This window comes from Falsiroseomonas algicola, from assembly GCF_011040385.1.
GTDB classification, from domain to species: Bacteria; Pseudomonadota; Alphaproteobacteria; order Acetobacterales; family Acetobacteraceae; genus Falsiroseomonas; species Falsiroseomonas algicola.
This window is the reverse complement of record NZ_JAAIKB010000002.1, coordinates 678,220-733,750: the sequence shown is the minus strand read 5'-3', so window position 1 is coordinate 733,750 and position 55,531 is coordinate 678,220. Positions and strand designations below refer to the sequence as shown.

Annotated in this window: 53 protein-coding genes and 2 tRNA genes (2 of these 55 running past the window's edge); 26 read left to right on the top strand and 29 right to left on the bottom strand. The window is 71.0% G+C overall.

The genetic code is table 11. The features are described 5' to 3' along the window. The 4 genes in view from G3576_RS08515 to G3576_RS08500 are tightly spaced (at most 45 nt apart) and all read left to right on the top strand, a layout consistent with a single transcriptional unit that may run on beyond the window. Positions 1-1,154 carry the 3' portion of an amidase gene (locus G3576_RS08515; protein WP_164693916.1) on the top strand. 265 nt of this gene lie to the left of the window's left edge, so the window shows 1,154 of its 1,419 coding nt (coding positions 266-1,419); its start codon lies off the left edge, out of view; the stop codon is at positions 1,152-1,154. After that, positions 1,151-2,113 (top strand): Bug family tripartite tricarboxylate transporter substrate binding protein, encoded by a 963-nt coding sequence (locus G3576_RS08510; protein ID WP_164693915.1) that lies wholly within the window; start codon positions 1,151-1,153, stop codon positions 2,111-2,113. Before G3576_RS08515 ends, G3576_RS08510 begins: the two co-directional genes overlap by 4 nt. Before the next feature lies 1 nt (position 2,114). Beyond that, positions 2,115-3,008, top strand: coding sequence for an SMP-30/gluconolactonase/LRE family protein (locus G3576_RS08505; RefSeq protein ID WP_164693914.1), 894 nt, complete (start codon positions 2,115-2,117; stop codon positions 3,006-3,008). Between the two features lie 45 nt (positions 3,009-3,053). Further along, complete coding sequence (locus G3576_RS08500) at positions 3,054-4,025, top strand: Bug family tripartite tricarboxylate transporter substrate binding protein (protein WP_164693913.1); 972 nt, start codon at positions 3,054-3,056, stop codon at positions 4,023-4,025. 4 nt (positions 4,026-4,029) lie between these two features. Here G3576_RS08500 and G3576_RS08495 read toward each other — a convergent pair whose 3' ends face one another. The 6 genes from G3576_RS08495 to G3576_RS08470 all read right to left on the bottom strand — a co-directional run bounded on the left by G3576_RS08495 (position 4,030) and on the right by G3576_RS08470 (position 10,557). Beyond that, positions 4,030-5,796: a DEAD/DEAH box helicase gene (locus tag G3576_RS08495; protein WP_164693912.1), complete on the bottom strand. Its 1,767-nt coding sequence runs from the start codon at positions 5,794-5,796 to the stop codon at positions 4,030-4,032. Positions 5,797-5,879: 83 nt separating this feature from the next. After that, a complete protein-coding gene (locus G3576_RS08490) occupies positions 5,880-6,845 on the bottom strand; it encodes a Bug family tripartite tricarboxylate transporter substrate binding protein (protein WP_164693911.1) in 966 nt (321 codons plus the stop codon). After that, positions 6,842-8,263: an amidase gene (locus G3576_RS08485; protein ID WP_164693910.1), complete on the bottom strand. Its 1,422-nt coding sequence runs from the start codon at positions 8,261-8,263 to the stop codon at positions 6,842-6,844. The genes G3576_RS08490 and G3576_RS08485 overlap by 4 nt, the downstream gene beginning before the upstream one ends. Then, positions 8,256-8,465, bottom strand: coding sequence for a hypothetical protein (locus G3576_RS08480; protein ID WP_164693909.1), 210 nt, complete (start codon positions 8,463-8,465; stop codon positions 8,256-8,258). Before G3576_RS08480 ends, G3576_RS08485 begins: the two co-directional genes overlap by 8 nt. Then, entirely contained in the window at positions 8,462-9,298 is an 837-nt protein-coding gene (locus G3576_RS08475; protein WP_164693908.1) for an HpcH/HpaI aldolase/citrate lyase family protein, read from the bottom strand. Before G3576_RS08475 ends, G3576_RS08480 begins: the two co-directional genes overlap by 4 nt. After that, positions 9,298-10,557 carry a CaiB/BaiF CoA transferase family protein gene (locus G3576_RS08470; RefSeq protein WP_164693907.1) on the bottom strand — a complete coding sequence of 420 codons (1,260 nt, stop codon included), beginning with the start codon at positions 10,555-10,557 and terminating at the stop codon, positions 9,298-9,300. Before G3576_RS08470 ends, G3576_RS08475 begins: the two co-directional genes overlap by 1 nt. A 79-nt stretch (positions 10,558-10,636) precedes the next feature. Between G3576_RS08470 and G3576_RS08465 the strand changes: the two genes are divergently transcribed. Then, complete coding sequence (locus G3576_RS08465; protein ID WP_164693906.1) at positions 10,637-11,563, top strand: polysaccharide deacetylase family protein; 927 nt, start codon at positions 10,637-10,639, stop codon at positions 11,561-11,563. 4 nt (positions 11,564-11,567) lie between these two features. Here the strand turns inward: G3576_RS08465 and G3576_RS08460 are convergent, their stop codons facing one another. Continuing rightward, positions 11,568-12,536, bottom strand: a complete 969-nt coding sequence (locus G3576_RS08460) for a Bug family tripartite tricarboxylate transporter substrate binding protein (RefSeq protein ID WP_164693905.1) — start codon at positions 12,534-12,536, stop codon at positions 11,568-11,570. Positions 12,537-12,667: 131 nt separating this feature from the next. Between G3576_RS08460 and G3576_RS08455 the strand changes: the two genes are divergently transcribed. The 3 genes from G3576_RS08455 (at position 12,668) to G3576_RS08445 (ending at position 15,135) form a co-directional block, all read left to right on the top strand. Further along, the gene (locus G3576_RS08455) at positions 12,668-13,387 is read left to right on the top strand and encodes a cysteine hydrolase family protein (protein ID WP_164693904.1); all 720 of its coding nucleotides are present in this window, start codon (positions 12,668-12,670) and stop codon (positions 13,385-13,387) included. After that, positions 13,384-14,133: a GntR family transcriptional regulator gene (locus G3576_RS32240; protein WP_164693903.1), complete on the top strand. Its 750-nt coding sequence runs from the start codon at positions 13,384-13,386 to the stop codon at positions 14,131-14,133. Before G3576_RS08455 ends, G3576_RS32240 begins: the two co-directional genes overlap by 4 nt. 63 nt (positions 14,134-14,196) lie before the next feature. Next, positions 14,197-15,135 (top strand): LysR substrate-binding domain-containing protein, encoded by a 939-nt coding sequence (locus G3576_RS08445; RefSeq protein ID WP_164693902.1) that lies wholly within the window; start codon positions 14,197-14,199, stop codon positions 15,133-15,135. Positions 15,136-15,138: 3 nt separating this feature from the next. Here the strand turns inward: G3576_RS08445 and G3576_RS08440 are convergent, their stop codons facing one another. Then, positions 15,139-15,921 carry a class II aldolase/adducin family protein gene (locus G3576_RS08440; RefSeq protein WP_164693901.1) on the bottom strand — a complete coding sequence of 261 codons (783 nt, stop codon included), beginning with the start codon at positions 15,919-15,921 and terminating at the stop codon, positions 15,139-15,141. A 13-nt stretch (positions 15,922-15,934) separates the two neighbouring features. After that, positions 15,935-16,903 carry a Bug family tripartite tricarboxylate transporter substrate binding protein gene (locus tag G3576_RS08435; RefSeq protein WP_164693900.1) on the bottom strand — a complete coding sequence of 323 codons (969 nt, stop codon included), beginning with the start codon at positions 16,901-16,903 and terminating at the stop codon, positions 15,935-15,937. Positions 16,904-17,090: 187 nt separating this feature from the next. Between G3576_RS08435 and G3576_RS08430 the strand changes: the two genes are divergently transcribed. The 6 genes from G3576_RS08430 (at position 17,091) to G3576_RS08405 (ending at position 24,221) form a co-directional block, all read left to right on the top strand. Then, entirely contained in the window at positions 17,091-18,209 is a 1,119-nt protein-coding gene (locus G3576_RS08430) for a type 2 periplasmic-binding domain-containing protein (RefSeq protein WP_235951590.1), read from the top strand. A gap of 63 nt (positions 18,210-18,272) precedes the next feature. Further along, the gene (locus tag G3576_RS08425; protein ID WP_164693899.1) at positions 18,273-20,228 is read left to right on the top strand and encodes a tripartite tricarboxylate transporter permease; all 1,956 of its coding nucleotides are present in this window, start codon (positions 18,273-18,275) and stop codon (positions 20,226-20,228) included. A gap of 8 nt (positions 20,229-20,236) precedes the next feature. Then, positions 20,237-21,352 (top strand): 4-oxalomesaconate tautomerase, encoded by a 1,116-nt coding sequence (locus G3576_RS08420; protein ID WP_164693898.1) that lies wholly within the window; start codon positions 20,237-20,239, stop codon positions 21,350-21,352. Beyond that, on the top strand, positions 21,349-22,380 hold the full coding sequence (locus G3576_RS08415; protein ID WP_164693897.1) for an Ldh family oxidoreductase: 1,032 nt from the start codon (positions 21,349-21,351) through the stop codon (positions 22,378-22,380). Before G3576_RS08420 ends, G3576_RS08415 begins: the two co-directional genes overlap by 4 nt. A 37-nt stretch (positions 22,381-22,417) precedes the next feature. Further along, positions 22,418-23,395 carry a Bug family tripartite tricarboxylate transporter substrate binding protein gene (locus G3576_RS08410; protein WP_164693896.1) on the top strand — a complete coding sequence of 326 codons (978 nt, stop codon included), beginning with the start codon at positions 22,418-22,420 and terminating at the stop codon, positions 23,393-23,395. A gap of 1 nt (position 23,396) precedes the next feature. Then, positions 23,397-24,221 (top strand): NAD-dependent epimerase/dehydratase family protein, encoded by an 825-nt coding sequence (locus tag G3576_RS08405; RefSeq protein WP_164693895.1) that lies wholly within the window; start codon positions 23,397-23,399, stop codon positions 24,219-24,221. Here G3576_RS08405 and G3576_RS08400 read toward each other — a convergent pair. Both G3576_RS08400 and G3576_RS08395 read right to left on the bottom strand, forming a co-directional pair. Then, positions 24,214-24,975, bottom strand: coding sequence for an MBL fold metallo-hydrolase (locus G3576_RS08400; RefSeq protein ID WP_164693894.1), 762 nt, complete (start codon positions 24,973-24,975; stop codon positions 24,214-24,216). The genes G3576_RS08405 and G3576_RS08400 overlap by 8 nt on opposite strands. Continuing rightward, complete coding sequence (locus G3576_RS08395; RefSeq protein WP_164693893.1) at positions 24,972-26,024, bottom strand: Ldh family oxidoreductase; 1,053 nt, start codon at positions 26,022-26,024, stop codon at positions 24,972-24,974. The genes G3576_RS08400 and G3576_RS08395 overlap by 4 nt, the downstream gene beginning before the upstream one ends. 206 nt (positions 26,025-26,230) lie before the next feature. Between G3576_RS08395 and G3576_RS08390 the strand changes: the two genes are divergently transcribed. Then, entirely contained in the window at positions 26,231-28,231 is a 2,001-nt protein-coding gene (locus G3576_RS08390) for a PhoX family protein (RefSeq protein ID WP_164693892.1), read from the top strand. On the opposite strand, the gene G3576_RS08385 is transcribed toward G3576_RS08390, so the two are convergent. Together G3576_RS08385 and G3576_RS08380 are read right to left on the bottom strand one after the other, a co-directional pair. After that, entirely contained in the window at positions 28,232-29,374 is a 1,143-nt protein-coding gene (locus G3576_RS08385; RefSeq protein ID WP_164693891.1) for a MalY/PatB family protein, read from the bottom strand. It abuts the gene before it with no gap. Beyond that, positions 29,371-30,219: a sulfurtransferase gene (locus G3576_RS08380; RefSeq protein WP_164693890.1), complete on the bottom strand. Its 849-nt coding sequence runs from the start codon at positions 30,217-30,219 to the stop codon at positions 29,371-29,373. Before G3576_RS08380 ends, G3576_RS08385 begins: the two co-directional genes overlap by 4 nt. A gap of 87 nt (positions 30,220-30,306) precedes the next feature. Between G3576_RS08380 and G3576_RS08375 the strand changes: the two genes are divergently transcribed. From G3576_RS08375 to G3576_RS08360, 4 genes are all read left to right on the top strand, one after another. Further along, positions 30,307-31,593 (top strand): MFS transporter, encoded by a 1,287-nt coding sequence (locus G3576_RS08375; RefSeq protein WP_164693889.1) that lies wholly within the window; start codon positions 30,307-30,309, stop codon positions 31,591-31,593. A 136-nt stretch (positions 31,594-31,729) separates the two neighbouring features. Then, positions 31,730-33,103 (top strand): LLM class flavin-dependent oxidoreductase, encoded by a 1,374-nt coding sequence (locus tag G3576_RS08370; protein WP_164693888.1) that lies wholly within the window; start codon positions 31,730-31,732, stop codon positions 33,101-33,103. After that, on the top strand, positions 33,100-34,689 hold the full coding sequence (locus G3576_RS08365) for an ABC transporter substrate-binding protein (RefSeq protein ID WP_164693887.1): 1,590 nt from the start codon (positions 33,100-33,102) through the stop codon (positions 34,687-34,689). Before G3576_RS08370 ends, G3576_RS08365 begins: the two co-directional genes overlap by 4 nt. Before the next feature lie 25 nt (positions 34,690-34,714). Further along, positions 34,715-36,073, top strand: a complete 1,359-nt coding sequence (locus G3576_RS08360; RefSeq protein WP_164693886.1) for an LLM class flavin-dependent oxidoreductase — start codon at positions 34,715-34,717, stop codon at positions 36,071-36,073. Between the two features lies 1 nt (position 36,074). Here G3576_RS08360 and G3576_RS08355 read toward each other — a convergent pair whose 3' ends face one another. The 5 genes from G3576_RS08355 to G3576_RS08335 form a co-directional block, all read right to left on the bottom strand. Beyond that, on the bottom strand, positions 36,075-36,395 hold the full coding sequence (locus G3576_RS08355; protein ID WP_164693885.1) for a hypothetical protein: 321 nt from the start codon (positions 36,393-36,395) through the stop codon (positions 36,075-36,077). Positions 36,396-36,472: 77 nt separating this feature from the next. Further along, positions 36,473-36,545, bottom strand: a tRNA-Glu gene (locus G3576_RS08350). Positions 36,546-36,586: 41 nt separating this feature from the next. Further along, the gene (locus tag G3576_RS08345) at positions 36,587-37,660 is read right to left on the bottom strand and encodes an FAD-dependent monooxygenase (RefSeq protein ID WP_164693884.1); all 1,074 of its coding nucleotides are present in this window, start codon (positions 37,658-37,660) and stop codon (positions 36,587-36,589) included. Beyond that, the gene (locus tag G3576_RS08340; RefSeq protein ID WP_164693883.1) at positions 37,657-38,340 is read right to left on the bottom strand and encodes a methyltransferase domain-containing protein; all 684 of its coding nucleotides are present in this window, start codon (positions 38,338-38,340) and stop codon (positions 37,657-37,659) included. The genes G3576_RS08345 and G3576_RS08340 overlap by 4 nt, the downstream gene beginning before the upstream one ends. A 2-nt stretch (positions 38,341-38,342) precedes the next feature. Beyond that, positions 38,343-39,401 carry a type III polyketide synthase gene (locus G3576_RS08335; RefSeq protein ID WP_164693882.1) on the bottom strand — a complete coding sequence of 353 codons (1,059 nt, stop codon included), beginning with the start codon at positions 39,399-39,401 and terminating at the stop codon, positions 38,343-38,345. Between the two features lie 401 nt (positions 39,402-39,802). Between G3576_RS08335 and rpoD the strand changes: the two genes are divergently transcribed. Beyond that, entirely contained in the window at positions 39,803-41,617 is a 1,815-nt protein-coding gene (gene rpoD, locus G3576_RS31240) for an RNA polymerase sigma factor RpoD (RefSeq protein ID WP_207622705.1), read from the top strand. Positions 41,618-41,679: 62 nt separating this feature from the next. Here rpoD and G3576_RS08320 read toward each other — a convergent pair whose 3' ends face one another. The 7 genes from G3576_RS08320 to G3576_RS08290 all read right to left on the bottom strand — a co-directional run bounded on the left by G3576_RS08320 (position 41,680) and on the right by G3576_RS08290 (position 48,347). After that, a complete protein-coding gene (locus tag G3576_RS08320) occupies positions 41,680-42,060 on the bottom strand; it encodes an H-NS histone family protein (protein WP_164693880.1) in 381 nt (126 codons plus the stop codon). Between the two features lie 415 nt (positions 42,061-42,475). Continuing rightward, positions 42,476-42,551: transfer RNA gene (locus G3576_RS08315), tRNA-Lys, on the bottom strand. Between the two features lie 85 nt (positions 42,552-42,636). Then, the gene (gene rodA / locus G3576_RS08310) at positions 42,637-43,788 is read right to left on the bottom strand and encodes a rod shape-determining protein RodA (protein ID WP_164693879.1); all 1,152 of its coding nucleotides are present in this window, start codon (positions 43,786-43,788) and stop codon (positions 42,637-42,639) included. Beyond that, positions 43,785-45,677, bottom strand: coding sequence for a penicillin-binding protein 2 (gene mrdA, locus G3576_RS08305; protein WP_164693878.1), 1,893 nt, complete (start codon positions 45,675-45,677; stop codon positions 43,785-43,787). The genes rodA and mrdA overlap by 4 nt, the downstream gene beginning before the upstream one ends. A 184-nt stretch (positions 45,678-45,861) precedes the next feature. Continuing rightward, positions 45,862-46,395, bottom strand: a complete 534-nt coding sequence (locus tag G3576_RS08300) for a rod shape-determining protein MreD (RefSeq protein ID WP_164693877.1) — start codon at positions 46,393-46,395, stop codon at positions 45,862-45,864. Between the two features lie 11 nt (positions 46,396-46,406). Further along, positions 46,407-47,270, bottom strand: a complete 864-nt coding sequence (gene mreC, locus G3576_RS08295; RefSeq protein ID WP_164693876.1) for a rod shape-determining protein MreC — start codon at positions 47,268-47,270, stop codon at positions 46,407-46,409. Positions 47,271-47,303: 33 nt separating this feature from the next. Then, positions 47,304-48,347 carry a rod shape-determining protein gene (locus G3576_RS08290; RefSeq protein ID WP_164693875.1) on the bottom strand — a complete coding sequence of 348 codons (1,044 nt, stop codon included), beginning with the start codon at positions 48,345-48,347 and terminating at the stop codon, positions 47,304-47,306. A 246-nt stretch (positions 48,348-48,593) separates the two neighbouring features. Between G3576_RS08290 and G3576_RS31235 the strand changes: the two genes are divergently transcribed. Continuing rightward, on the top strand, positions 48,594-48,830 hold the full coding sequence (locus G3576_RS31235; RefSeq protein WP_207622704.1) for a YMGG-like glycine zipper-containing protein: 237 nt from the start codon (positions 48,594-48,596) through the stop codon (positions 48,828-48,830). Positions 48,831-48,930: 100 nt separating this feature from the next. Then, positions 48,931-49,566, top strand: a complete 636-nt coding sequence (locus G3576_RS08280) for a hypothetical protein (protein ID WP_164693874.1) — start codon at positions 48,931-48,933, stop codon at positions 49,564-49,566. Between the two features lie 8 nt (positions 49,567-49,574). Here the strand turns inward: G3576_RS08280 and G3576_RS08275 are convergent, their stop codons facing one another. The 4 genes from G3576_RS08275 to G3576_RS08260 all read right to left on the bottom strand — a co-directional run bounded on the left by G3576_RS08275 (position 49,575) and on the right by G3576_RS08260 (position 53,152). Then, entirely contained in the window at positions 49,575-51,434 is a 1,860-nt protein-coding gene (locus G3576_RS08275) for an ABC transporter ATP-binding protein/permease (RefSeq protein ID WP_164693873.1), read from the bottom strand. Positions 51,435-51,439: 5 nt separating this feature from the next. Next, positions 51,440-52,057, bottom strand: a complete 618-nt coding sequence (locus tag G3576_RS08270; RefSeq protein ID WP_164693872.1) for a hypothetical protein — start codon at positions 52,055-52,057, stop codon at positions 51,440-51,442. A gap of 83 nt (positions 52,058-52,140) precedes the next feature. After that, entirely contained in the window at positions 52,141-52,305 is a 165-nt protein-coding gene (locus G3576_RS08265; RefSeq protein ID WP_092958535.1) for a DUF1328 domain-containing protein, read from the bottom strand. Positions 52,306-52,387: 82 nt separating this feature from the next. Beyond that, positions 52,388-53,152, bottom strand: a complete 765-nt coding sequence (locus G3576_RS08260; RefSeq protein ID WP_164693871.1) for a PhyR family response regulator anti-anti-sigma factor — start codon at positions 53,150-53,152, stop codon at positions 52,388-52,390. Between the two features lie 56 nt (positions 53,153-53,208). On the opposite strand from G3576_RS08260, the gene G3576_RS08255 reads away from it, so the two are divergent. From G3576_RS08255 to G3576_RS08240, 4 genes are all read left to right on the top strand, one after another. Next, a complete protein-coding gene (locus G3576_RS08255; RefSeq protein ID WP_235951585.1) occupies positions 53,209-53,748 on the top strand; it encodes a sigma-70 family RNA polymerase sigma factor in 540 nt (179 codons plus the stop codon). 65 nt (positions 53,749-53,813) lie between these two features. Beyond that, positions 53,814-54,422 (top strand): sigma-70 family RNA polymerase sigma factor, encoded by a 609-nt coding sequence (locus G3576_RS08250; RefSeq protein WP_164693870.1) that lies wholly within the window; start codon positions 53,814-53,816, stop codon positions 54,420-54,422. 48 nt (positions 54,423-54,470) lie between these two features. Then, complete coding sequence (locus G3576_RS08245) at positions 54,471-54,698, top strand: NepR family anti-sigma factor (RefSeq protein WP_235951583.1); 228 nt, start codon at positions 54,471-54,473, stop codon at positions 54,696-54,698. A gap of 16 nt (positions 54,699-54,714) precedes the next feature. Beyond that, positions 54,715-55,531, top strand: the beginning of a protein-coding gene (locus G3576_RS08240; protein WP_164693869.1) for a sensor histidine kinase. The gene runs 821 nt beyond the window's last position; the window shows 817 of its 1,638 coding nt (coding positions 1-817); the start codon lies at positions 54,715-54,717; the stop codon falls past the right edge of the window.

Below are 55,531 nucleotides of genomic sequence, written 5' to 3'. Positions count from 1 at the left end.
CCGGCTTCGGCGCGACCTGGGGATCGCGCCTGTTCCGGGATTTTGTGCCTGGCGTCGATGACCTCTGCGTCGCGCGCCTGCGCGCGGCGGGGGCGGTGCTGGTCGGCAAGACGAACACGCCCGAATTCGCGCTGGCCGTGCACACCAGCAACCCGGTCTTCGGCACCACGCGCAACCCCTGGAACCCCGCGATGGTGCCGGCCGGGTCATCGGGCGGCGCGGCCGCGGCGGTGGCGGCGGGCATGGCGCCGCTCGCCATCGGCACGGATGCCGGCGGCTCCATCCGCCTGCCGGCTGCCTTCACGGGCCTCAGCGGCTTCAAGCCCAGCACGGGGCGGATCCCCCGCCTGCACGGTTTTCCGGCCCTGTCGCTGGACTACCAGGCCATCGGCGTCATGGCGCGGGATGTCGCGGGGCTGCGCCTCGCGATGCACGTGCTGGCCGGCGGCGACGCGCGGGACCGCGCCTCCCTCGCCTTCGGGCCGCTCGATGCATCGGCCCCTGCCGGCGGCACGCGCATCCGCCTGGTGATGCAGGCCGGCGGCGAGGGCACGGACCCCGCCGTGGCGGCGCTGCTGTGCAGCGCGGCCGCGGTGCTGGCGGAAGCGGGATGCACCATCGCCGAGGGCGACATGCCCGGCGATGCCACGGCACTGCGCGATTTCTCCGCCGTGCTCTCCGCCGTCGGCGTCGCGCGCGTCGTGCAGGCGCATGAGGGATGGCAGGACCTCGTGACCCCCGCCATCCGCGCGGTGGCCGAACGCGGCCTGGCGCTGTCCGGCATCGACTACGCCCGCGCCCACGATGGGCTGGCCGCCTGGCGCGCCAGCGTCGGCGCGGCGATGGGCGATGACGACATCCTGGTGACGCCCACCTGCCCCACCCCGCCCTGGCCGATCGAGTCCGGCCCGCCCGCCACCGTCGGCGGCCAGCCCGCCGGCCCGCGTATGCCGGTCGCCTTCACCGCCTTCGCCAATGCCATGGGCTGGCCCGCCATCAGCATCCCCTGCGGCCTGTCACCCGATGGCCTGCCGATCGGCCTGCACCTGATCGGCCGCTACGGCGAGGATGCGCGCGTGCTCGCCCTGGCCGAGGCCTTTCAACAGCGGACCGCGTGGCACAAGGCGCGGCCGCCCCTGGGAGAAACGCCATGACCCTCACCCGACGGACCCTGCTGGGCACGCTTCTGGCGACGCCAGCCCTGGCGCAGGATGGCTGGCCGAGCCGCCCCATCCGCCTCGTCGTCCCCTTCCCGCCCGGCGGCCCCACCGACATCATGGGCCGGCTGCTGGCGCAGGCGCTGGAAGTCGATCTCCGCGTGCCCGTCGTGGTGGAGAACCGCGCCGGCGCCACGGGCGCCATCGGCAGCACCGCCGTCATGCAGTCGCCGCCGGATGGCTACACGTTGGTCGTCGGCACGCTGGGCAGCCACGCGCTCCAGCCCCTGATCGCGAAGACGCCGGCCTATGACCCGCGGCGGGATTTCACGCCCGTCGCCCTCTTCGCCACCATCGCCAATGTGCTGATGGTGCATCCCGGCGTGAATGTCCGCAGCGCAGCCGAGCTGGTGGCGCTGCTGAAGGCGGAACCGGGCAAGCACAACTACGGCTCCGCCGGCATCGGGTCGCCCATCCACCTCTCCGCCGTGCTGCTGGAAGCGGTCGCCGGCGTGCAGGCGCAGCACATCCCCTATCGCGGCTCCGCCCCCGCCATCCAGGACCTCCAGGGCGGGCGGCTCACCTTCATGTTCGATGCGGTGCCGAGCGCCATGGGCGCCATCCAGGGCAATGCCGTGCGCGCGTTGGCCGTCACCACGCCCAACCGCATCGCCGCGCTGCCGGATTTGCCGACCATGCAGGAAGCCGGCATCCGCCCCTATGACGCCTATACCTGGAACGCCATCTTCGCGCCGCCGCGCACGCCGGAGCCCCTCGTCGCGCGACTCAACGCCGCCATCGGCGCCATCACCGCCCGGCCCGAGTTCCGCGCCCGCGCCACCGCGCTCGGCGCCGATGCCGCGACCTCCACGCCGGAGGCGCTGCGCGCGCTGGTCGCGGCGGAGATGGAAAAGTGGCGCGGCATCGTCGAGACCGCCGGCGCGCGGGAGAGCTGAGATGGAAGCCATCCGCTGCCTGGCCGACACGGCCGACGAGCTCGGCGAGAGCCCGGTCTGGGACCCCCGCGACCATTGCGTCTGGTGGCTCGACAACCTCAAGCCCGCCATCCATCGCTGCGACCCCGCCACGGGCGCGCATGCCGAGTGGAAGCTGCCGGAATTCGTGGGCTCCATCGGGCTGCGCGCCAAGGGCGGCTTCATCGCCGGCACGCTGCAGGGCTTCGCGGTGATCGAGCCGGAGAAGGGCATCTTCGAGACCATCGCGCGGCCGGAGCCCGACTGCCCCGGCAACCGCATGAATGACGGCAAGGTGGATCGCCGCGGCCGCTTCTGGTGCGGCGGCATGAATGCCCGCTTCGTCGAGACCTATGAGGCGTCGGCCTCGCTCTGGCGGCTCGACCCCGATGGCAGCGTGCACCGGATGGAGACGGGCATCATCGTCGGCAACGGCATCGCCTTCAGCCCCGACGACCGGACCATGTACCTCTCCGACAGCAGCGCCAAGACCGTCTGGGCCTATGACTTCGACCTGGAAGCCGGCACCATCGGCAACCGCCGGATCTTCCTCTCCGCCACCAACTTCCCCGGCCATAACGGCAAGGTCGATGGCGCGGCGGTGGATACGGAGGGATTCTACTGGGCGGCCCTGCCCTATGACGGGCTGCTGATGCGCTACGCGCCGGATGGGCGGATCGACCGCTGCTACCGCATGCCGTCCTCCTGCCCCACCATGCCGAGCTTCGGCGGCGCGGCGCATGACGTGATGTTCGTCACCACCGCGCGGAAGTTCCTGAATGGCTGGCAGCGCGGCGTGCAGCGATGGGAAGGCGCGCTGCTGGAGGTGACGGGCCTCGGCGTGAAGGCCCTGCCGGAACCCATGTTCGCGGGCTGACGAACCCGTGCTTCACTACGCCTCAACAACGGGAGACTTCACACCATGCGTCGTCGCGATGCCCTCGGCCTGCTGGCCGCCCCCCTGCTGCTGCCGCACCGCGCCGCCGCGCAAGGCTGGGCGCCGACGCGCCCCGTCAGCATGGTCGTCCCCTTCCCGCCCGGCGGGCCGACCGACCTGGCCGCGCGCGTCGTGCAGCAGCCGATGCAGGCGGCGCTCGGCCAGACCGTGATCATCGACAACCGCCCGGGTGCCACGGGCGCCATCGGGTCCCGCTATGTCGCGGGCCAGCCGGCCGATGGCCATTCCCTGCTGGTCGCGGCCAGCGGCACGCTGACCATCAACCCCGTCATCATGCGCAGCCCCGGCTATGACGTGGAACGAGACTTCGCGCCGGTGACGCTGGTTATGACGGCGCCGAACATGCTGGTCGTCCACCCCTCCATCCCCGCCCGCACGGTGCCGGAGGTGGTGGCCTGGATGAAGACCATCGCGGGCGGCCCGGCCTATGCCTCCTCCGGCGTCGGCTCCTCCGAACAGCTGGGCATGGAACTGTTCAAGCTGCTGACGGGGACGGAGGCGGTGGCGGTGCCCTTCGCCGGCGGCCCCGCCGCGGCCACGGCCGTCATCCAGAACCAGGCGCCGATCGCCGTGCTGAACGCGGCGACGGTCGGCACCCATGTCGCCTCCGGCGCGCTGCGCGGCATCGCCATCTGCGGCCCGAACCGCTTCCCGCAGCTTCCCGCCGTGCCGACCATGGCGGAGCAGGGCCTGCCCGACCATGTCTCCGGATCCTGGACCGCCATCGTTGCCCCCGCCGCGACGCCGGCGCCGATCCTGGACCGGCTGAACGAGGTGATCGTGGCCGCGCTGAAGACGCCCGAGGTGACGGAGCGCCTGGCCCGCGTCGGCTTCGCCGTGGATGCGACGGACCGGCCGACCCTGGCCCGCCTGATCGCCGCCGACCTGGCGCGCTGGCGCCGCGTGGTGCGCGACGCCCGGATCGACCTGATCTGAGGCGCTACCGCGGCGCCCGGTTCTTCGGCACGTAGGGGCGCTTCGGCCCTCGCGGCGGGCCGCGGTCCTCTACTCTTGGCGGGCCGCGGTCCTCTCCTCGCGGCGGCCCGCGGTTTTCCCCACGCGGCGGCCCGCGCTCATCCTCCCGCCGGGGCCCGGAAGGCCGCGGCGGCGCGCGATGCGGCGCGGGCCGGCCCAGCGGCTCCACCTTGATGCGGTCATCCTCGTCGCCCGTCGGCCGTGCGACGGCGGCCAGGAAGCGCTCCGCGGCCCAGGGCGCGATCTCGACCCGCGTCTCCCGGTCCAGCACGTCGATGCGCCCGACCTCCCGCCGCGTCAAATCGCCCCGGCGGCAGAGGAAGGGCAGCACCCAGCGCGGATCGGCCTGGGAATGGCGGCCGATGGACAGGCGGAACCACACGCCATCACCGCCCCCGGTGTCGCGCGGCGCGCGAGGCGCGGGTGGCGGCAAGGCGGTGATCTCCTCGGGCGCCGGCAAGGTGGAGCGCAGGGCGCGGAACAGCGCGGCCGCCACCTGTTCCGGGCTGCGTTCCGCCAGCAGGGCCTGGCCCAGCGCCACATCATCCTCATCCGCCGCCGCATCGGCCGCTTCCCGCGCCTGGGCCGCGAGGCGTTCGCGGTCCTTGGCATGGACGTCATCGGCACTCGGCGGGCCCGACCATTCGGCCTGGAGTCGCGCCATGGCCAGCAGCCGCTCCGCGATGCGGCGCCGCGAATGCGGCACCAGCATCACCGCCGTGCCCTTGCGCCCCGCCCGGCCCGTGCGGCCGGATCGGTGGAGCAGCGTCTCCTTGTCCCGCGGCAGCTCGGCATGGATGACCAGGCCGAGATCCGGCAAATCGATCCCCCGCGCCGCCACATCGGTCGCGACGCAGACCCGCGCGCGCCGGTCCCGCAGCGCCTGCAGCGCGCGGTTGCGCTCCGCCTGGGTCAGCTCGCCGGAGAGCGCCACGGCGGAGAAGCCGCGCTCCGAGAGGCTGCCATGCAGCCGCGCCACCTGTTCGCGGGTGTTGCAGAAGACCAGCGCGCCGGAGGCCTCGAACCAGCGGAGCGCGTTGACGACGGCCGCCTCCACCTCCCGCGGTCCCACCATCATGGCGCGATAGGCGATGTCGCCATGGCGCTCGCCCTCCGCCGTCGCGGCGATGCGCATGGCATCCCGCTGGTAGGAGGCGGCGAGCGCCGCGATCTCCCGCGGCACGGTGGCGGAGAACATCAGCGTGCGGCGCGATTCCGGCGCCGCTTCCAGGATGGCTTCCAGATCGTCCCGGAAGCCCATGTCCAGCATCTCATCCGCCTCATCCAGCACGGCGGCGCGGAGCTGGGACATGTCGAGCACGTTGCGCTCCACATGGTCCCGCAGCCGGCCGGGGGTGCCGACGACGATCTCGGCGCCGATGGAGAGCATGCGCCGGTCGCCGCGCACCTCCGTCCCGCCGACGCAGGCGATGACGCGGGCGCCAGTGCCGCCATAGAGCCAGGTCAGCTCGTCCCGCACCTGCTGGGCGAGTTCGCGGGTCGGCGCGATGATGAGGGCAAGCGGCGCGCCGGTGCGGCGGCCTTCCAGCACATCGGCGGCCATGGCGAGGCCGAAGGCCACGGTCTTGCCGGAGCCGGTCTGGGCCGAGACGAGCAGGTCCCGTCCCTGGGTTGCGGGGTCGAGGACGGCGGCCTGGACGGGGGTGGGTTCGGCGTAGCCGCGCTCGGCCAGGGCCTGGGCGAGCGGCTGGGGCAGTTCGGGAAATGGCATTGTGCGCCCCCCCTAGCGCAGAAAGGGGCGCACCGCACGCATTACCGGAAGGCCGCGCATGGCAGCACCGCGCGGCACGCTTGTCAGTTCAGGGCGACGCCCGCCCGCTTCGCCACATCCGTCCAGCGCGCGACCTCGGACCGGACACGGGCGGCGAAGGCCTCCGGCGCCAGCGCGGCCATGGAGGCGCCGCCGGCTTCCAGCACCCGCTGGTATTGCGGCTCCGCCATCGCCCGGTTGACCGCGGCGTTGATGGCAGCGGTCAGGGCGGGCGGCATCCGGGCCGGCGCGAAAACGCCCCACCAGACGCCGGTGACGTAGTCGATCCCCGTCGCCTCGCGGACGGTGGGCACATCCGCCATGCGGGGGTCGCGCTCGGCGGAAGCGGTGGCGAGGAGGCGAAGCTGCCCGGCCTCGATCAACCCGCGGGCGGAGGCGAGGGTCGTGACCACCAGGTCGATGCGCCCGGCGGCGGCATCGGTCTGCGCCTCCGTGATCCCGCGATAGGCGACGGCCTCCATGTCCAGATTGGCCGCCATCTTCAGCAGCTCCGTCGCGAAGAAGGAGGTATCGCCGGGGCCGGCGCCGCCGAAGCGCAGCATCCCGGGCCGTTCGCGGGCGATCCGCACCAGATCCGCCATGGTGCGGGCCGGGCTGTCCTTGCCGACCGTCACGATCATCGGCGCCACCGCCGCCTGGGCGATCGGCGTGAAGTCGGCGACGGGGTCGTAGGGCAGGCGCTGCACGGCGGCGTTGGTCGTCAGCGAGGACGACATGAAAAGCAGCGTGTAGCCATCCGGCGCCGATTTCGCGACCTGGTCGGCACCGATCGCCCCGCCGGCTCCCCCGCGGTTCTCCACCACGAAGGGCTGCGAGAGCTGAGCCCCGAGCCTTTCGCAGAGCGCGCGGCCCAGCACATCGTTGCTCCCGCCCGGCGGGAAGGGCACGACCATGCGCACGGCGCGGGACGGCCAAGCCGGCTGCGCCCGCGCGATCCCCGGCAGCGCGGCCAGCGCGGCGGCGGCCATCAACGTCCTGCGATCCATCATGCGGCGTCTCCGTCGATGCGTGCCGGCAGCCCCGGCGTGAAGGACCAGCCCAGCGCGGCCGCTAGGCCCGCGCCGAGCGACAGCAGCCGTGCCTCCCCGAAGGGCCGCCCGACCAGCTGCGCCGCCACCGGCATGCCGTTGCGGTCGAGCCCGATCGGCACGGTCAGCACGGGCAGGCCGAGATAGGAGAAGGGGCGCGTCCAGCTGGTCAGCGCCGCCACCACGGGAAAGACGCGGCCCGCGCCCTCCATGTCGGCCTCGATGCGCGTCGGCACCGGGATGGGGATGGCGGGGCAGATCAGCGCATCCGCACTGTCCATGACGGTCTGGAGAAAATCCTCCAGCATCCGGGCCCGCAGCGCGAGCGCTTCCAGGTAGCGCTGCGCCGGGATGTGCAGGCCGGGTTCCGTCCGTGAATGGACGGCGGTCGAATAGTCACCGCCCTGCGTCGCCATCCAGTGGCCGTGCAGCGTCGAGGCCTCGACCTTCGACAGCACGTCGCCCAGCGCGTCGCAGGCCGCGAATTGCGGGAAAGCGCGGCGTGCGACGGGGCCGTGAAGCTCGGCCGCGACGCGCAGCAGATCCTCGATCCGGGCCGCGATGTCGGGGTCCATGGGCCCGGGATCGGCCAGGGTGACAAGGCGCGAGCCCGCCGCCGAGGTCGCGATCCGCGCGGCATAATCGGGCACCGGCGCATCGAGCGCGGTCGGGTCGCGCGGATCGGGGCCGGCCAGGGCGCCGAGCATGATCGCCGCATCCTCCGCCGTGCGCGTCATCGGACCCACGCAGTCCAGGCTGTGCGCCCGCGGGAAGCAGCCCGCGCGGCTGACGCGGCCATAGGTCGGCTTCAGCCCGAACAGCCCCTGCATGGCCGCGGGCAGGCGGATGGACCCCCCGGTATCCGACCCCAGCGCCCCGAACACCGCCCCGGACGCCACGGCAGAGCCGGAGCCGGAGGACGACCCGCCGGAGATGCGATCGGGATCCCAGGCATTCGTGCAGTCGCCGATATGAGGGTTCTGCCCCGTCGGCCCGGCCACGAACTCGTTCAGGTTCAGCCGCCCCAAATCGACCGCGCCCGCCGCTTCCAGCCGCACCAGCGCCGTCGCGTCCCGCGTGCCCGGCGCGCTGCCCGCCAGCAGCTTCGACCCTACGCCCATGGCGGCGCCCGCACGCTCGAAGCAATCCTTGTGCGCCAGCGGCACGCCATGCAGCGGGCCGCGGATGCGCCCGGCCTGCAACTCCGCGTCCAGCGCCCGCGCCTGGTCCAGCGCGCGATCGGCCAAGATCTCAACGAAGGCGTTGGTGACGGGCTGCGCAACCTCCGCCTGCTCGATGGCGGCGAGCGTCACCTCCAGGCAGCTGACCTGCCGCGCGCGGATGGCGGCGGCGATCTGTGCCAGGGACAGCTCAATCATTGGCGGGGTCGGCGTTGCGCAGCAGCGCCGCGGGGAAATCCGCGGGCTGGTCGCTGAAGTGCAGCGCCGGGCGGGCGAGGTCCCGCACCGCCTTGTTCAGCCGCACCACTTCCCGCGCCACGGCCTCCGCGCCGGCGCGGCTTTCGATCCCATGCAGCTCGCGCACGGAAATCCCGACCAGCCGCGCGATCTCCTCGCTCATGATGCCAGCGCGAGGATGCGGCGCGCGCGGATCAGGATGGGCTCATCCACCATCATGCCATCCACGGTGAAGGACCCGCGCCCGTCCCGCGCCGCCTCCTCCGCCGCCGCCAGTTGCCGGCGCGCCAGGTCGATCTCCTTCTCGGACGGCGAGAACCCCTCATTCAGCACCGGCACCAGCGCCGGATGGATGCAGGTGGCGCCGACGAAGCCGGATCGCTTCGACCGCGCGACCAGGTCGCGGATGCGATCCGCATCGCGGTAGTCCGCGACGGTGCCGAGCGTGCCGAGCGGCGCGACACCCGCCGCCACCGCCGCCAGCACCATCTGCCGCTTGGCCAGCACGATGAGGTCGTCATCGGAGCCCGCATTGCATTCCAGCGCCAGATCCTCCGCCCCCACCAGCAGCCCCGCCACCATGGACGACGCGCGGGCGATCGCCTCCATCTGCGGCAGCGCCGCCGCCGTCTCGATCATCGGCACGATGACCATCTTCTGCCGTGCTTCCGCCAGCACCTCGGCAGCGAGCCGCACATGGTCGGGGCCCATGCACTTGGTCAGCAGGATGCCCTTCGCCCCGGCTTCCGCCGCCGCCTCCATGTCCGGCACGGCGAGCTTCATCGGGCGGTTGATCCGGACCAGCACATCCGCGCCGCCGGACGCCGCCATCGGCACAGCGTCCTTCAGCGCGGCGCGGGCCTCCAGCTTTCGGTCATGCGGCACGCTGTCCTCGACATCCAGCACCACCGCATCGGCGCCGGCGCCCGGCGCCTTGGCGACGAAGCGCGGCACATTGGCGGGGACATAGAGCATGGAACGCCAGACGCGGGTCATCAGACAGTCTCTCCGTGAAGGATCACGCCGGCTTCACGCAGCCGCGCGACTTCCGCTGCGCCCAGCAGGGGCACCAGCAGCGCATCATTGTCCTGGCCGAGCCGCGGCGCGGGGTTGCGCAGGATGCCCGGCGTGGCCGAAAGCCGCGGCACCTCCCCATGCATGGGCAGCCAGCCATCCGGCATCTCGGCGTCCGGCACCTCGATCAGCGCCTCCCGCTCCGCGGCGTAGTCATCGGCATCGATATCCTCGACATCCATGATGGGGCCGATGGTGACGCCGTCGCGGTCGAACTTTGCCAGGGCTTCCTCGCGCGTCATCAATGCGATGGCGTCGCGGATCACGCCGTCGATGGCCTCGATGTGCTTCAGGCGATCGGGGTTGGTGCGGAAGCGCGGGTCATCCACCAGCTCCGGCCGGCCGATGCTCTGCATCAATCGCACGAAGACCGCCTGGGTGGAGGTGGACAGGCTGAGCCAGCCGCCATCCCTGGTGCGATAGGCATTGCGCGGCGCGGTGTTGGTGCTGCGGCTGCCCGTGCGCGGCTTCTTCCGCCCCATGATCCGCCAGTTGGCCATCTGCGGCTCCAGCACGGCGAAGATCGGCTCGAACAGCGACAGGTCGATGACCTGCCCCTGCCCCGTCCGCTCCGCGTGATGCAGCGCGATCATGGCGGCGGAGGCGCCGTAGAGGCCCGCATAGGCATCCGCCATGAACATGGGCGGCAGCACGGGCTCCCGATCCTCGAAGCCATTGATCGCGGCGAAGCCGGAATAGCCTTCCACCAGCGTCCCGAACCCGCCCTTGTGGCGGTATGGCCCCGTCTGCCCCCAGCCGGAGACGCGCACGATGACAAGCTTGGGGTTGATCGCGAGCAGCGTCTCCGGCGCCAGGCCCATCGCCTCCAGCGTGCCAGGCTTGAAGCTCTCGACGAAGATGGAGGCCGTGGCGGCCAGGCGCTTCACCACCTCGATGGCCTCGGCATTGCGGAGGTCCATGCAGGTGCTGCGCTTGTTGCGGCACCAGGTCTTCCACGCCGTCTCCACGCCGCCGACCTTCCAGGCGCGCAGGCTGTCACCCGCCGGCGGCTCCACCTTCACCACCTCCGCCCCATGATCGGCCAGCACCTTGGTGAGCATGTTGCCCGCGACGAGCCGCGCCAGGTCCACCACGCGCAGCCCATCCAGCGCGCCCTTCGCCGCCGGGTCGAAGTCGCGTCGCCGCTTGCTGGATCGCGGCTTCGAAGGGGTATCGCCCACAAGCAGGCCTTCAGTTACTGTTGTTGTCCGTACAACGGTAGGCGTCCCCTTCCAGGGGGTCAATCAGCATGGGGGCAGGATGCACTACGAGGTGAAGCGCGACTTCGTCGGCTATGGCCGCCACACGCCCGACCCGCGCTGGCCGAACGGCGCGCGCATCGCGGTCAACTTCGTCCTCAATGTGGAGGAAGGCTCCGAACCCTCCGTCCAGGACGGCGAGGGATTCACCGAGAACAACCTGACGGAGGCCGCCGCCCGCGCGCAGATCCCGCGCGGCCGCGACCTGGCGGCGGAGAGCATGTTCGAATACGGCAGCCGCGCCGGCTTCTGGCGCATCCTCCGCGCCTTCGATGAGCGCAAGCTCCCCCTCACCTTCTTCGCTTGCGCCCTGGCGCTGGAACGCAACCAGCCGATCGCGGAGGCGATCCGCGACAGCGGCATGGATATCTGCAGCCATGGCTGGCGCTGGGTGAAGCACTACGAGATGGATGAGGCCGAGGAGCGGTCGCAGATCGCCCGCGCGGTCGCGAGCTTCAGGAAGACGACGGGCCTGACGCCGGAGGGCTGGTACTGCCGATACGGACCCAGCGTGAACACGCGCCGCCTGGTCGCCGAACACGGCGGCTTCCTCTACGACAGCGACTACTACGGCGACGAATTGCCGCATTGGGTGACGGTGCAGGGCAACCCGCATCTCGTCGTGCCCTACACCATGACGACGAATGACGCGCGCCACTTCGGCGCCGCCACCACCTCCGATGACTGGTTCCAGTTCTGCCGCGACCATTTCGACGTGCTCCACGCCGAAGGCGCGGCGGGCCGGCCGGTGATGATGTCCATCGGCCTGCATTCCCGCATCACCGGCCAGCCCGCCCGCGCCGCCGGCCTGCATCGCCTGCTGGACCACATGGCCGCGAAGGAGGGCGTCTGGATCACGCGGCGGATCGACATCGCCCGCCACTGGGTCCAGACGCATCCCTATCCCGGCAAGGGACTGAACGAATAAGGGTTCAGTCCGGTCGGATATTCGCCTCCCGGATAACCCGGGTCCAGCGCGCGCGGTCACGTTCGATCAGCGCGCCGAAGGCGGCGGGCGTCATCGGCGCGGGGTCCGATCCCTGCGCCAACAGCTTCTCGCGGAAGGCAGGGCGGGCGAGCAGCGCGTTGATCTCGCTGTTGACGCGCTCGATCATCGCAGCCGGCGTGCCGGTCGGCGCGGCGATGCCGTACCAGCCCGTGGCCTCGTAGCCCGGCACGCCGGATTCCGCGACGGTCGGGATGTCGGGCAGCGCCTGGTTGCGCGTGGCCGTCGTCACCGCCAGCGCCCGCACGCGGCCTTCCCGAACATGCGGCAGCGCCAAGGGCAGCGTGTCGCACAGGATCTGCACGCGGCCCGCGATGGTGTCCGTCATGGCCGGGCCGCCGCCGCGATAGGGGATGTGCTGGATGTCGATCCCGGCCATCTGCTTCAGCAACTCGCCGAACAGATGCTGTGCCGTGCCATTGCCACCGCTGGCATAGGACAGCGCGCCGGGCTGCGCCTTCGCCAGGGCCAGCAACTCCGTCATCGTCCGCGCCGGCACCGCCGAGTTCACGATGAAGATGGAGGGCACGATCGCCACCATCGCCACCGGCGTCAGGTCGCGGGACGGGTCGATGTTCAGCCTGAACAGGCCGGGATTGATGGCAAAGGGCCCGGTGCTGGCCAGCAGGAAGGTGTAGCCATCCGGCGTGGCACGCGCTGCGTATTCCGTCCCGATCGCGCCGCCCGCGCCGACGCGGTTCTCCACGAAGACGGTCTGGCGCAGCGCCGCCGTCAGCTCCTCCGCCACCATGCGTGCCGTGAGGTCCGCGGCGCCGCCCGGCGGGAAGGGCGAGACCAGCCGCACCTGGCGGTTCGGCCAGTCGCTGCCCTGCGCCAGCGCCGGCATCGAAAGTCCCACGCTGCTGGCAACCAGCAGGGTCCTGCGTCGCATCATGGTCTCGTTTCCCTCGGCGGTTTCACGGGATGCGCCGCTCGCGATGCGCGGCGCCCTCGGTTATCATGTTGTCCGGACAAGGCTAGTCGGCGCCCCCCATCGGGGTCAACGCCGCGGCCAGGAGGAACCGCATGCCGAGTGACACCGCCCCCGCGAAGCCCTGGGATGTCTTCCTGACGGAGGCCGATCGCGCCGTCCTGTCCAAGGGGCGCTTCGGCCGTCGCATGGGCTTCGGGCGTCGCGCGGCGGTCCTCGTCATCGATGCGCAGCGCTACATGGTGGGGGCGGAAGGCGATGACGCCGCCTGGCCTTCCTCCTGCGGGCCCATCGGCCGCGCATCACTGGCCGCCGCCGCCCAGGTGGTCCGCGCCGCGCAGGCAGCCGGCGCGCCCTGCATCTTCACCCGCTTCGAACTGGACCCGGAGGGCCGCGACATCGGCGTCTATGGCCGGAAGCGCGACCTGCTGGCGAGCGACCATTGGTGCCTGGCCGGATCGCGCGGTGCCGAACTGGCAGAGGGCATGGAGCCCCATGCGCGGGACCTGGTCTTCGTGAAGAAGAAGCCTTCCGCCTTCCACGGCACGCCCCTGCTGGGCTACCTGATCGACCGCGGCATCGACACCGTCATCGTCACCGGCGGCGCCACCAGCAACTGCGTGCAGGCGACGGTCTTCGATGCTGCCTCCTACAACCTTCGTGCCATCGTGCCCCAGGAAGCCGTGTTCGACCGCATCCCCATCTCCCATGCCATCGCGCTGTTCGACATGGACCGGCAATTTGCCGATGTCCTGCCGATGGCCGAGGTCCTGGCCTGGCTCGGCACGCTGCGCGACGGGACGGCCCCCGCGTGACCCGCCGCAGCGCCACCCGCCTCGGCCCTCGCTACGCCGCGCTGGCGGAGACACTCGCCGCGGGCATCGCCGCCGGCCAGCCCGCGATCGGGGAGAACCTGCCCACCGAGGCCAAGCTGGCGGAGACGCATGGCGTCAGCCGCGCCACGGTGCGCGAAGCGCTCCGACGCCTGCGCGACCAGGGGCTGGTGGAGCCCGTCCATGGCGTCGGCACCCGCGTCACCGCCCGCCGCCCGCGCCCGACCTATGAGATGGCGGTGCGGTCGCTGGCGGACCTCATGGGCTATGGCGGCCCGACGCACCTCACCGTCACGAAGCGCGACCGGCTGGTGGTGGACCCCGCGCTCGGCGCGTTGCTCGGCGATGGCGCGGGGGTGGAGATGGCGCGCATCACCGGCATCCGCACCGCCGCCGGCGCGGACCCGACGCCGCTCGCGGCGGTGGAGATGTTCATCCCCGCCCCCTTCGCCGCCGCCGCGGAACGGCCGGAGGTGGGCCGCACGCCGATCTACCGGCTGATCGAGCGGCAATGGAAGATTCCCGTGGTGGACATGCGGCAGGAGATCGCGGCCCTGTCCCTGCCCCGGACCGCCGCCCATGCGCTGGGCGTGCGCGCCGGCACGCCGGGGCTTCGCATCGTGCGGCGCTTCTACGGCCCGAAGGCGCTGCTGCTGGAAGCCACGGTCAACCTCCACGCCGCCTCCCCCCGCTTCGCCTACGCGATCCGCCTGTCATCGCCGGAGTGACGACGGGCCTGGACCTGTGCGTCCACGCAGCGATACTGCGCGCGGATTCGTCCGGGACCCGCCATGACCCTCGCCGGCCTCTCGCTTCGTGACCTGGAATACCTGCTGGCCGTGGCGGAGCATCTGAGCTTCGGCCGTGCCGCCCAGGCCTGCGCCGTCAGCCAGCCCACCCTCTCCGCCCAGATCCGCAAGGTGGAGGAGTTGCTGAAGATCGAGGTCTTCGAACGCGCCCCCCGCGGCGTGCTGGTGACCTCCCGCGGCGCGGAGGTCGTGGCCCAGGCCCGCCTGGTGGTGGCGGAAGCGCGGAGGCTGTTCGAGGTCGCGGCCGCCGGCAATGCGCCGCTGGAAGGCACCTTCCGCCTGGGTGTCATCGCGACCCTCGGCCCCTACCTCGTCCCCTTCCTGCTGAAGCCGCTGCGCGCGCGCTTCCCGCATCTCCGCCTGCTGCTGTCGGAGGGCTATACGCGCCAGCTTGCTCGACAGGTGGAGGAGGGCGAGCTCGACGCCATCCTCGCCGCCTCCCCCCTCCCCGGCCCGGAGCTGACCGAACTCAAGCTGTTCCGGGAGGAATTCGTCCTCGCCGTCCCGCGCGACCACGCCCTGGCGCGCGTGGAGGCGGTGAGGCGAGAGGATGTGCCCGTCCAGGACCTGATCCTGATGAGCGAGGGCCATTGCCTGCGCGAGCACGCGCTGACCTACTACGCCGAACGCCTGTCGGTCGACCGCCCGGAACTCCAGGCCGCAAGCCTGGAGACGCTGCGCCAGATGATCGCGGCCGGCGTCGGCGTCTCGCTGCTGCCGCAACTCGCCGTGCAGGTCGGCGCGCTGCTGGACGACATGGTCGCCTATCGCCGCATCGGCGATGGCAGCATCTCCCGCGACGTGGCGCTGTTCCACCGCCCGGGCTTCAGCCGCATCCGCGACGTGCGCCTGCTCCGCCAGGCGGTGCAGCAGATCCTGGCGGAGCAGAGCGCGGTGAAGGTGGCGGCGACGCTGGCCTGACGCCTATTGCCGCCAGCTACTGTCGGCCTGGTCCAGCTTCCGCAGCAGCCCCGGCCATTCCAGCAGCCCGTAGCGGCGCGACGCCGAAAGGTCATAGGCCGCGCAGGATTTCGCCACGACCTCCGGGGATGGCATCTCGAGCTCCGTGTTGCAGGCCATGGCGGCAAGCTGTGCCTGGCAGGCACGCTCCATGCCCCACATCGCGATGAAGGCCTCCGGCACGCTCTCCCCCAAGGTCAGCAGGCCGTGGTTCTTGAGGATGCAGTAGTTCCGCTCGCCGATGCTCTTCGCCAGCAGGTCGCGCTCGGAGGGATCACGCTCCGGCCCGCGGAAATCATGGTAGGCCACGCGGCCATAGAAGCGCGTCGCCGTCTGCGTCAGCGGCAGCAGCCCGCATTTCAGCGCGGAGACCGCCATGCCCGCGATGGTGTGGGTGTGCATCGCCGCCATGGCATCCGGCCGCGCGCGGTACAGCGCGCTGTGGATGGTGAAGCCGGCCTTGTGCAGGCCATAGGGAAGCTCCGGCTTGTAGATCACTTCGCCCTCGATCGTGACCTTGAGCAGCGAGGATGCCGTGATCTCCCCGAACAGCATGCCGTTCGGATTGATCAGGAACTGGTCCGGCGCATCCGGTACGCGCGCCGAGATGTGGGTGTAGATCATGTCGGACATGCCGTAGCCCTCGCAGAGCCGATAGGCGGCGGCGAGGTCGAGCCGCGCCTGCCATTCCGCGTCACTGACGGAAGCCTGGATGGGCGCGATCTCGAGCGGACCAAACTGGGTCATGGGAGTGTTTCCTTCAGGAATCGCCGCGGATGCCGGCACGCTGGATGACGTCGCGCCAGCGGGGAATCTCGGCCGTCAGCTGCGCAGTCAGTGCCGCCGGCCCATCCATGCGCACGATGGCGGCGGCGCTGTTGAGGCGGTTGAGCAGATCCTCGTCGCTGCGCATGGCCGTCAGCTCCGCGACGAGGCGCCCCATGAGCGCTTCGGGCATCCCCTTCGGGGCGAACATCGCGAACCAGTTGGGCGCCGCATAGCCCGGCACGAATTCCGCGATGGCCGGGATTTCCGGCACGGCGGGAACGCGCGCCGGCATCGTCATGCCGAGCAGCCTTGCGCGGCCCTGGCGGTAATGCGCCAGCACTTCGACGGTGCTGCCGAAGACGAAGTCGATCTCACCGGTGTAGATCGCATTCACCGCCTGGCTGACGCCGCGATACGGCACATGCGTGATCTCGATATTCGCCAGCGCGCCGAACTGCGCCGCCGCCAGGTGGTTCGCCGAACCGACGCCGCCCGAGCCATAGGTCAGGATCCCCGGCTGCGCGCGCGCCGCGGCGATCAGGGAAGGCAGGTCCGTGAAGCGGCTGTCGGCGCGCACCATCAGCCCCGCGGGCACATCGCACACGACCGTCAGCGGCGCGAGATCCCGCAGCGGGTCGAAGTTCAGCTGCGTCTGCAGCGTCGGCAGGATGGCGATGGAGGAGGAGATGAAGAGCAGCGTCGCCCCATCCGGCTCGCTCCGCGCCACCGCCTGCGCGCCGAGGCCGCCGCCGACGCCGGGCCGGTTCTCCACGATGAAGGTCGCGCCCAGGCGCCGGCTCAGCCGGTCCGCGATGATGCGCGCCGGCACGTCCTGCGGGCCGCCGGCGGCGAAGGGGATGATGATCCGCACCTGGCGCACGGGCCAGGCCTCCTGGGCGCGAAGGACCGTGGGCACGAGGAGCGTCCCCCCGGCGATCAGCAGGGCCTGCCTGCGCTGCATGGCGTTTCCTCCTTGGCGGGCACGGTGGACCGCGCCTCTTGCGGCGCATGTTGCATGCCCTGGACGCCCCCGTCACCCCGCCGGCTGGCAGCGGCGTGACGGCGGGGGGTTTTGCGTCCGTCGCCAAAAGGGTTCTATCGTTCCCACCAGGCGGGACAAACTCGCCAGTTCTGGGGAGAGAGCGACCATGGCTGACCTCACGGGCGTCATGCACGCCGGACGACGCGACCTCATCCGCCTCGGCGCCGGGCTGGGCGCGGCGGCGGCATTGCCGGGCGTGGCAAGGGCGCAGGATTTCGTCGGCCGCACCATCGAATGGATCATCCCCATGTCGGTGGGCGGCGGCTCCGACACCTGGGCGCGCTTCCACCTGCCCTTCCTCAACCGCCACATGGCGGGCAACCCCACCATCGTCATCCGCAACATTACCGGCGGCGGCGGCATCAACGGCACCAACCAGTTCGCCGCAAGGGCGCGGCCGGATGGGCTCACCATCCTCGGCACCACCGCCTCCATCCAGTTCCCCTTCCTGCTCGGCGATCCGCGCGTGCGCTACGACTATGCGAACTGGGTGCCGGTCATGGCCTCCCCCACCGGCGGCGTCATGTATATCCGCCCCGAACTCGGCGTCCGCGGCCCGGGTGACATCGCCAGGCTGCGTTCCGCGAGCGGCCTGAAGTTCGGCAGCCAGGGGCCGACCTCGCTCGACATGGTGCCCGCGCTGGCCTTCGAACTGCTGGGCCTCGACGTGCAGGTCGTGATGGGCATGCAGGGCCGCGGCCAGGGGCGGCTGGCCTTCGAGCGTGGAGAGACGCCGATCGATTACCAGACCAGCTCTGCCTACATCAGCCAGGTCCTGCCGCTGGTGCGAGAGGGCAAGGCCGTGCCGCTGTGCAGCTGGGGCAGCCTCAACGATGCCGGCGAACTCGTGCGCGACAGCAATTTTCCTGACTTGCCGCACTTCGCGGAATTCCTGCAGGCCGCGACGGGCCGCGCCCCGTCCGGCCCCGCCTGGGAAGCCTGGAAGGCCCTCTTCGTCGCCGGCTTCGGCGCGCAGAAATTCGTGGTGCTGCCGAAGTCCACGCCAGCGAACCTGGTGAACGCCTACAAGGAGGCCTTCCGCAAGACCATCGCCGATGCCGAATACCGGGAGAAGCGCGGCCCCGTCATCGGCGAGTACAACGAGACGGTGGGCGAGCCCGCCGACCGCGCCTATGCCGCCGCCACCACCATGGCGCCGGAGGTCCGGCAATGGACGCGGGACTGGCTGCAGCGCCGCTTCAACCACACGCTCGGTCGCGAATAGCGCGTGACGGGGCCCGCATCGCCGATGCGGGCCCGATCGCCTTGCCTGGATGGATGACGCGCGATGTTCGAAGCCCTGCTCTCCGCCCTCGTGCAGCTGTCGAGTCCCGACCGGCTGGCCTACATGGCGCTCGGCGTCGCCATCGGCTACGCGATCGGCGTGCTGCCGGCCCTCGGCGGGCTCGCGGGCCTCTCGCTCGTGCTGCCCTTCATCTACGGGCTGGACCAGGTTTCCGCGCTGGCGATGCTGACGGGGCTCGTCGCCGTGGCGGCGACGGCGGATACCTACAGTTCCATCCTGATGGGCATTCCCGGCTCCTCCGCCAGCCAGGCGACCATCCTGGACGGCTTCCCGATGGCCAGGCGCGGCGAGGCGGCGCGCGCTTTGTCCGCCTCCTTCATCGCCTCCATGATCGGCGGCCTGGTCGGCGCGGTGATCCTGAGTTGCGCGGTGCTGGTGGCGCGCCCGCTGATCCTGGCGCTGGGCACGGCGGAGCTGTTCATGCTGGCCGTGCTCGGCCTCTCCATGGTGGGCGTGCTGGCGGGGCGCAGCTTCGGCAAGGGGCTGGTCGCCTGCGGACTCGGCCTCGCGCTCGGCACCATCGGATCGGCGCCGGCCACGGCCGAGTACCGGCTGGATTTCGGCACGCTCTACCTCAGCGACGGCCTGCCCCTGCCCGTCCTCGTGCTGGCCATCTTCGCGCTGCCGGAGATCGTGGACCTCGCGCGTGGCGGCGGCACCATTTCCAAGACGGCAGAGCTGGGGAAGGGCTGGATCGCGGGGCTGCGCGACATCGCGCGCCACTGGTGGCTGCTGCTGCGCACGTCCACCATCGGCAGCCTGCTCGGCGCCATCCCAGGGCTCGGTGGCAGCGTGACGGACTGGATCGTCTATGGCCACGCCGTGCAGACGGAGAAGAACGGCCAGTTCGGCAAGGGCGATGTGCGCGGCGTCATCGCCGTCGAGGCCTCCAACAACGCGCGAGAAGGCGGCGCGCTGGTGCCGACGCTGTTCTTCGGCATCCCCTCCTCCGGCTCCATGGCCGTCTTCCTCGGCGGCATGACGCTGATCGGGATCGAGGCCGGGCCGCAGCTCGTCGGCGAACGCCTCGACCTGACCTATGCCATCATCTGGTCGCTGGCGATCGCCAACGTCATGGGCACCGGCCTCTGCTTCGTCACCTCGCCGCTGATCGCGAAGCTGACGACGATCCGCTTCGGGCTGATCGCGCCCTTCATGGTGATGATCGTCTGCTTCGGCGCCTTCAACACCAGCCGCGATGCCGCCGACCTTTATCTGCTGCTGGCGGTCGGGGTGCTGGGGCTCTTCATGCGCCGCTTCGGCTGGCCGCGGCCGCCCTTCGTGGTGGGCTTCGTCCTCGCCCAGCCGATGGAGACCTATCTCTACCAGGCGGTCCAGTTCTATGGCTGGAGCTTCGTGGAACGGCCGGGCGTGCTGATCATCGCCGCCATGATCGCGTTGTTCGTCTTCATCGGCGCGCGCCAGCGGCGGCTCGCGGACACCGATGACGAGAGCGACAAGCGCGGCCATGCGCGACCGCAGGCGATCTTCGCCCTGGTCCCCATCGCGATCTTCGCCGCCGTGCTGCTGGACGCCACCAAGCACAGCTTCCTTGGCGCCGTCTTCCCCGGCATGGTCGCGGCGGCGATGCTGGTCATCAGCATCCCCATCGCCCTCAAGCTCGCCTTCGCGAACGACCCGGGATCCCTGCTGCATGATGGGGAAGAAGGCGCCGATGAAAGCCAGGGCGGCTTCTGGACCTACCTCTTCTGGTTCGCGGGCCTGATCCTGGGCTCCGCCCTGGTCGGCTTCCTGCTGGCCAGCATCGTCTTCTTCCTCGCCTTCCTCCGCGTTGCCGCGAAATGCAGCTGGACCAAGACGCTGGTGCTGACCGCCATCGCCAATGGAGGCCTCGTCGCCGTGGCGGACATCCTGGTGCTCGACTTCCCCAATGGCCTGCTGCAATCCATGATCGACCTGCCCTGGCCGCTCCGATGAAGGCTCCGATGACGAAACCCGTTCTCCAGACAGCGATCCCCTGCACCTTCATGCGCGGCGGCACCAGCCGCGGCCCCTATTTCCTGCGCAGCGACCTGCCTGCGGACCGGGAGACGGCGGGCCGCGTGCTGCAGGCCGTGATGGGGTCCCCCGATGCGCGGCAGATCAACGGCCTCGGCGGCGCCACCACCCTGACCAGCAAGACGGTGATGGTGAGCAAGGCGGAGCCCGGCCAGCCCCAGCAGGTGGACTACCTCTTCGCCCAGGTGAATGTGGACAAGGATTTCGTGGATTGGGGCCCCACTTGCGGCAACATGCTCGCGGGCATCGGCCCCTTCGCGATCGAGAACGGCCTGGTCCCGGCCGAGGACGGCGAGACGAAGGTGCTCATCCGCGCCGTCAATACCGGCGCGCTGATCGAAGCCGTGGTGCAGACCCCCGGCGGCCGCGTGACCTATGATGGCGACACCGCCATCGCCGGCGTCCCCGGCACCGCGGCGCCCATTGTGCTGAACTTCGCCGACGCCGTCGGCGGTTCCACCGGCAGGCTGATGCCCACCGGCAACCCGAAGGATGTGATCGAGGGCGTGGAGGTCACCTGCCTCGACGTCGCCATGCCCGTCGTCATCGCCCGCGCAAAGGACCTCGGCAAGACGGGGCATGAGACCAGCGCCGATCTCGATGGCGACAAGGAGTTCATGGCGCGGATCGAGCGCATCCGCCGCGCGGCCAGCCTCGCCATGGGCATGGGCGATGCGGAAGGCCGCGTCATCCCGAAATTCGCCATTGTCGGTGAACCGAAGGGCGGCACCGGCGTCGCCGCGCGCTACTTCACGCCGCTCGCGCTGCACGAAGCCATGGCCGTCACCGGCGGCATCTGCATCGCCAGCGCCTGCAAGCTGCCCGGCACCGTCGCGGAAGGCATCGCCGTGGTGAACAGCGAGGCGCGGGAGAATGTCACCATCGAACATCCCTCCGGCGTCATGGATGCCGTCATCACCACCGGCACGGCGGCCGATGGCAGCGCCACCATCCTCGGCGGCGGCACGCTGCGCACCGCGCGGCGCATCATGAAGGGGGAGGTCTACATCCCCGCGCGCGTCTGGGCGGGACACGGCGCGTGACGGACGCCACCATCGCGGAAGACGCGCTGCTCTCGCTCGCCACCCGCGCGCTCGCCGCGGGCGGGATGCGGGAGGACGAAGCGGCGCTGGCCGCGCGCGTGCTGGTCATGGCCGATCTCTTCGGCCTGTCCACCCATGGCATCAGCCGCGTGCCGCAGTATCTCGGCCGCGTGAAGGTCGGCGGCATCGACGCGGCGGCGGAGGTGCAGGTGGAACGCGTGATGCCCGCGCTGGCCATGGTCGATGGCCGCAACGGCATCGGCCCGCTGGTCGGCATGAAGGCGCTGGAGGCAGCGCTCGAAGGCGCCCGCGCCTGCGGCATCGGCGCCGCCTTCGCCCGCGGCAGCAACCATTTCGGCCCGATCGCGCCCTACTCCATGATCGCGGCCGAACAGGGCTTCGCCACCTTCATCGCCAGCAACGCCACGACGACCATCGCGCCGACCGGCGGCAAGGATACGCGGCTCGGCAACAACCCCTTCGGCATTGGCGTGCCCAATCCCGGCGGCGATCCCGTGCTGCTGGACATGGCGCTGTCCGTCGCGGCGCGCGCCAAGATCCGCAGCCTGGCGGCGTCGGGCCAACCTATGCCGGAGGGATGGGCTACGGATGCCGATGGCAGGCCGACCACCGATCCCAAGGCCGCGCTGGCAGGCTTCCTGCTGCCGGTCGGCGGGCACAAGGGCTACGGCCTCGCCATCATGGTCGATCTGCTGGCCGGCCTGCTCTCCGGCGCCTCCTACCTCACCCGCGTCCGCGCCTGGGACAAGACGCCGGAGGTGGCGCAGGACCTCGGCCATGTCTTCATCGCCATCGATGCGACGAAGCTCGCGCCCCCCGATGTCCTCCGTGCGCGCATGGCCGACTTCATGGACATCATCCACACCACGCCGCCCGCCGATCCCGCGCGCCCGGTGATGCTGCCCGGCGAGCGGGAGATGCAGTCCCTGCATCGCAGCCGCGCCAGCGGCGTGCGCGTGGCGACGGCCGACCTCGTGAAACTGCGGGAACTGGCGGGCGAGGACTGACGGCGCTACCCTCCGTCCCAAATCGGAGGAAACGTTCATGCTGACGCGCCGCACCCTGCTGGCCAGCGCTTCCGCCGCGCTGGCCGCGCCGGCCCTCGCCCAGGGCGGCTACCCCAATCGCCCGATCCGCCTGCTGGTGCCCTATGCCGCCGGCGGCGGGCAGGACATCTCCGCCCGCCTGCTGGCGGAGCCGCTGCGCAACGCGCTCGGCCAGCCCGTGGTGGTGGAGAACCGCACCGGCGCCAGCGGCATGATCGCGGCGCAGGCGCTCTCCACCGCGGCACCGGATGGCTACACGCTGATGCTGGGTGGCGCCGGGGAGACAGCGATCAACCATCATCTCTTCCGCGGCCGCATGGCCTACGACCCGATGCGCGACATCCGCGCGGTGATGGTCGTGGTGAAGGTGCCGAACGTGCTGATGGTGAACCCGCAGGCGCCCTTCAGCACGGTGGAGCAGCTGGTTGCCTACGCCAAGGCCAATCCCGGCAGCCTCTCCTACTCCTCCTCCGGCATCGGCAATCCGCAGCACCTCGCCGGTGCGCTGTTCGACTACATGGCGGGCATCCGGACGATCCATGTCCCCTATCGCGGATCGGGCCAGGCGGTGATCGACATCGCCGGCGGCCAGGTGCAGTTCGGCTACAACAGCCTCGCCTCCGGCCTGCCGCTGATCCGCGAAGGCCGCATCAAGGCGATGGCCGTCACCAGCAAGGAACGGATGCCGCAGCTGCCGGACAGCCCCTCCGTCTCCGAATACGCGCCGCTCGCTTCCTATGAGCTCGTGAACTTCTTCGGCGTCTTCGCCCCCACCGGCGTGCCCGACGTGATCATGCAGCGGCTGCAGGACGTGATCGCGACCGCGCTGGTTGATCCCGAGTTGCGTGGGCGGTTCGAGAACCAGGGCCTGCTGGTGCAGAACATGAACCTGGCGCAGTCCCAGGCCTTCGTGGCGAATGAGGCCGCGAAGTTCGGCCGCATCGTGGAAGAGGCGAAGATCACGGTGGAAAGCTGAGATGCCGCGCTGGAACCGCCTCCTCGTCACCGGCGCGGCCGGGGAGATCGGCGGCGTCATCCGCCCCGCGCTGCGCGGCGCCGCGGCGCATCTCCGCTGGCACGACATCCGCCCGATCGCCGATGCCGCGGCAGATGAGGAGGTGATGCGTGGAGACCTGGCGGAGCTCGGCGTGGCGCTGGCGGCGACGCGCGACGTCGATTGCCTCATCCATCTCGCCGGGATCCCTCGCGAGACCGGCGGCACGGCAGCAGAAATCCTGCGCGCCAACGTCATCGCCTGCCATGCGGTCTTCGAGGCTGCGCGGGAGAACGGCGTGAAGCGCGTCATCTTCGCAAGCTCCAACCACACAATCGGCTTCCACCCCGCCGATGCGCTGGTGGGCACGGAGGAGCGCCCGCGCCCCTCCGGCCAGTATGGCGCCAGCAAGGTGTGGGGCGAGACGCTCGGCCGCCTCTACGCCGACAAGCACGGTATCGAGGTCGCCTGCCTGCGCATTGGCGCCTTCCGCGCGCGGCCTGGCAATGCGCGGGAACTCGGCGGCTGGATCAGCCATGGCGACATGGCGAGCCTGGCGCGCGCGGCCGTGGACGCTGCGCCCTTCCACTTCCTGGTCGTCTATGGCGTCTCCGCCAACCGCCGCGCGCTCTGGGGCAAGGATGAGGCCGCGCGCGCCGCGCTGGGCTGGTGGCCGAAGGACGATGCGGAGGCCTTCGCCGCCGAGCTCGAGGACAAGCGCCCGCCCGCCGGCAGCGTCGCCGCGCGCTTCCATGGCGGCGTCGTCTGCGAATACGGTTTCAGCGGCGACCCCGACAGGATCAGGTAGCGCCACTCTCCGTCACGTCGAACTTCGTGACGTCATCCAGGCTGGCGCCGAACCACGCCTGGATCTCCAGCTTGCGCGCCTCGATCGCCTCCGGTTGTCCGTCCGCCCCGATGCGCAGCGCCACGTCATGCCCGGGCAGCAGCACGGTGCCAGGCCTGTCGCGCCACACCGCGTTCAGCCGCGCGATGGAGGCACGATGCACCTCGGCATCCATCGTCATGTCCGCGATACCCGTCGCCAGCTCCGCGCGGTTCTTGGCGACATCGGCGGAGAAGATCGTCCGCGTCGTCCCTTCCAGCACGAACACCAGATGATGCGGCGAATGGCCCGGCGCCTCGAAGCAGGTGATGCCGGGAATGCCCGTCTCCCCTTCCGCCAGCCGTCGCATGCGCGGGCTGTCGGCCAGCGCGCGCAGGCAGAATTCCGGCCAGAGCGGCGCGCCTTCGGGCTGGCGCAGCGCATAGTCCATCTCCGCGCCCGGCACATGGATCAGCGCGTTGCGGAACATCGGCCAGTTCTCGACATGGTCGTAGTGGAGGTGCGTGACCAGCACGTCGGTCACCGCCTCCGCCGCCACGCCCACTTCCTTCAGCCGGTCCAGGATCAGGCGCCGGGCGCCGCTGCGGCTGGTGTCCAGCACGGCGATCCTTCCCTCCGGCCCGCGCGCCAGCGCCACCGTGCTGAAGCCCAGCCCGCCCTGCTGCTTCGACTTGCCGGGATAGCCCTGGATCAGCGTCTCGACGGTCCAGCTCACGCCTGCCACTCCTCCGGGAAGGCCACGCCCCAATGCGTCGCCGCCTGTCGCAGATCCAGCACCGTATTCGCCGGCAGGTCGATCCCCTCCGCCAGGTGCCGCGACTCGTTACGCGCCTCGATCTCGCCGGGGTAGAAGATCTCCTCCACCCCCTCCGCGCGCGGCGCCGCCTTCAGCTCCGCGATCATGCGCTCGATCCGGTCCTCGAAGACCGGCAGCAGGCCGAAGGCGGCGATGTTCAGCGCCATGACGAAATGGCCGCTGCGGCTGCGCTTCTCCGCCTGGTAGGGGCCGGAAACCTCCGTCAGCATCCCGCTGCCGGACAGCGCGCCCGCCAGCACGTCCATCATGGCGGAGATGGCATAGCCCTTGTGCTCGCCCATCGGCTGGATCACGCCCTCCAGCGCCGACACCGGGTCCGTCGTGCGCCGCCCTTCCTTGTCCAGCGCCCAGGAATCGGGAATCGGCTGCCCCTTCTGCCGCGCCAGGAAGATCTTGCCGCGCGCCACGCTGGTATTGGCGATGTCCAGCATCATCGGCGCATGCCGCCCCGCGGGTGCCGCGATGGACCAGGGGTTGTTCCCCACCACCTTCTTCCGCCCGCCCCAGGGCGCCATGGCCGGGCTGCCATTGGCGACCAGCATGCCGATGCATCCCGCCGCCGCGGCCATCCGCGTGAAATAGCCGAGCGCCCCGTGGTGGTTGCTTTCCCGCACGGAGACGATGCCGACGCCGTGCTTCCTGGCCCGTTCGATCGCGCTGTCCATCGCCATTTTCGCGATCACCTGGCCGACGCCGTCATGCCCGTGCAGCACGGCAATCGCCCCGCCATCGACCAGGAAGTTGGCCTGCGTGACCGGCTTCATGACGCCGTTGCGAATCCGGTCGAGATACCACGGCGCCCGCATCACACCGTGGGAGGAATGCCCCCAGAGGTCCGCGCGCACCAGGCTGTCCGCCACCAGCGCCGCATCCGCCTCCGGCAACCCCGCCGCGCGATAGAGCGCCGCGACGAAGCCGATCAACCGTTCCGCCACCACCACTGCCATCGCTTCGTTCGTTCCTCCGTCGTACGGGATGAATCATGGGCGCAGGCGTCCCGCCGCGCCAGCCTGCAATGCCGGCGCGCGTCACACGGCAGCCATGCAACCGCCATTGATGCTTCATCGTTGCGTCATCGGCCTTTAGCCGACCTCGTCTATCGCTCCGCCCGACCGCCGCGCCATTCCGTGCGGCCAAGGAGAGACGAGTAACCATGCCCGACACCCTGGAGCCCCTCGGGTCGCCAGCCGACACCGGCAAGCCAATCGAGATCGAGGATATCGGCAGCAACCCCAACCCCCGGGAGACGATCGGGGATGTGATGCAGCGGCGCCTGTCCCGCCGCGCCGCTGTGCTCGGCCTGGGTGGCGCGGCGGCCGCGGCCACGCTGGTGGACCAGATGGTCGCCGCCGCCGATGGCGCCCTGGCCCAGGGCCTGGTGCCGATGACGGATGGGCCCTCCACCCTCGGCTTCGCCGAAATCCGCCACGGCATGGCGCAGCGCGACGCGGTGGCCGAGGGCTACGAGATCCAGACCGTGATCCGCTGGGGCGATGCGGTGGTGGGGGAGGCGCCGGCCTTCAACCCGACGGCGCAGACTGCCGCCGCGCAGGAAGTCCAGTTCGGCTACAACAACGACTTCATCGACTTCCGCCCGCTGCCGCAGGGCAGCCGCAACAGCGACAGCGGCCTGCTGGTGGTGAACCACGAATACACCGACACGCAGCTGATGTTCGCCGGCATCGGCGCCGGCCGCACCGGCCGCCTGCGCGCCACCGCCGAACAGTCCCGCATCGAACTGCTCGCCCATGGCCTCAGCGTGGTGGAGATCCGCAAGGCCGATGGCCGCTGGGCCGTGGTCCCCAACAGCCGCTACAACCGCCGCATCACCGGCGAGACGCCGATGCGCGTCAGCGGCCCGGCCGCAGGGCATGACCTGCTGAAGACCTCGGCCGACCCGACCGGCACCCAGGTCCTCGGCACGCTGAACAACTGCGCCGGCGGCAATACGCCCTGGGGCACCGTCATCACCTCCGAGGAAAATTTCAACCAGTACTTCTCGGGCCGCGCGGCCACGACCGGCGCGCAGGCGGAAGCCTATCGCCGCTACGGGATCGCGGCCGAGGGCACCTATGGCTGGTCACGATTCATGGATCGCTTCGACCTTGACAAGGAGCCGAACGAGCCGAACCGCTTCGGCTGGAACGTCGAATTCGACCCCTACGACCCCACCAGCGTCCCGGTGAAGCGCACGGCGATGGGCCGCTTCAAGCACGAGGGCGCGACGCATGCCATCAGCGCCGATGGCCGCGTGGTGTTCTACCAGGGCGACGACGAGCGCTTCGACTACGTCTACAAGTTCGTCACCGCGCGTCCCTGGAACCCGAACGACCGCGCCGCCAATCGCGACCTGCTGGATGACGGCACGCTCTATGTCGCCCGCTTCCACGATGATGGCCGCGTGGAATGGCTGCCGCTGGTGCATGGCCAGGGCCCGCTGACCGCGGCCAACGGCTTCGCCAGCCAGGCGGAGGTGCTGATCAACACCCGCCGCGCCGCCGACCTGCTGCAGGCCACGCCGATGGACCGGCCGGAGGATGTGGAGGCGAACCCCGCCACCGGCCGGGTCTACGTGATGCTGACCAACAACAGCAACCGCACGGCGCAGCAGGTCAACCGCGTGAACCCGCGCGCGGCCAATACCCAGGGCCATGTGGTGGAGATCATCCCGCCCGGCGCCGGCACCAACGCCGTGGACCACGCGGCGACCGAGGCGCGCTGGGCGATCTTCCTGATGGCCGGCAAGCCCGGCACCGATGCGGGCGCGCGCTACCACCGCGCCACCAGCGATGCCGGCTGGCTCTCCTGCCCCGACAATTGCGCCTTCGACAGCAAGGGTCGGATCTGGATCGCGACCGATGGCGCGCCTTCCGCCGCCGGCGTCGCCGACGGCATCTGGGCCGCGGATACGATGGGCGCCGGCCGCGCGCTGACCAAGCAGTTCTACCGCGCGCCCACCGGTGCGGAGGTCTGCGGCCCCTGCTTCACGCCGGATGACCGTACCCTCTTCCTCGCCATCCAGCACCCCGGCGATGATGCGGGCAGCACCTTCGAACGCCCCTCCACCCGCTGGCCCGACTTCGCGGAGGGCATGCCACCCCGCCCCGCCGTCATCGCCATCGTCAAGAAGGATGGCGGCGAGATCGGGTCGTAATCAGCGCGCCGCCAGCGCGGCCTGGAGGCGGGCGACCCCCGCCTCCAGCACCGAGCGCGGGCAGCCGAAATTCAGCCGGGCACCGAGCGGCACGCCGAATTCGGCGCCCGGGCTGAGCGCGACCTTCGCACGCTCCAGGAACCAGGGTTGCGGCTCCCCGATGCCGAGGGCGCTGCCATCCAGCCAGGCGAGGAAGGTCCCCTCCGGCTTGTGGATCGAGAGACCCGGCAGGCGCGCGCGCACCGTCTCCACCAGCCAGTCGCGGTTCGCCTGCAAGTAGGGCAGCAGCGCCGCCTTCCAGGCCGCGCCGTGCTCCAGCGCCGCCAGCGTCGCCTCCAGCCCCAGCACGTTCACGCTGTCCACCATCCCCGCCTTGCTGGCCAGGAAGCGGTCGCGCATGGCCGCATCGGGGATGATGGCGAAGGCGGTCTTCAGGCCGGCGATGTTGTAGCTCTTGCTCGCCGACATCAGCGTGACGGTGCGCGCCGCGACCTCCGGCGAGAGGGACGCGATCGGGATGTGCCGCCGCCCGTCGAACAGCAACTCGCAATGGATCTCGTCGGAGATGATCACCGCGCCGGCCTCCAGCGCCGCCGCGGCGATGGCTTCCAACTCGGCTCTCGAAAACACCTTCCCCAGCGGGTTGTGCGGGTTGCAGAACAGCAACGCGCGCGACGGCGCCAGCGCGGCGCGCAGCGCGTCCAGGTCGCAGACCACGTCGTCGCCGCGCACCGCCAGCGGTGCATCCACCCGCCGCAGGCCCCAATGGCCTGGCGCCGCCAGCATCGGCTTGTAGGCTGGTGTCTGCACCACCACGCCGTCGCCAGGCTCCAGGAAGGCACGCAGCGCCATGTTGAAGCCGGGCTCGACGCCCGGCAGGAAGCACACCGCCTCCGGCGCCACATCCCACCCGTATTCGCGGGCGAGCATCGCCACCACGGCATCCCGAAGCGCATCCCGCGCCACGCCATAGCCCAGCACGGGGTGTTCCAGCCGCGCGCGGATCGCGTCCAGGATCGGCGGCGCCACGGCGAAATCCATGTCGGCGACCCACATCGGCAGCACGTCGTCCCCGTAGCGGCTCCATTTGGAACAGCCGGTGCCGCGGCGGTCGATCGGCGTGTCGAAGTCGAAGCCGCTCATTCCGGGCGGCCGCCCACCACCACCGGCCGGTCGGGATCGGCGATCCAGGCGGACCAGGATCCCGGATACATCGACGCCTCCACCCCGATCGAGGCAAGGACCGCCACCGCATGAGCGGCCGAGATGCCGGCACCGCAGGAAACCCCCACAGGCAGGCTGCCATCCGCCCCGAGCGCGGCATAGAGGTGCCGCAGCGTCTCCGCCTCCGCGAAGGTGCCGGCCTCGGTCAGGTTGTCGATGGCCGGCGCGCTGACCGATCCCGGGATATGCCCACGCCGCGGCTGCCCCGGCGCCACCGTCGCGCCGATGTAGTTGGGCCGCACGCGCGAATCGAGCAGCACCCCCTCCCGCGCCAGCCTCGCCGCGCCATCGGCATCCAGCACGCCGAGATGGCCTGGCGACAGCACCACATCCCCCGCCGCCGGCACCCCCGGCGTGGTGGCGACAGGCAGCCCCGCCCCCTGCCAGGCCGCGAAGCCGCCATCGAGCAGCCGCACATCGGCGATCCCCGCCCAGCGCAGCACCCACCAGCCGCGCCCCGCCACCAGGCAGCGGTCGTGGTCATAGACCACCACCGCATCCCCCTCGCGGATGCCCCAGCGCCGTGCGGCGTCCTGCAGCGCGCCGATCTCCGGCAGCGGCCGGCTGCCCTTGGTGCCGCCGCCCGGGGAGGCGAGTTCGCTCGGCAGGTCCACATCGATGGCGTCCGGAATCCGCGGCGCCACGGCCATCTCCGGCGTCCTCGGGTTCCGCACGCAGAGCACCACCGGCGGCCGCGCGCCCTGCAGGGCCGCCGCCAGCGCGGGCGCGGTGATGAAAACCTGGTCGCGGGGGTCGGTGGGCATGGAATCTCCGGAGCATTGCGGCGCCGCGCATCCTGCCCCGCGCAGGCCGTGGTTGCGAAGCGGGGGGCGGCAATGCTCCCCTGCGCCATGCCCGATCCCTCCGCTGGCGCGGCGTCCCTGCTGCGCCAGACGCCCTTCGCCCTTTTCCTGGCGTCCCGCATCATCTCCGCCATGGCCGTGCAAGTGCAGGTCGTGGCGGTGGGCTGGCAGGTCTATGACCTGACGGACAGCGCCTTCGCCCTCGGCCTGGTCGGGCTGGTACAGTTCCTGCCCGTGCTGCTGCTGACCCCCTTCACCGGGGAGGTCGCGGATCGCTTCGACCGCCGCCTGGTCGTCGGCATCTGCCGCACGATGACAGGCCTCGCCGCACTGGCGCTGACGCTGGCCAGCCATGGCGGATGGGTCACCAGCAGCACCATCTTCGCCTTCGTGGCCGTCATCGGCGCGACGCGCGGCTTCGAGATGCCGGCGCAGCAGGCGCTGCTGGCCGGCGTCGTGCGCAACACCGACATGGCACGCGCGACCGCCCTCTCCTCCTCCGCCAGCCAGGCCGCGACCATCGCGGGGCCGGCGGCGGGCGGCTTCCTCTACGCGCTCGGCGGGCCGGAGATCGCCTATGGCACGGCGGCAGGCGGTTTCCTGCTGGCCGCGATCATGGCCTTCGCCATCCGGACCGCGCCGCGCCAGGGCATCCGCGGCCGAGTGACGATCGAGAACCTGCTCTCCGGCCTCGTCTTCGTCAGGAACCGTCCGGTGCTGCTCGGCGCCGTCTCGCTCGACATGGTCGCGGTGCTGCTGGGCGGTGCGGCAGCGCTGCTGCCGATCTATGCGCGGGACATCTTGCAGACCGGCCCTTGGGGCCTCGGCATCCTGCGCGCCGCGCCGGCGGTGGGCGCGCTCGGCATGTCGCTGGTGCTGGCCTGGGTGCCGCTCGGCCGCAATGCCGGGCGCAAGATGTTCGCGGGCGTCATCCTGTTCGGGGTGGCGACCGTGATCTTCGGCTTCTCCACCAACCTCTGGCTCTCCGCCGCCGCGCTGGCCCTGATCGGCATGGGCGATGTCGTCAGCGTCGTGGTGCGGCAGACGCTCGTGCAGCTGGCCACGCCGGATGAGATGCGCGGCCGCGTCGCCGCGGTGAACTCGCTCTTCATCGGCGCGTCCAACCAGCTTGGCGAATTCGAATCCGGCGTAGCGGCCGCGCTGATCGGCCCCGTCGCCGCCGTGGTGCTGGGTGGCGTCGGAACCGTCGCGGTGGCCCTGCTCTGGATGCGGATCTTCCCCGCGCTGCGGGACATCGACCGGCTGGAGGACATCACCCCGGACAGCGAGGCCGCGCGCCGGCGATCCGCAACCGGCAATCCCGCGATGCCGTAGTCAGGATCAGCGAAAAGCACGTTGCAATAGTCCCACCGCGTGACATGCTTTCGCCTGTCGCGACGGCTCCCACCAACCCGTCGCATTCCCGGCATCACCCTGGCGCGGTGCCGAAGGGGCTGGAGGGCTTTGCACGATGCCTGCGACGCGAAAGATCCGGCTCGGCGTCTCCATGGTCGGCATGGGCTATCACCTCGCCGCCTGGCGCCATCCCGATGCTTCCGCGGGCGGCAACATGGAATTGCAGCACTTCGTGAAGACCACGCAGGTGGCGGAACGCGGGTTGCTGGACATGGCCTTCCTGGCCGACGGCGTCGGCATCCGCTTCAATGACCGTCCGCCGGGCGCGCTGAGCCACACCTGCAAGAACGTGCAGTTCGAGCCGCTGACCTTGCTCTCCGCGCTGGCGATGGTGACGGAGCGTGTCGGCCTCGTCGCCACCGCCTCCACCACCTACAACGAGCCCTATCACGTCGCGCGCAAATTCGCCTCGCTCGACCATATCAGTGGCGGGCGCGCGGGCTGGAACGTGGTGACCAGCGCGACGGACATGGAGGCGCAGAATTTCGGCCTGGACGGCGCCCCCGCCAAGGGCGGCCGCTACGACCGCGCCATCGAATTCGTCGATGTCGTGCGCGGGTTGTGGGAATCCTGGGAGGATGATGCCTTCGTCCGGGACAAGGCGAGCGGCGTCAACTACGACCCCGCCAAGCTGCACATCCTGAACCATCAGGGCGAGCATTTCCGCGTCCGCGGGCCGCTCAACGTGCAGCGCACGCCGCAGGGCCGCCCCATCATCGTGCAGGCCGGCGCCAGCGACCAGGGGCGCGAACTGGCCGCCGCCACGGCCGATGTCGTCTATGCCGCGGCGCAGACGCTGGAGGATGCACGCGCCTACTACCAGGATGTGAAGCGCCGCATGCCGCGCTACGGCCGCCATCCCGACCAGTTGAAGATCATGCCGGGCCTCATGGCCGTGCCCGGCCGCACGCGGCAGGAGGCACAGGACCGCTACCAGGTCCTGCAGGAACTGGTGCAGCCCGTGGTCGGGCTCGGCGCGCTCGCCAACTACCTCGGCGACTTGTCGGAGTACGACCTCGACGGCCCGCTGCCGGAACCGAAGGATCGGCGCGACCACAGCCGCGGCCAGATCTTCATCGACATGGCGCGGCGCAACAACCTGACGATCCGCCAGCTCTACCTCTCCATCGCCGGCGGCAACGGCCACCGCACCGTCATCGGCACGCCCGCCGACATCGTCGATGCGATGGAGGAGTGGTTCCACGGCGAGGCCGCCGATGGCTTCAACATCCTGCCCACCTGGCTGCCCGGCGGGCTGGAGGAAGTCGTGGAGATGGTGGTGCCGGAGATGCAGCGGCGCGGCCTCTACCGCACCGCTTATGAGGGCCGCACGCTGCGGGAGAATCTCGGGCTCGCCTATCCCGAACACCCCGCCGCCGCCGCCCGCCGTGCCGCCCTGTCACAAGCCCTCGGGAGTGCCGCTGAATGATCCGTCCGACGCTCGCCCTGCTCCTGGCCCTTGGCTCCGTCAACGCCGCGCTGCCCGCGGCCGCGCAGACGCTGCGCATCGGCATGAAGGCCGCGATCGACGGCTCCGACCCGCATCAATCCTACAGCCCCAACCGCAACGTGCAGATGCACGTCTATGAATCGCTGGTGGAGCAGGACCCCAACATGCAGGCCCTGCCGGGGCTCGCGGAATCCTGGCGCGTGGTGGACGACACGACCTGGGAGTTCAAGCTGCGGCCTGGCGCCACCTTCCATGACGGCACGCCGCTGCGCGCGGCCGACATCGCCTTCTCCTTCACCCGCGCCGGCGATGCGCGGGGGCTGCGCACCTACAGCGCGCAGATGCGCGCCGTGGCGGGGGTGGAGGAGGTGGATGCGCGCACCATCCGCATCCGCACCCACGGCCCCTCGCCGCTGCTGCCCTACAACCTCGCCTCCATCATGATCGTCTCCGCCGCCGCGGTCGGGGAAAATGCGACGGAGGATGACTTCAACGGCGGCCGCGCCGCCATCGGCACCGGCCCCTATCGCTGGGTGCGCTTCAACCGCGGCGCCGACGTCACCATCGAACGCGTGCAGCGCCCCTCCGGCCGCCCGCAGGAACCGTGGGAGCGGGTGGTCTTCCGCTTCATCCCGAATGACAGCGCGCGCGTCTCCGCGCTGCTCGCCAACGACGTCGATGTGGTGGATGCGGTGCCGCCCGCGCTCTATGGCCGCGTGCGGACCGATGCGCGCTCGCGCCTCGTCACCTCCACCTCCGGCTTCAACTTCTACATGTACATCGACAGCGGCCGCGAACGCTCGCCCTTCGTCACCACGACGGAAGGCCAGCCGCTGGACCGCAACCCGCTGCAGGACCGGCGCGTGCGCCTGGCGCTGTCCCACGCGCTGAACCGCACGGCCTTGGCGGAACGCGCCATGGAAGGCGGCGCGGAGCCCGCGGGGCAGATCGCGCCGGCGGGCTTCATCGGCCATGTGCCGGACCTCCCCATCCCCGCCTTCGACCCCGCCCGCGCCCGCGCCCTGCTGGCGGAGGCCGGCTATCCCAACGGCTTCGGCCTGACCATCCATTGCACCGGGGACCGCTTCGCCGGCGATGCCCGCAGCTGCCAGGCGATCGGCCAGATGCTGACCGCGATCGGCATCAGGACGGAGGTGGAGGCCCTGCCTTCCGCCGTCTTCTTCCGCCGCGCCAACCGCAACCCCGCGCAGGGCGGCCCGGAATTCTCCGTCTCCCTCAGCATGTTCTTCACCACCACCGGCGCGGCGCCGGAGGGGATGAGCACGATCCTGCGGACCTACAACGCGCAGCTGAGCCACGGCGCCTCCAACCGCGGCCGCTACTCCGACGCCAACCTCGACCGACTGCTCGCCGCCATCGAGACCACGCTGGACGACACGCGGCGTGAGGCGCTGACGCAGGAGGCGGTGCGCTACGCCATGCAGGAAGCGGCCATCGTGCCGGTCTTCTTCGTCCGCTCCGCCTGGGGCACGGCGCGCAACATCACGCTGACCCCGCGCGGGGACCAGTACACCATGGCGACCGGCATCCGCCTCGCCCGCTGAACGGCCCCTGGATGGATAGCCTGACATGCCTTCGAAGAAGAAACAGCTGAAGCTCGGCGCCTTCCTCTCGGTGCCGGGCAACCACCTGGCCGGCTGGCGCCACCCGGATGCCGTGCCCGACTACGACATGGATTTCTCGCTCTACATGCGGCTCGCGCAGACCGCGGAGCGTGCGCTCTACGACACCATCTTCTTCCAGGACACGGTGGCCGTCGCGGGCAGCGATGCGCTGAAGGCGGGCGACCTGACGCGCACGCGGCTGTCCCGCATCGTCAAGCTGGAACCCACCGCGACATTGGCGGCACTCGCCGTCGGCACGAAGAACATCGGCCTGATCGCGACGGCGACCACGACCTTCAACGAGCCCTACAACATCGCCCGCCGCTTCTCGACCATCGACCACATCAGCGGCGGCCGCTGCGGCTGGAACCTGGTGACCTCTCAGATCGAGGACGAGGCCGGCAACTTCAACCTCGACACCCATGTGGACCACGCGCTGCGCTACGAACGCGCGATCGAGTTCTACGAGGTCGTGGCCGGTCTCTGGGATTCCTGGGAACACGATGCCTTCCTGCGCGACAAGGAAAGCGGCGTCTGGTTCGACCGGGAGAAGATGCATTTCCTCGACCACCACGGGAAGTACTTCCATGTGCGCGGCCCGCTGAACTCGCCCCGCACGCCGCAGGGCAGGCCCGTGGTGGCGCAGGCTGGCTCCTCCGAACCCGGCCGCGAACTCGCCGCCCGCACCGCCGACATCGTCTTCACGGCGCAGACGGAGCTGGAGGCCGCGCGGGCGTTCTTCGCCGATGTGAAGGGCCGCACCGCGCGCTACGGCCGCACGCCCGACGACATCAAGATCATGCCCGGCATCACCCCCGTCATCGGCCGCACGATGGAGGAGGCGCAGGAGAAATACGACGCGCTCCAGGCCCTGCTGCCTGACGATGTGGCGCTGGCGGCGCTGGCCCGCTTCACCCGTGGCATCGACATCTTCAGCTACGACCTGAACGGCCCGATGCCGGAGTTGCCGGAGGCGAACTCGGCTAAATCCCGCCAGAAGCTGATCATGGACATGGCGAAGAAGCACAACATGACGCTGCGCCAGGTCGCGCGCTCCGTCTCCGCCGCGCAGGGGCATCGCGTGCTGGTCGGCACCGTCGGCTACATCGCCGATCAGATGCAGGAATGGCTGGAGGCCGATGCCTGCGACGGCTTCAACGTCATCTGCAACTACTACCCGGGCCCCTTCGACGACTTCGCCAACCAGGTGATCCCCGAACTCCAGCGGCGCGGCATCTTCCGCACGGCCTATGAGGGCCCGACGCTGCGCGACAACCTCGGCCTGCGCGTGCCGGAGAACCGCTACACCGCCGCGCGACGCTGACCTATAGCCCCGCGCGTTTCCGCGCGCGACGCATCAGCCAGCCCGCGACACCAGGCGCCTTGTCGATGAGGTCGCTCAGCGCCTTCCGCTCGGCCTCCGCCTTCGCCCGCGCGGCGGCGGCTTCCAGCGCCTGGCCGCGCGCCACCAGCCGAGCCTCGTCCATCTCCGCCATGCGCCGCTTCATGTAGGCATCGGCGCCCTCGGCCTCGATCACGCGAAGCTTCGCCTCCATCGCGTCAAGCGACTGCCGCAGCGCATCGACATCGGTGGCCGCGGCGGACTTCGGACTGCGGATGGAGGGCTTCTGGCGACGCCGGCTCATGGCTTCCTCCCGCGCCGCCTTGCGGCCGCGCACATCGGAGTGGGGTGGGGAAGGCGATGGCGACCCTGGAGAGGGTATGCCCCGTACGGGATTCGAACCCGTGTTACAGCCTTGAAAGGGCCGTGTCCTAGGCCTCTAGACGAACGGGACAGCCGGAGGTGGGGGGCGTATGGCCGCGCCGGCGCCACCGGTCAAGCCCCGGGGCTGCCCAATCGGGTCTGCCGCGCCGCCCAGCGCGCCAGTCCAGGCGCCCAACCGGCCAGCGTCGCCACCATTCGCGGCCCCCGCGCCAGCGCCGAATCCAGCAGCCCCGCCACCCGCATCCCCGGCCGCACATGCGCGCCCCAGGCCGCCTGATGCGTGGCCGCGCCGTGCCCCGCCAGGATCGCCCGCGCCGCCTGGATGCCGGACCCCAGCGCCATGGCGATCCCGTCGCCGCAAAGGGAGGGGATCACCGCCGCCTGGTCCCCGACGCGGAAGGCCCGCGACTCGGCCGGCGCCACATAGCCATAGGGCACCGCAGCCACCGCCATCGGGCGCTGCCACAAGGGCTCGGCATCCCGCAGCAGGTCGCGCGCGGCCCGGCTGCCCGCCGACACCAGCGCGACCAGCGCCGCCGCATCGCGCGCGGCCTCCGCCAGCCCCGGTGCGCCCGGCTTCAGCGCCAGGCAGAGATTGGCCCCGCCCCCGGCCCGAGGCTGCAACCCGGCATAGCCCCCCGCGCAGGCCAGCACCGCGATGGCGTCCCCGATCGGCACGCCCGCCAGCGGCAGCTTCAGCCCGATGGAGCCAGCCCCCGCGCCGCGCCCCAGCCCGCGAAGTTCGTGCTTCCCGGTCGCCAGCACCAGATGTCGCGCCCGCTGCACGCCGCCATCGGCCAGGCGCAGCGTCCAGCCGCCGGCGTCCTCACTGGCGGCGGCCACCGCGACGCCGCGGCGCACCTCAGCGCCGGCCGCTTCCGCCGCCCGCAGCAACGCCTCATCCAGCACCAGCCGCGGCAGGCTCCAGGCGACGAAGGGCAGCTCGAATCGCCCTTCCCGCCCACCGGCCGCGAAGACCGCGCGCCGCACCGGCACGGCCCCCAGCGCCGGCAGGTCGATCCCGAGCGTTGCCAGCGCCGCCGCGGCATCGGCGCCCAGGAACTCCCCGCACACCTTCTCCCGCGTCGCGGCGTCGCGCTCCAGCAGCAGCGGCGCGGCCCCGCCGCGGGCCAGGGTGATGGCGGCCGCGGCGCCCGCCGGCCCGCCGCCGACGATGACGATCATCCCCCGCCGGGCCCTTCCACCGCCCAGCGGAAGGGCAGCACCCAGCGCGCCCGCGCCTCCACCCCCGCCTCCGCCACCAGCCGGTCCCAGTCCTCCCGCTTGAAGGCGCGCGCGATGGAGATCGGGCCGTCATGGCTCACCATGGGGTGCATCCGCATCAGCCGCGTCCCCGCCCAGACCGCCGTCCAGGGGATCCAGTGGCGATGCAGATCGAGGATCAGCCAGCGCTCCCGCGCATGGGTCGGCAGCCAGCGCAGGAAGCGCACCAGCGTCGCGTCATCCAGGTGATGGGCGAAGAGCCCGCAGATCACGACATCGAAGCGCCGCCCCGGCTCCAGGTCGAACAGGTCGGCCGTGATCCAGCGCGCCGGCGTGCCGCGCGCCATGGCGTGGCGCTCCGCCCAGGGGCTGCGGTCGAGCCCCCAGAGGTCGGTCGCGATCCCTCGCCTCGCCCCCCACCCGGCCACCGCCCGCAGCGCATCGCCACCGCCCGCGCCGACATCCAGCACGGAGATCGACTCCCGCGGTCGCGCCGCCACCACCCGGTCGAGGAAGCGCAGCAGGGGCAGATAGGCGAAGGTGATGCGGTTCAGTGTCTCGAGGTCCCGCAGCGCCGCGGCGAAGTCGGCCTCCGACTGCCCCGGGTCGTCCATGATCTCCTCGGCCCGGCTGCGCGGCATGGTCAGGCGGCCTCGAACCGCATCGCCTCGGCCGAGAGCCCCGGCCCGAAGGCCAGCGCGCAGCCGCGTCCCCGCCGCCCCTCCCGCATCATCCGCTCCAGCACGAAGAGCACGGTGGCGGAGGACATGTTGCCGTGGTCGGACAGCACGCTGCGGCTCGTCTCCATCGCATCCCCCGGCAGGTCGAGCCCATGCGCCACCGCATCCAGGATGCTCCGCCCGCCCGGATGCACGGCCCAGAGGTCCACCTCCGCGACCCCCCGCCCCTTCAGCATGCGCGGCACCAGGCCCGGCAACGCATGCGCCAGGGTGAAGGGCACCATGCCGGACAGGGTCATGTCGAAGCCGGCATCGCCGATGCGCCAGGTGATCTGCTCATGCGCTTCCGGGATCACCACGCTGCTGAACCCATCCAGAAGCAGCCCCGTTGCCTCCGCGGACACGATGGCGGCGGCACAGCCATCGGCAAACAGCAGGAAGCACAGCAGCTGTTCCAGCGCCGTCGTGTCCTGCAGGTGCAAGGTGCAGAGTTCCAGGCACACCACCAGCACCCGCGATCCCGGCTCGCTCCGCACCACATGCCAGGCCAGCTTCAGCGCGTTGATCGCGGCCTGGCAGCCCATGAAGCCCACCGTCGTCCGCTCCACGGACAGGGGCAGGCCGAAGCGGTCGATGATGGTCCGGTCGAGCCCCGGCGCCACGAAGCCGGTGCAGGTCGCGACGATGATATGGGTGATCGCCGGCGCTTCCTGCCGCAGCCCGAGCCGTTCCAGCGCCGCCTCCGCCAGCGCCGGCGCCTCCGCCTCCCATCGCTGCATCCGGGCGCGCGTGCCGGGAAAGGCGCCGCCCTGGCGATAGAAGCCGCAGCTGGTGCCGGACCCCTCGGGCTCCGAGGGGTGAAGCACCGACTGCCGGCTTGCGATGCCGGCCCTGGACGCCATCTTGGCGAAGGCCGTGCGATCCCGCCCCAGCGCCTGCGCCATGGCAAAGGCCGAAAAGGCGCCATGCACCTGGTGTCGGGGGGTGGCGGTCGCGATGCGGTTCAGGAAGACCTGTGTCATCCCATGCAGGTTGGGGGCCCCGGGCGGGCGGTAAGCCCCTGATGGCGCAATGGGCGGTCACGAGACGCGACTCCGCCATGCGCCAGAGTCAATCCTGGGCAGCCCCAGTAGCAGGTCTGCGGCCAAGCCGCGCTTTTCCCGGGCTTTTCCGCATCCTGCCCGGCGTTTTGCACATGACAGGTTTCTTGCGATTTGGGGGTGTCTTGACGCCTTGACTGGCCCATATGGTGCCGGCGGCCGAAACCCGGCCCCTTCCCAACCGCACGATGCATGACCCGCCGGCGAACCCGCGCGGGCCATCGGTCGTGCGGAGCACGCGCGCCCCATTGGTCGTGCGGAGCATGGCGGCGGGGTTCGGCTTCGGGCACCGATGTGACGGCGGCAGGGACACGGGCTGACAGATGGACGGGATGTTCGGACAGAAGGCGACGGACCGGGATGGGCTGGAGGCGGAAGCCCCCAGCTTTGAAGCCCTCATGCGCCGCGACGGCTCCGACGATTCGGGCCACGATGACATGCGGCCCGGCGTCTCCGCCGAGGCCCTGATCCCCGAGGATGACGAGGACGCGGTCGTCGGCCTGGTGGATGACGCCGGACTGGACGTGCTGCCGGAAGAAGCCGCCGAGGAGCAGGACGGCATGGCGCCGCTCGGCTTCACCGCCGGCGCGGGCGATGACGATGCGGCCCAGGCCGCGGGCAACATCAACCCGGCCTCCGGCAGCCGCAACGACGACAGCGTGACCATGTTCCTGCGGGAAATGGGCCAGGCGGAGCTTCTCTCCCGCGAGGACGAGATCGCAATCGCCCAGCGCATCGAGGCCGGGCGCGAAGCCATGCTCTCCGCGCTCTGCGAGAGCCCGACCACGATGGCGACGCTGACCGCCTGGCGCGATGCGGCCGATGCCGGCCGCCTGCCCCTGCGCGACCTGATCGAGCTGGAAGCCGCCGCCGCCGCCCAGGGCGCGGAAGAGCCGATCGTGGAGGGCGCGGAGGAAGCCGCTTCCGACCTGCCAGCGATCTCCGTCGAGGCGCGGATGCGCCCCGAGGTGATGGAATCCTTTGCCCTCGCGCTCGCTGCGCTGGAGGCGCTGCGCGCGCCCGGCCTGAAGGCCGCGGAGCTCGCGCCGCTGCGCCAGGCCGCGGTGGAGCAGGTGACGGCGCTGCGCCTGCGCCCGGCCCGGACGGAGGAACTGCTCGGCAAGCTGCGGGAGATCCACCGCCAGCTGGTGGCGCTGGAAGGCCGCGCGCTGCGGCTTTCCGCCAGCGCCCGCATCAGCCGCGAGGAATTCCTGAAGCTCTGGAAGGGCGGCGAGGCCGGCTGCGGCGCGCGGCTGGAGAAGGCGATCGGCGCGACCAAGGCCGCGGCGGCGCTCAAGGGCGACCTGGCCGAGGTGCGTGCCGAGCTGGCGCGGATCGAGGCGGAGTCCGGCGTCCCCGCCGCGACGCTCCGTCGCCTCTATGCCGATGCCGCCCGGGCCGAGCGCGACCTGCGCCAGGCGAAGGACGAACTGATCCGCGCCAATCTGCGCCTGGTCGTCCACCTCGCCCGCAAGTACCGCAACCGCGGCCTGATGCTGGGTGACCTGATCCAGGAGGGCAATATCGGCCTGATGCGCGCGGTCGAGAAGTTCGACTGGCGCCGCGGCTTCAAGTTCGCGACCTACGCCACCTGGTGGATCCGCCAGTCCTTCACCCGCGCCATCGCCGACCAGGCCCGCACCATCCGCGTGCCGGTGCACATGACGGAGACGGTGGGCAAGGTCGTCCGCGTCGGCCGTCGCCTCGCCCAGCAGACGGGCCGGGAGCCGACGCCGGAGGAACTGGCGGAGCGCCTCGGCATGCCGCTCGACAAGGTGCGTGCCGTGCAGGGCCTGGCGAAGGAGCCGGTGAGCCTGGAATCCCCGATCGGCGAGGATGGCGATGCCAGCCTCGGCGACCTGATCGAGGACCGGAACGCCGTCCTGCCCTTCGACAGCGCCGCCCAGGCCGGCATGCGCGAAGCCGCCGGCAAGGTGCTGGCGGACCTGACGCCGCGCGAGGAACGCATCCTGCGGATGCGCTTCGGCATCGGCACGAATGGCGAGCACACGCTGGAGGAGGTCGGCAAGACCTTCGGCGTGACGCGCGAGCGCATCCGCCAGATCGAGGCGAAGGCGCTCGGCAAGCTCCGCTCCTCCGGCCAGGGCCGTGCGCTGCGGAGCTTCCTGGAGGCCTGAGGCCTCCCGTAGCGCTGGAACGCGAAGCGCCGGCGGGGGACACCCCGCCGGCGCTTTTCGATTCAGACGGCGAAGTCGCTCCGGCTGCGCCCTTCGGCTTCCACCGCCTGCACCCAGCGCGGCGGGCGGCCACGGCCCGACCAGGGCTCGCCATTCGGACCGCGATACTTCACCGCGGCGCTCGCGCGCGTCTTCTTGCCGGGCTTCGGGCCGCGCCGCCGCCCGCCGGACGCCGGCTCCATGTCGCCGAGCAGGTCGCTCATGGCCAGGCCGAGCGCCGCCGCCTTCTTCCGGGTCTCCTCGATGAAGCTGCGGCGCTCGCTCTCGCCACGCTCCTGCGCCAGCCGTTCCGCCTCGGCCGCGACCTGCCGCAATTCCGCGACGCCGAGCGTCTGCAGCGCCTCCAGCGCCGAGGACAGTGAGTTCTTTTCCGATGCCGTCATGGTGGTGCCTCTATCCGGTTCGTCCGCGTTTATGCACGACGAATGCGAAGGGCATACTGCGTAAAACCGGCCAGGGAAACGAATTAATGGCGAGGGTCACCGGCGCGCGGCACCGCAGGTGCTTAATGCGGACCGCCCGGGCGACAATTATTGCGATATCGTTTATTATTCCATTCCAGTCCGGGAATTGCTTTTTCGCGTTGTGATGGGCGGTTTCGCTGGATCACGGCGGGGATCAGCGCGGCTGGCCTGCATTCCGTCCGGCGCAGTAGCCCATTCCGGCCGCCACACGCAATCGCGCAGCGCGGTACGACATTATTTCGTGAAATGCCGCGCGAACTGGCGCGAATCGGCCGACGCCCTTGCTGCCGCCGTTCCCGGCTGCCGCTGGACCATGCTCTGGAAGGGGGGAGAATGGTGGGCGCTGTAGGGCTCGAACCTACGACCCGCTGATTAAGAGTCAGCTGCTCTACCAACTGAGCTAAGCGCCCGGGGCGGTAACCGCCGGTGGGGGGCGTTTAAGGGGTCGGAGGCCCTTTGGCAAGCCCATGAGGTCATACGAGACCTGCAACTTCGTCAGGTCTCGCCGCGATCCGCACCGAGATCGGCATCCCGGTGGACATGCGCCGACATCAGCAGCCCGAAGCCGATCATGACCGTGATCATGGCCGACCCGCCATGGCTGATCAGCGGTAGCGGCACGCCGCCGACGGGGATGGACCCGGTCACCATGGCGATGTTCACGAAGACATAGAGGAAGTAGTTCGTCGCCAGCCCCACCGCGAGCAGCCGTCCGAACTGGTGCCGGCTGCGCAGCGCCACCAGGAAGCCGAAGGCGATCACGCTGGCCAGGAGGCCGAGCACGGACAGCCCGCCGACCAGGCCGAATTCCTCCGCCAGCATGGTGAAGATGAAGTCCGTCTGCTTTTCCGGCAGGAAATTCAGGTGGCCCTGCGTGCCCTGCAGGAACCCCTTGCCCCAGAAACCGCCGGAGCCAAGCGCGATCTTTGACTGGATGATATTGTAGCCCGCGCCCAGCGGATCGCTTTCCGGATCGAGGAAGGTGGTGATCCGCGCCCGCTGGTAATCATGCAGGTTCTCGTAGACGATCGGCGCCGCGATCGCGACCGCGCCGACCAGTATCGCGAATTTCCAGAGCCGGACGCCGGCGGCGAAAAACACCGCGCCTCCGATCATCAGCGTGATCAGCGATGTGCCGAGATTGGGCTGCTTGAAGATCAACGCCGCCGGAATCAGCACCGCGATGATCGGCGGAATGAGGAAAAGCGGATTGCCGATCCGTTCCCAGGACGCCTTGTGGAACCAGGATGCCAGCGCCACCACCAGCATGATCTTCATGAGCTCGGACGGTTGCAGCTGCACCGGCCCGATATCGATCCAGCGCTGCGCCCCTTTCCCCACCTGCCCATGCAGCGCCACAAGCACCAGCAGCCCCACGCCCATCGCATAGCCCACCCAGGCAAAGCGGGCGATCAGCCGGATATCGACCAGCGCGATGGAGAGCATCATCACCAGGCCGAAACCGAAGCGGATGGCATGCCGCCCGGCATAGGGATCGGGCGCCCCGCCCCCCGCCGAATACAGCGCCACATACCCCACGCCGGCGACGGCGCAGAGCAGCAGCACGAAGACCCAGGGAATCTGCCACAGCTTCTCGAAGACCCCCGAGCCGCGTTCCCGCAGCAGCAGCCGCCGCTCGAACTTCATGGCCGCACCGGCGGGATGGGCGATCGCGGCGCCTCCGCGACCCGCGCGGCGGGCCCGCCCTGCCCCGGCCGCAGCCGCTGGAAGGCCTCCACCAGCACATCGCGGGCCAGCGGCGCCGCGGCGCCCGATCCGCTCGTGCCGTGCTCCACCACGACGGAGACGGCGAAGACCGGGTTCTCCACCGGCGCGAAGGCGACGAACAGCGCATGCGGTCGCCATTCCCGCGGCATCTGGTCCACGCGGAAGCCCCTCTCCCGCTGCTCGCGGCTCACGCGCCGCACCTGCGTCGTGCCCGTCTTGCCGGCCATGGTGCCGATTTCCGCGGGCAGCCTTGCGGCGCGGGCCGTGCCGCCCTGCTCATTCACCACCGCCCACATCGCCTCTCGCACCAGGCGCAGGTCGCGGTCGGGGATGCCGAGGCTCGGCCAATCCTCCGCCCGCGTGCCGCGCACCGGACGCCCGCCGATCGCCCGCGTCAGATGCGGCTGCACCGCGCGCCCGGTCGCGAGCCGCGCCGTCATCGTCGCCAGCGACAGCGGCGTCAGCTGGTAGAAGCCCTGGCCGATGCCATGCACCACCGTATCGCCCAGCGCCCAGGGCCGCCCCTGCGCCTGGCGCCATTCGCGCGTCGGCATGAGGCCGGCCCGCGTGCCCGGCAATTCGATCTCCAGCGGCACGCCGAGCCCGAAGCGGCGCCCCATGGCGGCTATCCGGTCCATGCCGACGCGCTTGGCGAGTTCGTAGAAGTAGACGTCGCAGGACAGCTTGAGCGCCGTCCGCATGTCCACGCCGCCATGGCCTGGCCGGTGCCAGCAATGGAACCGCGTATCGCCGAGGTCCATGTAGCCTGGGCAGGTCACACGCTCCCCCGACGTCACCGCCCGCGCCTCCAGCCCCGCCAGCGCCACCACCATCTTGAAGGTGGAGCCCGGCGCGTAGAGCCCGTTGGTCGCCTTGTTGATCAGGGGCGTCGCGCGGTTGGCCGTCCATTCGCGCCACTGCGCGGCGGAGACGCCGGAATTGAACACATTGGGGTCGAAGCTCGGCTGCGTCGCCATGGCCAGCAGCTCGCCATTCCGCGCATCCATCAGGACGACGGAGGTGCCTTCCTCGATCTTGCCGCGGATCGACTTCTGCAGCTCCGCATCCACGGAAAGCTGCACGTCCTGCCCCTGCACGCCCTCCCGCCGGTCCAGCTCCCGGATCACGCGGCCGACGGCGTTCACCTCCAGCTGCACCGCGCCGGCGCGGCCGCGCAGCGTCCGGTCATGGTGCCGCTCGATCCCCGCGCGGCCGACGCGGATGCCCGGCAGTTCCAGCAGCGGGTCGCCATCCATGTCGCGCTCCGCCGGCGGCGCCACATAGCCGACGATGTGGGCGAGGTGCTCGCCCTCCGCATAGACGCGCGTGGTGCCGACATCGACGCTGATGCCCGGCAGGTCCGGCGCGTTCAGCTCGATCCGCGCCATCTCCTCCCAGCTCAGGAACTCCCGCACCACCACCGGCACGAAGCGGCGGCGGCGGCGCACCTCGCGCTCGATCCGCGCGCGCTCGGCATCCGTCAGCGGGATGATCTTCGTCAGCGTCTCCAGCGTCGCGCTGACGTCCGAGGTCTGTTCCGCCACCAGCAGGGCGCGCCAGTTCAGCTGGTTGCCGGCGACGACGCGACCTTCCCGGTCCAGCACCCGGCCGCGCGGCGGCGCCAGCAGCCGGGCGGAGAGACGGTTCTCCTCCGCCAGCGTCGCGTAGCGCTCCCCCTCATCCACCTGCAGCGTGTGCAGGCGATGGGCCAGGAAGCCCAGCAGCCCCATCTGCCCGGCGCCCAGCAGAAGCGCGCGGCGGCCGAAGATGCCGCGGACCCGCTCCTCCTCCCGCTGCTTGCGGCTCATAAATCTGTGCCCTCAAGCGGCGGGCGCGCGCTCCGCGCGCTTGCCTGCGCGCCTACGCGCTGTGGCGTGGGGCCATGCTGGCGGTCTGTGCGCGGGGCCGCATTCGCGGCCGCGGCCCGGCGGAACAGCCGGGCCGAAAGAGACGCGGTTGCGCTGGTGGGTGTGGGCGGGGCCGTGAGCCTGGTCACACCATCTCCTCCGCCTGCCGCATCGCCGTGTGGATGCGCCCCAGCACGAAGGCGAAGGCCGGGTAGAGCCCGGCGGAGAGCGCCGCCAGGTGCAGGGAGGGCGCCGGCGCCGGCAGGTCCCAGGCCAGCAGCGCCGTCAGCACCCAGCCGAGCCCCGCCGCCCCGACCGCGAAGCCGCAGAAGCACAGCCAGACGAACAGGAAGCTCTGCCGCACCAGGAAGCGCCGCCAGGCCACCGCCAGCCCATGCGCCACCAGCAGCGTCACCACGCCTGTCCCGAAGGGCGCCAGCGTCAGCAGATCCTGCAGCAGCGCCAGCACGAAGACCGCCGGCGGCGGCATCGCACCCGGCCGGAAGATGGACCAGAAGATGATGCAGGGCAGCGCCACGCCCGGCACCAGCGTCGCCAGGCCGGTGGGGCCCGACGCCATGATCATCAGCACCGCCGTGCTGATGGCCGGGAAGGCCGCCCGCGCCCAATCGTCCAGCCGCCGCAGCAGACCGGGCGAGGGTTCCTTCCGCCCGACCATGGGGGATGCCCTCAGCGCCGGCCACGCGGTTCGGGCCGCGCCACGGCTTCCGGCGGCAGGATGCCCCCGAGCCCGAAATCGAACAGCCGCACCACATCCAGCCGATCGAGCCTGGCAAACAGCTCCACCTCCGCCGTGCCGGATTCCGTCCAGCGCACCACGCCGATCGGCAGGCCCGACGGGAAGGCGACGCCCTCCGCGCTGGTGACGATCCGCTCGCCCTCCGCCGGCCGGCTGCCTTCCGCCCAGTGCTGCAGCCGCGGCCGGGCCCCGTTGGTTCCGACCATCATCGCCCGCGCCCGGCTGCCTTCCAGCGTCACGGGAATGCGGCTGTTCATGTCGGTCGCCAGCAGCACGCGGGCGGAGCGGTTGCCCACCTCCGTCACCCGCCCCACGAAGCCCCGCTCATCCAGCGCGATCTGCCCGCGCCGCACCTGCATCTCCGGCGGCACGGACAGCAGCACCGCCCGGGCATAGACGCCCCCGCCATCGGCCACGACCCGCGCCGTCTGGTAGGCCGGCGCCCGTTCCGGCACGAAGGCCAGCTGCCGCCGCAGCATGGCGTTCTCCGCCTCCAGCGACAGCGCCGCCGCCTGCCAGCGCCGCAGCCGCTCATTCTCCTCCCGCAGGCGGGCATTCTCCTCCCGCATGACGAAAAGCTGCTCGATCTCCTCCACCGCGTCCCGCACCGCATGGGCGGGCTCCGCGAAGGCCGCGTAGAAGGGCATCAGCGCATCCGCCAGCGCCGTCCGCGCGCGTTCCGCCAGCAGCGCATCGGCCTTGCCGAGCAGCATGGTGCCGAACGCCACCGCGATCAGCACGGGCAGCGACAGGCGGGACAATGCCTGCCGGAGCGGAATGCTCAGACGGATCAACCGACGCCCCCCCGCAAGGACCTGACCCCCCTATCAATACATGGAGGTGAGTACGTGGCGAAGCCGCTTCATCTCCTCAAGGGCGCGCCCCGTGCCGAGAGCGACGCAGGAAAGGGCATCCTCCGCCACCACAACGGGCAGCCCGGTCGCATCCCGCAGAACGCCGTCCAGCCGGTGCAGCAGCGCGCCGCCGCCGGTCAGCACGATGCCCTTGTCCACGATGTCCGCCGCGAGTTCCGGCGGCGTATTCTCCAGCGCCACCCGCACCGCCTCGACGATCGCGATCACCGGCTCATAGAGGCTTTCCGAGATCTGCCGCTGGCTGACCACCACCTCCCGCGGCACCCCGTTCATCAGGTCGCGGCCCTTCACCTCCGTCATCGGCCCTTCCTCCCCATCGGGCGGGGGGGCGGCGGCGCCGATCTCCATCTTGATGCGCTCGGCCGTGCTCTCGCCGATCAGCAGGTTATGCTGGCGGCGGATGTAGCTGATGATCGCCTCATCCATCTTGTCCCCGCCGACGCGGACGGAGCGGGCATAGACGATGCCGCCGAGCGAGATGACGGCCACTTCCGTCGTCCCGCCGCCGATATCGACCACCATGGACCCCGAAGGCTCCGTCACCGGCAGCCCCGCGCCGATCGCCGCCGCCATCGGCTCCTCGATCAGCAGCACCTTCCGGGCCCCGGCGGATTCCGCCGATTCCTGGATCGCCCGCCGCTCCACGGCCGTGGAGCCGGAAGGGACGCAGACGATGATCATGGGGGAGGCGAAGGAGCGGCGGTTATGCACCTTGCGGATGAAGTGCTTGATCATCTCCTCCGCCACCTCGAAATCGGCGATCACGCCGTCCCGCAGCGGGCGGATGGCGGCGATGTTGCCGGGGGTGCGGCCCAGCATCTGCTTCGCCTCCTCCCCCACCGCCAGCACCTGCTTCTTGCCGCGATGGTCGGAGATGGCGACGACCGATGGCTCGTTCAGCACGATCCCGCGGCCCTTCACATAGACCAGCGTATTCGCGGTGCCGAGGTCGATGGCCATGTCGGCCGACAGGAAGCCGAACAGGCGGGAGAACATGCGGCGGGGACCTTCCAGGCGTCGATGCCAGCGAACCCGCCGGCCATCGGCCAGGCACGCCCGCCCAGAACCGCTGGGTCATGGCGCCGCCCGGTCCTCACGGCGCCGCGGGGTGGCGAGAGGCGCCTCCGATAGCCCTCCCCCGTCCCTGGCTCAAGCCCTGATGACAAGCCAGGGCCCGCCCCCGGCGAACCGGCAGGGTTCCGCAGCGTTACGGCCGGCACACGAACCCCGAAGGAGGTCACGATGCGCCGTCTTCCCCTGCTTCTCATTGTCGCTGGCTCCCTGGCCGCCTGCGGGCAGACCACCGGTGACCGCGCCGTCTCCGGCGGCCTGCTCGGCGCGGGCGCCGGCGCGGCGATCGGCGCCGTCTCGGGCGGCGGCGTCGGCACCGGCGCGCTGATCGGCGGCGCGGCGGGCGCGGCCGGCGGTGCGCTGACGAGCCCCGGCTCGGTCAATCTCGGCCGCCCGGCCTGGCGCTGAACCGAACCAGGGGCACGCAATCGGCAGGCGAAATCTTCACCGGCCGGTAGCGCGCCCCGTTCCGCCCGCCTATCCTTCCCGCTTCGGGAAAGGATGATGCATGAGGCGGGTGCACGCGGCATTCCTCGCCCTTGCCGCACTGGCCAGCGTCGCGCCGCACCCGGCGCGCGGCTCCGGCCCCTCGGCCGGCGACGATGCCGCCATGCTGTCCACGCTGCCCGCCCGCCTGGCGGGTCTCCGCCGCCAAGGGCCGCCGGGCCCGGCCCCGGGGCCGGAGGGCGGTGCCGTGCTCGCCTTCGCACGCCAGAACGTCACGGCCGCCGTCACCCTCTCGGGCCGCACAGCCCTTCCCGTCCCTGACGGCCCGACCTCGGCCAGCGCCCGCGGCGCCCTGGCCGAGGCCACCGGCGACGCCTCGCTCCGCATGCTGGAGGAAGCCACCCGCCGCGCCCGCGCCGGGTCCGGCCGGCGCCCGACGGAGCTGCGCTGGCGCAGCTTCGTGGTGCATGACGGCAGCAGCACCGACCTCCTCTGCAACCGCGCCGCCCTTCCCGCCTCGCGCGGGCTGGTGACGGAGGTGGTCTGCGTCTCCGGCGTCGCCGGCCGGATGATGACGGTGGGCATCACCATCACCCATGACCGGCGCGGGGGGGAGGAAGCGATCCGCCTCGCCTGCCGCTTCGCCGCCGCCGCCCGCGCCGCGCTGCGCGACGCGATTCGGCTGGAGCGGGCCTGACCGCCCTTCTAGTTCCGCCGCAGCATCCGCCGCAGCGCCCCGCGCCCCGCCGCCACCAGCGGCCCCGCCTTGCCCTTCGGCCTTGGCGCCGGCCCCACCCGCCGCCGCACCTCGAGCCGCGCCCCGTCCGGCGCGCGCGAGAGGTGCAGCGTCCGGTCGTGATAGGCATCCAGCCCCGGCCGGTGGCCGATCGACACCAGCGCGCTCTCCGCCAGTTCCTCCTTGAACAGGTTCATCATCACGTCCTGGTTCTCCTCGTCGAGCGCGGCGGTCGCCTCGTCCAGGAACACCCAGCGCGGCCGGTGCAGCAGCAGCCGCGCGAAGGCCAGCCGCTGCTGCTCGCCAAGCGACAGCACGCGATCCCAGCGATCCTCCTCCTCCAGCCGCGGCACCAGGTGGGGCAGGCCGCAGCGTTCCAGCGCCGCCGTCATGGCCGCATCGGGAAACTTCTTCGGCGCGGCCGGATAGGCCAGCGCGGCGCGCAGCGAGCCGAGCGGGATGTAGGGCCGCTGCGGCATGAACATCATGCGGTCGCGCGGCGGGATGCGGATCTCCCCCGCCCCCCAGGGCCAGAGCCCGGCAATGGCGCGGAACAACGTCGACTTGCCCGTCCCGCTCTCGCCCACGATCAGCACCTTCTCGCCGGCCTTGATCTCGGCATTGGCTTCCTGGATCACGACATTGCCGTCAGCATGGCCGATCTGCAGGTCGCGGAAGGCCAGCACCTCCCGCCCCTCCTCATCCGGCCCTTCCTTCACCGTGATGCGGTCGGCGCCCTCCATCGCCTCGGCCTCGTCGAAAGTGTCCTCCAGCGCCACCACGCGCTCCACATGGCTGCGCCAATCCGCGAGGATCGGGAACTTGTCGACGAACCAGTTCAGGCTGCGCGTCACCTCCAGGAAGGCCTGGGTGATCTGCATGAGGACACCGAGCGTGATGGCGCCGGCGAAGTAGCGCGGCGATGCCACCAGGATCGGCACCACGCCAGCCGCCATGCCATAGGCGGAGGTCAGCCACATCAGCCGGCGCTCGCTGCCGTAGAGGTCCTTCATCACGTTGGCGACCTGGCCGAAGGCGCGCTTCAGCCCGCGCTCCTCATCCGGCTCGCCGCGGATCAGCGCAATGCCCTCGCTGCTCTCCCGCATGCGGATCAGCGCGAAGCGGTGGTTGCTCTCCGCCTCGTTGCGCCGGATGTTGATGGAGACCATCGGCCCGCCGATCAGCCAGGTGAGGACGGAGCCCACGGTGGCATAGAGCAGCGCCGCCCAGACCATGTAGCCGGGAATCTCGAACTCATTGGCGCCGAAGGCCATGTGCAGCGGCCCGGACAGCGTCCAGAGGATGCCGAGGAACGACGCCAGCGTCAGGATCGAGCCCAGCAGCCCGACCAGCAGGTCCACCGCCATCGCCGTCGCCCAGCGGGTGTTCTCGCTGATGCGCTGGTCGGGATTGTCGGCGGCATCGGGCATGAAGTTCAGCTGGTAGTGCCGCCCGCTTTCCAGCCAGCGCTGCTGCAGCCGGTGCACCAGCCATCGCCGCCAATCCAGCATCAGCGCCTGCCGCGCCCAGAGCTGCGCGACCGCCGTGACCATCGCGGCCAGGATCAGCGCGCCGAACATCCACATCTCGCCGAAGAAGGCGGCGCGGTCGCGATTCTCCAGCGCGTTGAAGAAGTCACGATTCCAGAGGTTGAAGCGCAGCTGCACCAGGATCTGCGCCAGCGTCAGCACGACCACCGCGATGGTCAGCAGCCAGGCCCGCTTGCGGTCCTGCGGCGAGGCATAGTAGCCGCGCGCCAGGCGCCAGAAGCGCCTGAGAAAACCCTGCCGCGGCGCGGACTCGGGTTGCGCCTCGGTCGTATCCGGCATGGGTATCAGCGCCTGCGTTGGGGTTCGGGAACCGTGACGGGCTTCAGGTTTTCGGCCGTGTCGCCGATGCGGTCGGCGGCCAGGGCGCGGCCATGCTCTCCGGCTACGCCGGGCCCTTCCGCCGCCAGCCGGGCACCGGGCCGCAGCAGGTCGCGCAACCCTTCGGAGGCACCGGGCGGCACCGTGACGACGGTCCCGTCATCCAGGATCGCACCGGCGATCTCACCCTGCGGCGCGAAATAGGGCACCTTCACCGTGCCGGCGACGCTGATGCGCTCCGCCCGCTCCGCCGCGCTGCGACCGCCGAGCCGCCAGTAGAAGCGGTCCACGACGCCCGGCACGCTGTCGCCATTCGGCGCGAAGGCCAGCATGGTGATGACGGGCGCGTGCCGCGCACGGATGCCCCACACGATGATGGGCCGCCCAGCCGGCGCCGCATCGCGCACGGCCTGTGCGACATCGGGCGGAAAGACGATCTGCGGCCCCTCCCGGAACAGCAGGGCATCCGTCTCGCCACGCGGATTGATGAGGTAGCGCTCCACCGTGCCGGTGAAGCTCGGCAGTTGCGTCGGATCGAACCACAGATCCGATTGTGGCCGCGGCGGCGGCCGGTCCTGCGCCATGGCGGGCGCTGCAAGGGGAAGGCACGCGGCCAGGCCCAGCATGATTCGGCGCGTCGCGCCCTTCCCCTGCGGATCCATCCCCGTCAGACGCCGCGGATGGCGCCGAAGACGAGGCTGACGAGGAACAGCACGATGAAGATGCCGAACAGGATCTTCGCGATGCCGGCTGACGCCGAGGCAATGCCGCCGAAGCCGAAAAGCCCCGCGATCAGCGCGACGACAAGGAAGATGAGGGTCCAGTAGAGCATGATCGCCTCCCGCTTGTGGGAACCGCCCCACGAACGCGAGAAGCCGGAGGCGGTTTCCCCACCGGAACGGGAATAGGGCGGCTCAGACGGGGTCCAGATGCACGCCGCGAGTCACGGCCTGGTAGGTGGCGACGGCCAGGGTCGTGGGCTCGAAGGGCTTGGTGATGATGAAGGCCGGCTCAAGGTCCTGGCCCGTCAGCAGCCGTTCCGGATAGGCGGTGACGAAGATGACCGGCGCGCGGTGGCGTGTCATGATGCGTGCCACGGCCGTCGCGCCATCACCCCCGGCACCGAGGTTCACATCCGCCAGCACCAGCGTCGGCAGTTCCGCCTCCGCGATCGCCACGGCCTCGTCCTCGCTGGACGCGATGCCGACCACCTCATGGCCCGCATTCTCGACCAGCTGCTGCAGATCCATCGCGATGATCGGCTCGTCCTCGATGATCAGGACGCGCGCCACGGCGCCGGCGCGGAGATGGGCACGCGCGGCCTCCACCTCCGTCGCCGCATCGGAAGCCGGCAGCCCGACGGCGATCGCGGCATGCGGGACGTCCAGCTCCTCGAGCGAGGTGAGAAGCAGCAGCATCCGCTGCGTCGGCGTCAGCGCATCCTGCTCGCCATGCCCTTCCGCGGGCGTCACATCCGCGGCGCGCCGGCCGATCACCGTGTAGAAGGCGACGCGGGCCGCCAGCACCGGCTCCTGCACCCGTTCCGGCGCGACCAGGCCGGCGCGGAGCGCATCGGCCACCATCGCGTCGCCCCGGGCCTGGGAGCCCGTCAACGCACGCGCGTAGCGCCGGGCGTAGGGAAGGGCGCCGATCAAGGCAGTCCGACCGATCTCGCTCATCACCTTGTCATCTCCGATGCGGCAGAGTGCGGTGCCGCGCCCGCCCGGTCGTTGATATGCATCGCGCCGTGATTGAACAAGCCAAAGACACGGCGATGCGCGGCGCAATCGCGCAGTTGTTGCCGGAACTCCGCGCCGCCGCCCGCATGCTCACGCGTTCGCGAGTGGAAGCCGACGACCTGGTCCAGGAAGCCGTGCTGCGCATGCTGCGCAACCTCGACAGCTTCGAACCCCAGGAGGAGCTTGCGCATGACATGCGCGAAGCGGTTCGCCCCTGGGCACTGACGGTGCTGCGCAACGCCTTCCGCGAAGGCTGGCGCCGCGCGAAGCGCGAGCAGATGCATCGCGAGGCCCCGGCGCCCGACATCCCGCCCCCGCCGGCCGAACAGGAGACGGCGCATCAGCTCCGCGACCTCGCCCGTTCCCTCTCCCGCCTCTCTCCCACGCTGAGGGAAGCGCTGGTGCTCGTCGCCGCCCGCGGCCTCAGCCACGAAGAAGCGGCCGCCATCTGCAACGTCCCCGTCGGCACGATGAAGGCGCGCGTGTCCCGCGCACGGAAGGCGCTCGCCGATGATCTCGCTCCCGTGATGGGATAACGGATCCGCGATGCAACCGAAGGATCGACCTCGTCATTCACCCTGCATCAAGGATGGAGTGGACGATGCCGAACGAATTCCACGGTCAGTTGATCGCGCTGCTGCCCCGCCTGCGCGTCCAGGCGCTGGCCCTCACGCGCAACCGGGCTGCCGCGGAAGACCTGGTGCAGGATGCCGTCGCGAATGCCCTCGCGGCGCAGAACAGCTTCACGCCGGGCACGAACTTCGCCGCCTGGATGCACCGCATCCTGCGCAACCGCTTCATCAGCACGCTGCGCAAGCAGCGCGAGACGACGGATATCGAGGATTTGCCCGCCGGCGCCTTCGCGGTCAGCGCGACGCACGAGGATCGGCTGGTGCTGAAGGAACTCGGCCACGCCGTGAACCGCCTGCCCGCCGACCAGCGCGAGGCCCTGTTCATGGTGGTGCTCCAGGGCATGTCCTACGAGGATGTGGCAGAAGCCACGGGCTGCGCCGTCGGCACGGCGAAGTCCCGCGTCTTCCGGGCCCGCCGCCAGTTGCAGACCTGGCTGATGGGCGAGGAGAACGGCGCCCGGAACGAGGCCACGCAGGCGGAGGACCGCATCGAGGACACCCGCGGCAGCCGGTCGCAGGACGCGCGCGGCACGAAGGGTTCTCGCGCGGGGGTTGGCGATCGGCACCTGTTCGCCTAAGTCCAGCTGGCACGGCGCCGCAACGGCTTCTTCTCTGGTGCGGCGCCGATGGCGGCGATGGACATGGACAGCAGCGACAGCAGGAAGGCCTCCTCCAAGCCAAGACCCGCCCCGGCCACGCAGGCCGAGGGCGGGGGCCGCGCATCGGAAGATGCGTTCGGCCTCTGGCTGCAGCGCGGCCTTCACCAGCTCTACGACAGCGTGGCGAACGAGCCGATCCCGGACGAGTTGCTGCGCCTGATCGAGGCGGACAAGGACCGGAAGGGCGGCGCCTGAGCTGGCGGGGCCCGCCATGAAGCAGCCCGAGCCCGACCACCTGCCCGCGGAACCCGCCGGGCGCGCCTCCCATGGCTGGTCCCTGCCGCGGCCGCAGGCCACCATCCGCGGGCGCCTGATCGGCCTGCTGCTGCTGGCCGCCACGCCGGTTGTCGTCATTGCCCTGGCGGGCACCTTCAGCGACTACAACGCCTCCGTCCATCAGGCGCGTGACGCCCTGACGGTGCAGCGCGATCTGCTGAACCGCCGTGTCGCGGCGCGCCTGGACCTGGCCGACACGGCCCTGAACCTGCTTGGTGCCATCCCGTCCGTCGACGCGGCCTGCCGCACCCTCGCCGCCACCACCCTCCCGCCAGGCCTGACCCTCAGGCTGGCGCAGGGGGATGGCTTCGCCTGTTCGGCCGGCGAGGTGCTTGACCGTGTCCCCGCCGCCACCGTGCTGCGCGACCTCGTCATCGACCGCGGCGTGGCCACACTCACCCGCGTCGTGGAAGGACGTCGCCTCTCCGCCGATGTCACCCTGCCGATGCCGCCGCCCGGCCTGTCCGCCTGGATCGTGGATGAGGATGGCAGGGCCTGGGCTGTTGCGCCGGATGGTCCCGCAGCCCCCCAGGCCTGGCGCCCCGAAACCGGCACCGCGACCGATGATGAGGGCGGTGCACTGCTGCTCGCGGAGGCGCCGATCACGGACACGGTATCGCTGCTCGTGGCGCAACCCGCGGCCGAGGCGCAGGATGCCGCGCTGCTGTCCGCGCTGCAGCGGCTCGGCGAAATCCTCGCGCTGCTCGCCTTGAGCATCGGCGCCGTCATGCTGGGGTCCGGCTATGCGGTGA

Excerpts from the sequence above, each read along its gene's own strand:
- G3576_RS08355 (WP_164693885.1), bottom strand. The coding sequence starts at position 36,395 with ATGAGCCGGCGTCGCCAGAAGCCCTCCATCCGCAGTCCGAAGTCCGCC.
- G3576_RS08335 (WP_164693882.1), bottom strand. The coding sequence starts at position 39,401 with ATGACACAGGTCTTCCTGAACCGCATCGCGACCGCCACCCCCCGACAC.
- mrdA (WP_164693878.1), bottom strand. The coding sequence starts at position 45,677 with ATGAGCCGCAAGCAGCGGGAGGAGGAGCGGGTCCGCGGCATCTTCGGC.
- G3576_RS08275 (WP_164693873.1), bottom strand. The coding sequence starts at position 51,434 with ATGCCGGATACGACCGAGGCGCAACCCGAGTCCGCGCCGCGGCAGGGT.
- G3576_RS08390 (WP_164693892.1), top strand. The coding sequence starts at position 26,231 with ATGCCCGACACCCTGGAGCCCCTCGGGTCGCCAGCCGACACCGGCAAG.
- rpoD (WP_207622705.1), top strand. The coding sequence starts at position 39,803 with ATGGACGGGATGTTCGGACAGAAGGCGACGGACCGGGATGGGCTGGAG.
- G3576_RS08460 (WP_164693905.1), bottom strand. The coding sequence starts at position 12,536 with ATGATGCGACGCAGGACCCTGCTGGTTGCCAGCAGCGTGGGACTTTCG.
- G3576_RS08380 (WP_164693890.1), bottom strand. The coding sequence starts at position 30,219 with ATGCCCACCGACCCCCGCGACCAGGTTTTCATCACCGCGCCCGCGCTG.
- G3576_RS08500 (WP_164693913.1), top strand. The coding sequence starts at position 3,054 with ATGCGTCGTCGCGATGCCCTCGGCCTGCTGGCCGCCCCCCTGCTGCTG.
- G3576_RS08410 (WP_164693896.1), top strand. The coding sequence starts at position 22,418 with ATGCTGACGCGCCGCACCCTGCTGGCCAGCGCTTCCGCCGCGCTGGCC.
- G3576_RS08475 (WP_164693908.1), bottom strand. The coding sequence starts at position 9,298 with ATGACCCGCGTCTGGCGTTCCATGCTCTATGTCCCCGCCAATGTGCCG.
- G3576_RS08255 (WP_235951585.1), top strand. The coding sequence starts at position 53,209 with ATGCATCGCGCCGTGATTGAACAAGCCAAAGACACGGCGATGCGCGGC.
- G3576_RS08480 (WP_164693909.1), bottom strand. The coding sequence starts at position 8,465 with ATGAGCGAGGAGATCGCGCGGCTGGTCGGGATTTCCGTGCGCGAGCTG.
- G3576_RS08385 (WP_164693891.1), bottom strand. The coding sequence starts at position 29,374 with ATGAGCGGCTTCGACTTCGACACGCCGATCGACCGCCGCGGCACCGGC.
- G3576_RS08445 (WP_164693902.1), top strand. The coding sequence starts at position 14,197 with ATGACCCTCGCCGGCCTCTCGCTTCGTGACCTGGAATACCTGCTGGCC.
- G3576_RS08420 (WP_164693898.1), top strand. The coding sequence starts at position 20,237 with ATGACGAAACCCGTTCTCCAGACAGCGATCCCCTGCACCTTCATGCGC.
- G3576_RS08465 (WP_164693906.1), top strand. The coding sequence starts at position 10,637 with ATGCACTACGAGGTGAAGCGCGACTTCGTCGGCTATGGCCGCCACACG.
- G3576_RS08280 (WP_164693874.1), top strand. The coding sequence starts at position 48,931 with ATGAGGCGGGTGCACGCGGCATTCCTCGCCCTTGCCGCACTGGCCAGC.
- G3576_RS31235 (WP_207622704.1), top strand. The coding sequence starts at position 48,594 with ATGCGCCGTCTTCCCCTGCTTCTCATTGTCGCTGGCTCCCTGGCCGCC.
- G3576_RS08430 (WP_235951590.1), top strand. The coding sequence starts at position 17,091 with ATGGCTGACCTCACGGGCGTCATGCACGCCGGACGACGCGACCTCATC.
- G3576_RS08485 (WP_164693910.1), bottom strand. The coding sequence starts at position 8,263 with ATGATTGAGCTGTCCCTGGCACAGATCGCCGCCGCCATCCGCGCGCGG.
- G3576_RS08510 (WP_164693915.1), top strand. The coding sequence starts at position 1,151 with ATGACCCTCACCCGACGGACCCTGCTGGGCACGCTTCTGGCGACGCCA.
- G3576_RS08260 (WP_164693871.1), bottom strand. The coding sequence starts at position 53,152 with ATGAGCGAGATCGGTCGGACTGCCTTGATCGGCGCCCTTCCCTACGCC.
- G3576_RS08440 (WP_164693901.1), bottom strand. The coding sequence starts at position 15,921 with ATGACCCAGTTTGGTCCGCTCGAGATCGCGCCCATCCAGGCTTCCGTC.
- rodA (WP_164693879.1), bottom strand. The coding sequence starts at position 43,788 with ATGAAGTTCGAGCGGCGGCTGCTGCTGCGGGAACGCGGCTCGGGGGTC.
- G3576_RS08405 (WP_164693895.1), top strand. The coding sequence starts at position 23,397 with ATGCCGCGCTGGAACCGCCTCCTCGTCACCGGCGCGGCCGGGGAGATC.
- G3576_RS08455 (WP_164693904.1), top strand. The coding sequence starts at position 12,668 with ATGCCGAGTGACACCGCCCCCGCGAAGCCCTGGGATGTCTTCCTGACG.
- G3576_RS08250 (WP_164693870.1), top strand. The coding sequence starts at position 53,814 with ATGCCGAACGAATTCCACGGTCAGTTGATCGCGCTGCTGCCCCGCCTG.
- G3576_RS08345 (WP_164693884.1), bottom strand. The coding sequence starts at position 37,660 with ATGATCGTCATCGTCGGCGGCGGGCCGGCGGGCGCCGCGGCCGCCATC.
- G3576_RS08435 (WP_164693900.1), bottom strand. The coding sequence starts at position 16,903 with ATGCAGCGCAGGCAGGCCCTGCTGATCGCCGGGGGGACGCTCCTCGTG.
- G3576_RS08375 (WP_164693889.1), top strand. The coding sequence starts at position 30,307 with ATGCCCGATCCCTCCGCTGGCGCGGCGTCCCTGCTGCGCCAGACGCCC.
- G3576_RS08360 (WP_164693886.1), top strand. The coding sequence starts at position 34,715 with ATGCCTTCGAAGAAGAAACAGCTGAAGCTCGGCGCCTTCCTCTCGGTG.
- G3576_RS08495 (WP_164693912.1), bottom strand. The coding sequence starts at position 5,796 with ATGCCATTTCCCGAACTGCCCCAGCCGCTCGCCCAGGCCCTGGCCGAG.
- G3576_RS08370 (WP_164693888.1), top strand. The coding sequence starts at position 31,730 with ATGCCTGCGACGCGAAAGATCCGGCTCGGCGTCTCCATGGTCGGCATG.
- G3576_RS08300 (WP_164693877.1), bottom strand. The coding sequence starts at position 46,395 with ATGGTCGGGCGGAAGGAACCCTCGCCCGGTCTGCTGCGGCGGCTGGAC.
- G3576_RS08490 (WP_164693911.1), bottom strand. The coding sequence starts at position 6,845 with ATGATGGATCGCAGGACGTTGATGGCCGCCGCCGCGCTGGCCGCGCTG.
- G3576_RS08320 (WP_164693880.1), bottom strand. The coding sequence starts at position 42,060 with ATGACGGCATCGGAAAAGAACTCACTGTCCTCGGCGCTGGAGGCGCTG.
- G3576_RS08365 (WP_164693887.1), top strand. The coding sequence starts at position 33,100 with ATGATCCGTCCGACGCTCGCCCTGCTCCTGGCCCTTGGCTCCGTCAAC.
- G3576_RS08290 (WP_164693875.1), bottom strand. The coding sequence starts at position 48,347 with ATGTTCTCCCGCCTGTTCGGCTTCCTGTCGGCCGACATGGCCATCGAC.
- G3576_RS08425 (WP_164693899.1), top strand. The coding sequence starts at position 18,273 with ATGTTCGAAGCCCTGCTCTCCGCCCTCGTGCAGCTGTCGAGTCCCGAC.
- G3576_RS08265 (WP_092958535.1), bottom strand. The coding sequence starts at position 52,305 with ATGCTCTACTGGACCCTCATCTTCCTTGTCGTCGCGCTGATCGCGGGG.
- G3576_RS08245 (WP_235951583.1), top strand. The coding sequence starts at position 54,471 with ATGGCGGCGATGGACATGGACAGCAGCGACAGCAGGAAGGCCTCCTCC.
- G3576_RS08395 (WP_164693893.1), bottom strand. The coding sequence starts at position 26,024 with ATGGCAGTGGTGGTGGCGGAACGGTTGATCGGCTTCGTCGCGGCGCTC.
- G3576_RS08505 (WP_164693914.1), top strand. The coding sequence starts at position 2,115 with ATGGAAGCCATCCGCTGCCTGGCCGACACGGCCGACGAGCTCGGCGAG.
- G3576_RS08270 (WP_164693872.1), bottom strand. The coding sequence starts at position 52,057 with ATGGCGCAGGACCGGCCGCCGCCGCGGCCACAATCGGATCTGTGGTTC.
- G3576_RS08340 (WP_164693883.1), bottom strand. The coding sequence starts at position 38,340 with ATGCCGCGCAGCCGGGCCGAGGAGATCATGGACGACCCGGGGCAGTCG.